The sequence below is a fragment of the Vibrio sp. 1151_11 genome, assembly GCF_029478525.1.
In the GTDB taxonomy this organism is placed as follows: domain Bacteria; phylum Pseudomonadota; class Gammaproteobacteria; order Enterobacterales; family Vibrionaceae; genus Vibrio; species Vibrio anguillarum.
Map to the genome: position 1 here is coordinate 1 of NZ_SHMN01000001.1, position 57,671 is coordinate 57,671.

Genomic DNA, 57,671 nt, shown 5'->3' on the forward strand with positions numbered 1-57,671 from the left:
ACCTCGTCAGTTAAAGGGTTTTCACAACATGGCTGAAAGCTTAATACTTGAAGGGCGAAGGGAAAGAACATTCCCTAGAACAGTTAAGCCTAGACCACAACGGTATGCTAAGAACAAAAATGCCGTTCACTCTTAAGTGAACGGCATTACCTCTAACGAGGGCTTTTTATTAACGGTAGATAGACTTTGTGGACTCTCGCACAATTAAATCGATAGGGGGTAACCTAGCATCGTGCCTCTCACCACTGAGCAAGTTGAGAATGGAATGCGCACACACCGCACCGATCTCTTCAATTGGTTGGCGTAATGTCGTTAGGGCCGGAGTGAAATACTGAGAGACAGGTAAGTCATCAAAACCAATCACTGAAACATCATCTGGCACTCGCACTCCGTGATCAGTTAACGCCTTAATGGCACCATAAGCCGTTTGATCATTAGCAGCAAAAATAGCCGAGAAATGGACTTTCGACTGCAACAGTTCAACCGTCTTTTCATACCCACATTCAGAGCTAAAGTCACCTTGTTTAATGAGTTTAGGCATAGGCTTAATTCCCGCTTCACGAAGCGCTTTTTGGTAGCCAGTGAAACGTGCGGTTGAATCAGGCTGATTAGCGAGCCCTTTTATATGAGCAATGTTCACGTGCCCTAATTGCAATAGGTGCAAGGTGGCAATATAACCGCCGAGTACATTGTCCACATTAATGCAACGTACATTATTACTAACAATTTGGTGGCCGACAGCAATGATGGGAATCGATTGAGCATATTTGAGGATTTGATCGCTTTTTAAACTGCCTGTCACTATGATCATTCCATCGACATTGCTTCTGGCAAGATACTCCAGTGCATGTGCTTCCAAGTTTTTCTGCCACTGACCTGTGGCAATCACCAGTGAATACCCTTGGGTCATTAATACCTTCTCCATGTCATTCAGAATTCGACTGGTGTGAGGGCTCTCTGCGTGCTGCACTAATACACCAATAGTCATCGAACGCTTATTGCCTAGATGACTGGTTGGGTAACTAGGTTTGTAACCAAGGGTTTTAATTGCACGTTCAATATTTTGGCTTTTTTCATCCGATACGTAAGTTGTGCGATTCAAAAAACGAGAGACAGTGCTTGCCGAAACTTCGGCAAGCTTAGCGACATCATAAACAGTGGGTGCTTTCTTTGATTTTCTCATGGCGATGTTTGGCCCTTTAGAAGCACTCCTTCTCCACACGGAGAAGGAGTCTATCGTTTCTTTTTACTGTGTATCCCAACATATATTGGCGATCACAAATTGACACTCACCATTAGTAAATAATGAGAAGGGCGTGTCGAGATGAGTAAAACTTAATCCCTGCTCAGAGAAATGTGAACAAGCAATGTTCACGCGCGTAAAGCTATCATTGACGGTGGAAAAGTAGTGGCTGACGTCCACTTTAACCACGCTATCAATATCCCCCAAACATCCAGGAACAACGGCGCGTTGCAGTGACAAATAAACAGGTTCTGTTGCCGCTCTGAGCACTTTAATCTCAAAACTGACCACACCATGCGCATTATCGTAATGGCTGAAATCTTCCGCTTGCCCTAGCCCCGTTTGCGCATAAACCATTGCTCCTCCCCCCAGAATTTCTACCTCAACGGCGTCTTGCTGCTGCTGGTAGTTATACGGCTTAGTTCGGACAGCACCGAGTTTCATCACGTTGTTGCGTGAGACATCCACGCCCATCCAATGTTCAGCATCCGACACTTTAAGTTGATAATCGCCTATCGTCGCCATAATGCCATACAGATGCTCTGCACGTGTTGCTTGCCATTTTGCTTCTTCTGAGTCGATATCTAAATCAAGGTTATCCAAATCTCGAGTTTGTTTTTTTTCAGCGTAATTAAGCCCATAACCGTATTCAAATAAAGGAGCATGTTCCCCAACAGGAGACTGCTCACATTCAGGCACGACATAATTGGGAATATGAGGAGGAATACGGTTCACACAGGTGCTGCGCTTTTTATTGGGCCAACTGAATGACAAGGTACCAGAGAAGTCGATATTAACTTCACCATTCTCTTTAGCCACTAAAACATCAGTAATGCCACGTCCTTCGCTGCCGGGTAAAAATGCCGCAACAAAAGCATCAGACAAGGATATTTCTTCATTGACAAACAGTGGACGACCGCTAAAGAAAATCGATACCACTTTTACGCCGCGCTTATGAAATGCTTTGATTTTTTCGCTATCTGCTCGGTAGCGACGTTTCAAGGTTGAAAACTCCAAAGATTGCCACGCTTTGATGTCACCCATCATTTCAGAATAAGGATCTTCACCAAACACCACAACCGCAATATCACCCGCTTGCCAATCACCTGCTAATTCTGGATCGTAGCAAACATTATCTATGCCCAATTCGGCTTCTAACGCCATTTTCACTGTGGTGGCTCCGGGGAAATCGGCTAAGTTATTTTCATCCCCTTGCCAAGTGAGGTTCCACCCGCCCGCTTGCTTTTGCAAATCATTGGCGCCGCTGCCCGTTAACACAACCTTGCACCCACGTTTGAGCGGTAAAATACCCTTGTTATTTTTCAACAGTACCATCGATTGCTGCACGGCTTGGCGAGCGATAGCACGATGTTCAGAGCAACCAATCAGTGACTGCTGACCAGCCAAAGCTCGCGCTGAAGGATGCGGTTTTTTCCATAAACCCGCGCGCATTTTCACCCGTAAAATACGCGTCACAGCATCATCAATTCGGCTCTGGCTCAGTACTCCACTTTTTGCATCGCTCACCGCCTGACGATAGGCCGATTGCCAATGCTCACGGATAGGGATCATTAAAATATCGTTACCCGCATTGATAGCGTAAGTCGCATTACCATCGGTACATTTACTGACTTCAGAATGACCATGCCAATCGGTTACAACTAATCCATCAAAGCCCATTTGATCTTTCAAAACATCAGTGAGTAGGTACTTACTGCCATGAATTTTGAGGTTGTAATCACCTGAAATGTGCGGTGCGTGATCGTAGTTCGCTTGGTTATCCCACGAATTAAATGAAGACATCACCACTTGCGCACCGGCATTAAGGCCACTGAAATAGCCCATGGCATGCACGTTACGCAGCAGATCTTCACTGTAAGTATTGCTGCCGCGATCAACACCATTCACTGTGCCGCCATCGCCCACCCAATGTTTGACGTTTGAGATCACATGATGCTCACCTTGTAAGTCAATGGCGTCACCTTGCAAACCTGCGACCATTTCACTGGCATAAACATAAGTCACTTCGGGGTCTTCAGAGTAACCTTCATAGCAGCGCCCCCAACGCAAATCACGAGGGGTGGCTACGGTTGGTGCAAAGGTCCAATCAATACCCGTCGCGGCGATTTCCAGCGCGGTAATACGGCCAATTTTGCGAATTAAGGCAGGATTGCGCGCGCACCCCAACCCAATATTGTGCGGAAATACGGTTGCACCAAAGACGTTATTGTGGCCGTGTACTGCGTCAGTCCCCCACATAAACGGAATATGAAATGGGCGACCTTCATAAGCTTTTTCTGCGGCAAACCAGTATTCATCTGCTTTCGCTACCCATTCACTGGCTGGTGCATGTTTATTGCTGTTTGGCCAAGAGCCACCACCATTGAGTACCGTACCAATCTTATAATCGATGATTTCTTGCGGCGTAATATCGCGGATTTCTGGTTGGATAATCTGGCCAATTTTTTCTTCTAAGGTCATCAACCCTATGATTCTTGCTACTTGCTGTTCAATTTCAGGGTCAGCTTTGATTGCTGATTCTATTTTGGGCCAAACGTCGAAATAAGGGGCTTGCTTTATTATTGTCATCGTCTTGTTCACCATTAAAAACTGGCCAATGAGTTTTCACTCAGCGCATCAAAAATATGAATCGCATCTAGGTCGAGATAGAGTGTAACCTTCGTCACCTCTACCTCTGCCGCTTGGGTTTCCACCATCAAAGGCTGGCCTGCAACATGGGTTTTCAACAAAATACTCGCACCGAGCAACTCTTTATCTTTGAGCGTAACGGCGATTGGCAAGACGCGTTCATGGTTAACTTGTTCTGCGCGTAAGTGAATATCGGTGGGACGAATACCGACATGCAATGCGAGGTTTTTAGACGCATGCGCTTTAAATCGCTCGGGAAGCGGGATAAAGATGTCACCCAGTTGGATAAGCCATTCGCCATCTTGCTGGATAAGTTGTGCATCAAGCATGTTCATCGAAGGGTTACCAATAAACTGCGCCACAAATTTGTTCGCCGGGCGTTGAAACACCTCTGTTGGCGTACCGACTTGCGCAACATAGCCATCTTTGAGGATCACAATGCGATCAGCGAGCGTCATGGCCTCAATTTGATCATGCGTAACATAAATAGTGGTGGTTTTAAGCTGACGATGTAACTGCTTGATCTCTTCGCGCATCACACCACGAAGTTTGGCATCTAAGTTAGAAAGTGGCTCATCAAACAAGAACACTTTTGGCGTACGCACCATGGCACGCCCCATCGCCACGCGTTGGCGTTGACCGCCAGATAACTCTTTAGGCTTACGATCAAGGAGCGGATCAAGCTCTAACATTTTTGCCGCTTTACGCACTTCCTTATCGATTTCAGTTTTTGGCATGCCTTTTAACTTCAATGCGAACGCGATGTTTTCATACACGCTCATATGTGGGTAAAGCGCATAACTTTGGAACACCATCGCTAAGTCTCTATCTTTGGCATCTACGTTATTCATCCACTTGTCACCAACGTAAATATCACCAGCAGTAATAGACTCCAGCCCCGCCAACATGCGTAAGGTGGTTGATTTTCCGCAACCCGATGGGCCAAGAAATACCACAAACTCACCATCATTCACCGTGAAATCAAAATGCCTAACAACATCCACATGACCAAACGACTTCTTAATGTTCTTAAATTCAACTTTTGCCATAATTTTTCTCCTTCACACTGCGCCTTCTTTCAACAAAACCACGCCAGCATGAGTAACTAAAATGAGGGATTAAAGGCCAATTAGCCTTTTACTGCACCGGATGTTAAGCCGCTTATCATCTGTTTGGACGCAAAGAGATAGATAGTCACCAGCGGCAATATAGAAATGGTGGTGCCAAGCATCACCGCACCCCAAGGCGTATTTGGAATGCCTTGCACGCTACGTAACGCCTGAGTAATGACGTAGTTTTCTGGCGATGTGAGCACCACTAACGGGTTCATAAAGCTGTTCCAGAAAAAAACAAACTGTACAATCGCCAATGTCGCCAATGCTGGTTTCATCAACGGCAAAACAACGCTCCAGTAAGTACGAAACTCTCCCGCGCCATCGAGTTTGGCCGCTTCTAATAACTCTTTAGGAATAGAGGCCATCACGTGTTGGCGCATTAGAAAAATCCCAAATGGAGTGGTGGTAAACGGCAGCCAAACCGCCATGTGGTTATCCATCAAACCCAGAAATTTCACGATCATAAAATAGGGGATCAAGCTCAAGACGGGTGGGATCATCATGGAAGCCACCAACATGCCAAATAGCGCGTTCTTACCTTTGAACTGAAACACAGCAAATGCGTAACCGCCCATACTGCAAAACAACAGTGAGATAGTGGTGCCTAAAAAGGCAATGTAGATAGAGTTAAACATCGCCTGCCAAAATGGCATAATCTGCAACAGCTTTGCATAGTTAATGGCTAAGCTATCCCCAATGGCAAAGCTGATGCCTGAACCGAAGATTTCCGTACGATCGCGCGTTGACAGCAGCGCCGACCACAAAAATGGGAAAACTGTGATCAACGCCGAGACAATCAATACAACCGCCAGTAGCGCCATCATTACTTTAGTGATGAGTTCAATGCTGCGATCACTGAGTTTTAAAGCGTGGATTGACATGCTATTACTCCCCCAACCCTTTTTTACCAAAGAAGAAAAACTGAATCGCAGTACAAGTTGCAATCAGCGCAAACAGCAGCCAAGAAATAGCGGATGCCGTGCCCATATCTAGCCACTCCCAACCCACTTTGTAGAGGTACATTGAGATAGTTAAGCCTGCTTGGCCTACGCCTCCGGTGCCGCGCGTTAATACAAACGGTTCTTCAAACAGTTGTAAGTTGCCAATGATGGTCATGGTGACGGCAAAGAAAACGAAAGGGCGAATCATCGGCAGTGAGATATTCCAAAAACGGCGAAAGGCGTTGGCACCATCCATCCGCGCGGCTTCTAAAATTTCTTTGGGAATGGTCATTAAACCCGTGGTGTACAACACGATGTTAAAACCGGTGTATTTCCAAAAAACCATGATGGCAATCGAGGGTTTGATCATGTTGGCATCATCTAACCAACGGATAGGTTGATACTCATTAAGCCAAGAAAATGCCCAGCCAAAGACACTGCTATCAGCTAAAGCCATTAAGCTTTGGTTGATGATGCCCGAATTGGGTGAATACATATTGAAGAAGATGAGCGACGCCGCCACCGTTGAGGTAATGAATGGCAAAAAATAAGCGGATGTCAGCCAATGACGCAGCCGATCGCCCAATGAAACCAAAATATAGGCCACTGGAATAGCCACTAAATGTTGAGCGACGCCCGAGGTTATCGCCAACCACAATGTATTGCTTAATGAACGCCACAACCAAGGGTCGGTCAATGCAACTTGGTAGTTATCAAATCCCACATAATTCATGGCGGCAACCCCTTCGACGGGGTTCCACGCATGAAAAGAGAGATAGACAGAAAACAGGAGAGGAAAAACTCCAAAAACAGAAAAAATAATCAAAAACGGCAATAGAAACCCGTACGGTGTAAGCGCTTTCAAACTCAGGTGAGAAAAAAAACGTCGACCCGATGGCGCTTGCACAGCGTTGCTCGTAACGTGATTCATAATAACGACCTCTTAGGCATAACATCATGCCTTCTATAACTTACGCTTAGTGAACCACCAGCACCGCTGGCGGTTCTTTTTAATGATGACCGTGCTATTGCATATTACGGGTACGACGCTGAATTAAACGTTCTGCATCTTTCAGTGCGGCTTTGATGTCTTTGCCTTCATCCAACACTTCCATCAGTGCATTTTCTAAGATGATAGAACGAGCCACATGGTCGCCTTTCGCAGGCGCGACTGGTTTGATGTTTTTTGCCACATTCGCAAACAACAAACGCGCTTTTTGACCACCTAGAAATTCAATTTCTTCATTGAACATTGGGTCATCGTAAGTCGTGACATTAGAGGGGAACGCGGCAATCGTTTCGAACGCTTTAAGCTGCACATCACGGTTGGTTGTCATGTACTCAATCAGCTTCCACGCTTCATCTTGATGTTTTGACTGAGTAGGGATTGAGAGAAATGAACCGCCCCAACTGCCGTAAATACCATCAGGAAGGTTTGATACGGCCCATTTGCCTGCTGTATCTGGCGCAATCCAGTTTTTCAGATGTCCGAGTAACCACGCACCAGAAAGCTGAGTGGCAAAAGTACCGTTACGGAAACCTTCATACCATTCGTTAGACCACGCTAAAATTCGGCCATCTAGCCCTTTTTCACGAATCGTTTTTGCCACTTCAAATGCATGTACAAAACGTTCGGAAGTGACAACTGAATTTCCCTTACTATCAAAATACAATCCTTCGCCGTCAGGAACCGTGGTAAAAATGATCGCTTGTGCCACATCAGCGGCGGATGCAATCAGCTGTACGTTTTGTTTCTTCAATATTTCACCGGCTTTGATGTAGGAGTCCCAATCTTTTATCGCTTGATTGATGTCAATCCCCGCCTTTTCAAACACATCGGTTCGGTAGTACATCACGCCTGGGCCAAGGTCGACAGGAATGCCATACATATGGCCATCACCACCCTTGCCTTGTGCCCAAGCATAAGGTGCGAAACGGTCTTGGAATTTGTCCGCGCCATATTTTTCCGACAAATTGACTAAGCCACCGGAGGCAACAAAGGGGCCAATTTTCTCTACATCAACCACAATCACATCCCCCGCTCCGGATCCTGTGGCAAGGTTCGTCGTCAGCTTGGTGTGGTGGTCGCCGTGGTTATTCATTAAATAGTCAACCTTGATACCACTCTTTTGTTCAAAGTCCGGCAATAAGACTTTCAAACTGCTATCAAAGTCGGGGAAACCGTCTAAACGGATGGTGTGGTCGGCAGCATATGTAAGCGAAGAAAATCCTAAAGCCACGGCGCTTGATAGCACTAAGGTCTTAAATTTCATAATTCATCCTTAATATCTTTATTGTTAGGTTTATAGGGTGTTGAGTAAATTTTTGACGGAGTCTCGTATCACCAACGAAGGGGATAATTTGAAGTTCACGTCGCGTTTGTTTTTGTGCAGCTTTTGAATAACGAGCTGAACCGCTTCTAAGCTCATCTGTTCAAGAGGGAAATTCACGGTCGTTAACGCTGGGGTGAGGTAACGCGCGAATAAAATATCGTCAAATCCAACCAAGGATATGTGTTGTGGTATTTGCAACCCGACACGGCGCAACTCTTCAAATGCACCAAATGCCATATGATCGTTTGAAGCAAATACGGCGCTAAATTCACAGTGACGCATCAATAATTTGCGCATCGCTTTGACGCCGGATTCTTCGGTAAAACCAGCTTCAGACACGAGCGCTTCTTCATAGTCAAGCCCAGCCTCCTCCAACGCTTTTCGGTAGCCTTGCAAACGGCCTCGCGCATCAGATTTATCCAATGGCCCAGTAATACAAGCAATTCGTTGATGACCCTGACTGAGTAAATACTGTGTCGCCAAAAAGCCACCTATCTCGTTATCAATGTCAATACAGCTGCTGGCCATTTCAGGAATAAAACGGTTCACTAGCACCAAATGAACCCCTTGTTGATCCAATTCAATCAAGTAGTCATCGGTTAGATGTTGAGTATGGAGAATTAACGCATCGACTCGACGACCTAGCAGAAATTGCACCGACTCTTTTTGCCCTTGCTCTGTGTTCGAGCCTGCCGTCACGACGACGTGGTAGCCAAACTTACGCAGTTGCTCTTCAATGTTGTGCAAAATGCTTGAATAAAAAGGGCCCCCTAATTCCGGTACTATGATGCCGATGCTTCCCGTACGGCTTGAAGCCAATGCTTGAGCAATAGAATTGGGGCGGTAACCAAGATCTTTAATCGCCTTTTCGACTCTGAGTTTTTTATCGTGGCTAACACGGCTAGTTCCATTAATCACCCGCGACACCGTCGCTTGCGATACACCTGCATGTTCAGACACATCTTTAATTGTCGCCACTCTCGCCTCACAACATTACTGACAAAACCAACAAGAAACCGCTTTCATGAGCTAGTATTCAAGATATCCCCTCGCTTTAGCGTGAGAGAAATCACATCGAAATAGGCACACAAATGACAATTATCTAAACATTGAAAGCCACAGCAGTTTCCCAAGCAGCCATGAAACTGTTTCATGGCAATCGGAAGAGAGAAAAAGATGGTGGCCGATTACCGTAAATAAAAAAGGGCCACTAATGTGGCCCGAAAGCGTAAGTGTATCGCTGGAGGTTAAAAACCACGGCAGGCATCGAGCGAGCCGTGAAAAAAGAATGGACAGTTAATGATCAAATATGGGGTTACCACCACGCTTCCCACATCGCGCCAATCGTTACCGTATCTGGGTTACTTGCGGCTTTAAATAGGCCGTCTTTGTCGATCACAGTTTCGTTATCGGCATCACCCAAAGTGGCATAGAAACGGAGCATTGGTCGAGCGCCTGCACCTTTACCAAACGAAATGTTCTGCGATAGTGTCACTTTCCAAGAAGAGTTGGTGGCGTCGATGTTGTCAAAATCTACAACATCATAGCCAGCTTCTAACCACGTTGAGCTGGTCTCATCCCAAAAATACATCGGGCGGACCAACACGTTGTAGTTAGTACGGTCATACTGTTTGTATGCGCCATCTTCGTAGGCTTGATAAGCCGCTAGGTATTCGATCGCCGCATTGTCTCCCAGCGCCTTACTCCCATCAAAGCTCACCAACAACGCTGATTGATTCTCCGTTTTCCAAAAAACACTGTCTTTGGCGTTATCAGCATAACGCACCACCAAACGGTCATCCCCAAACTTCAATTCACCCGCCACTTGAAACGCGTTGAGTTTTTTGGCCGTTGGATCCGAATTGTCATCAAAGCCGTAGTTAGCATAAATGCTGAGATTGGTTGTATCAGAAAATTGAATGCCGTGGATTTTGGTGGTCAATGCGTAATTACCATCTGGATGATCGCTAGGAGAAGCTCCCGTTGCACTGACGACACTGGCGTCGAATTTAATGCCTCCTAGATTAAGGTTGTAGAAACCACCACCTTGCCCATCATGCGTCATCCAAAAATAGTCGTTCAAATTCGTTGAAATACGTTGGTGAAAGTCTCGACCAGCCCATACATAAAGTTCAGGTTGGCTTTCAAAAATGTTGGTTCCGCCAGCGTAAGCTTTAGGCACACCCACCTCATCACCCCAATGGTTGAACATCACCACCACATCCCAAATAGCACCGCTGTCACTGACGAATCCTTTACCAAATTGGAACTCACCACCGTTACCTTCGTTTCCTAAACGGCCTGTTGAGTTACCGTTTAAACGGCCATTGGTTTCAACCAGTTTGACATCGCCATTTTGGTAGGCTGCGCCATAGCGAGCATAACCAGAAAATACGATACCCGCAGGAACTTTTATATCCGGCGTCAGCACCAGCGGTTGTTGTTCTTTATCCAACACCTCAGGATTTGGCATTGGATCGTTGGCAAAAGAAGGAGCAGAAGAGAGTACGGCAGCCACAGCTAGGGATAGAGGTAGAAGCTTATAATTTTTCATGTTAAGTCCTATTAATCACTTGGTTTGTTTTTGTTCTGTGGTCAGTTTAAAAAATGAAACAAGTGAAAATTAGGTGTCGCTTCACAGCGCGCTCGACTGCTTTTGGCGATGAAACTGAGGAAGAGCGTTATTGTTATTTTTTATTAACACCATCAATACATTAAACGTAAATTGATTCACAAAACAGAAATGAAATCGGTTTCATTTCATAGAAATAGGACGAGTTCATCACGAGATTAACGCTCAAGCATTCACCAAGCGGTTAGATTTTTATGAAATATTTCATCAATATGATGATTTTCATGTCATTGCACGGAACAACTCGATGGGGATGGACGTCGCTCTCTTCACGTATAGCTGTTAACATACTCAACGCACATAACGTACAAACCATTCTGAGCTTGTTTTTCACCGCAGAGGCCACATATTAAAACCTCTACCCATATAGTTGAGCCGAGCAATGTCAAACACCACCCCGTTATCTCCACCTTCACTCACGCGCCAACTCTTGCAAATGACTTGGCCGATGATGTTTGGTGTGCTGTCCCTCATGAGCTTCCAACTGGTCGATAGTGCGTTTATCGGCCAACTTGGCGTGTTACCCCTTGCCGCGCAAGGGTTTACATTACCCATTCAGATGATCATTATTGGCCTTCAGGTTGGGCTTGGCATTGCGACCACAGCGGTGATTGCTCGCGCATTGGGTGCGGGCCAAATTCGCTACGCGAAGCAGCTTGGTGGGTTAGTCGTCGCTATCGGCAGCATTGGGGTTGCTCTGTTTTCAGTGATTATCTATTTACTGCGTCATCCCATCTTAGCGCTACTCAGCGCTCCTCAATCTGTGTATCAGATCGTCGACAGCTACTGGATTTATTGGTTAATCAGTGCTTGGGTGGGCGCGGTGCTGTATTTTTTATACAGCCTGTGTCGAGCCAATGGTAATACCATGTTGCCGGGTACTATGATGATGGTCACCAGCATTTTAAACCTGATTTTAGACCCTATTTTTATCTTCACTTTTGATTTGGGTATTGAAGGCGCGGCGCTGGCGACCATTTTAGCCTTTGGGATTGGCGTGTTCGTGGTTGCGCCCAAGGTGTCGAAAAGACACTGGATGCTGTTTGATTGGTCAGATTTGGATGTAGGGAAAAGTATTCGCTCTATCAGCCATATCATGGGGCCGGCCATGATAAGCCAGCTTCTTCCACCGCTTTCTTCGATGCTGGCAACCAAACTATTGGCCAGTTTCGGCACCGCAGCTGTCGCGGCCTGGGCGTTAGGATCTCGTTTTGAGTTTTTTGCGATGGTCGCAATATTGGCATTAACTATGTCGATGCCACCGATGGTGGGTCGTTTGCTTGGCGCAGGCCAATTGCAAGACATTCGAAAATTGGTTCGTGTTGCGTGCCAATTTATTCTTGGGTTTCAGCTCATCATCGCCGTGGTGACCTATTTATTATCCGGCCACCTTGCAGTGCTGATGACCAGCGAACAAAGTGTCGAATCCATTTTGCACTGGCACTTAATGATCGTGCCAATCAGTTTAGGGCCGCTTGGTATCTGCATGTTAATGGTCTCGGTTTCTAATGCGTTAGCAAAATCATACACCGCCTTAACCATTTCCGCGCTGCGCCTGTTTGTGTTCTTCTTGCCCTGTTTATGGGTTGGCGCTCAAATAGCGGCACTGCATGGCCTGTTTATCGGGGCGTTGGTCGGTAACATCCTCGCAGGCCTTGCCGCGTGGGCGATGTACCAACGTGCACTTCGGCAAGTTGAGCAGCAGAAAAACCATTGAGTTTAGGTAACACAGAGCCAAAACGAGCAATCTAGTCTCAAAAATATGAATCTGGTCTATAGTTAACACACGTTAAGTTGATGAATATTTTCGATAACTATGGACAACAAACCGGTTTTCGTAATTGCGGCGGAAGTGGCAGCAGAGCTAAACCAAAGCGTACTCATTGCAAAAAAATTACTGCTTGTCGCCAGCAATGCCAGAGCTCTGGCTCTGCGTGCGGGCGAAAGTGCCGCAGGTTTTCGGCCAATTACTGATTCGATTGACGATTTAGTCCGCGTCACGCTAGAGGCGTCGCACACCATCAACTTGAAGGCGCAGCGTATCAGCCAACTCGCAACCGCAAGGACTCGTGCACGCGCTGCGCTTGAACGTTTTGAAAATGTGTATATACAAGCGCATAACGCTCGGCATTTACACAGTTTGGATGTCGTACATCATCAGAACCAAGAGGAATATAGCAAACTCAGTCACAGTTTCTACTCTGAAGCTCAAAACCTGCACGAGTTATTGCAAACCTTGTACGACAACCTGCGCATTGCACAAATCATCTCGATCATGCTGAGCGTGGAAGCCTCTCAAGCAGATGAGCGATATCAAGCCCAACTGCAAAGCATTGCGAATAACGTCGCTGAACTGGCAAAAGAAATTCAAGCTCACGTCATGCTATCGCTCAAAACATTCTCTCTCTTTTCTCAGGTGAACTATGCAATCAAAAATACTATTTGAACGCGGCCATCATCGCTGGGTGATGTTTGCTCGCGATCCAAACAAACCAGAAAAAATCATTGATACCAACCAATATATGATAGTCAATCGTGATCAAGCGATATTGCTAGACCCCGGTGGCATTGAACTGTTTTCGGCGATGCTCGGTTGCGTCGTGAAAGAAGTGCCGATTGAACATATCAAGCATCTTTTTGCCTCTCACCAAGATCCAGACATCATCTCTTCCCTCGGTTTATGGGATAAAGCACTGCCCAGTGCAACATTACATTCACCTTGGTTGTGGGAAGGGTTTATCCGCCATTTTGGTATGGAGTCAATTCAATTCTCCCCCATCAAAGATGAAGGTGGAAAAGTGTCCTTATCAGGTCACGACCTGCACTTTATCCCAGCACATTACATGCACTCTTCTGGTAACTTTTCGGTTTACGACCCTGATGCAAAAATATTGATGTCTGGCGATATTGGTGCCGCGCTCGACAGCCCTAACGCCTCTTTTTTTGTAGAAGATTTTCAAAGCCATATTCCAAAAATGACTTATTTTCATCAACGTTGGATGCCATCTAACCGCGCCAAAAGTGATTGGATTGAGCGAGTCAGCCAGCTAGATATTGAGATGATGTGTCCGCAACATGGCGCTATTTTTCGGGGCGATGATGTTCAACGATTTTTGGAATGGCTAGATAAGTTGGAAGTTGGCGTAGCGATAAAAAAATAGCGATGTTAAGGCTCTCGATGAGAGCCTTACAAAAAGAGCAAATTAAGCTTGAGTAATGGGTTCACGCTCGACCGTATCGGGCTGATGCTCTGCGACCCAGTAAAGCCAAATCATCACTAAGCACAGCACAAAGCAAAGGCCAAACAGCCAGTTTGAATTGAGGTATCCAATCACCGCCCCCCCAACCAGTGGCGCAATCGCAAAACCTAATGAGTAAAGCGCGGCGGCACCAAAGTAAGAACCACGCAAATGGGCGGGAGCCATACGGTCTATTTGTACGTTTAAGGTTGGAAAAGCAATGACTTCGCCCATACTCAAAACAAAGCAAGCAAGCGCCCAACCAATCGGTAAATCTGCAGGGGTAAACAGAAAGCCGAGTTGCGCAAGCCCCATCAATAACATGCCGATCCGAGTTCGTACAAACAGCGGGACGTTTTCCAACCACTTCAGCATTGGGAACTGGAAGATGATAATGGTCATGGTATTTACCAGCACTAACCCTGCGACAATTTGCGCTGCATCGGCGGCACTGGTGCGTACAATCACTTGTGGAATAGACGATTCTACCTGCCCATAGATGAACATCATGATGAAGTTCGCCACCATCAACTTCACAAAAATATTATCTTTACTGATCACTCTTAGCGTCGAAGAAAAATTAGGCAAACCAGAGCGATCGGGTTTGGTGTAGCGCCCTTTACGTTCAATACCGAGCAGCAGCCAAAAGCCAAACAATAAATACGTGCCGCCGGTAAAGAAAAAGAGAGTTTGTGGGTGAGAAAGCCCAAACGTAATCCCAAGCAGTGGCCCAATGGCACCACCTAGATTGAGTAGGAAATAGCGGATGTTGAGCGCCAGCTCGCGATCTTTCAAATTCGGCAAGTTATCACCAATCACTGCTTTGCCCGGCGCTTCAATCATTGGTCGCATTAAACCAGTAAGGACGATAAGCACGTAAAACTGCCAGATTTGATCAGCCACACCAATGCCACTGTAGGCAAATGCAGCCATCACACTGCCAAGAACCATCACCCACTTGCGACCAAATTTGTCGGAAAGATACCCTGAATACAACCCAGTAATTGCTCCTACAACAGCAGAGGTCGCCAGCATTCCACCCACTTCAATCGGCGATGCACCATAATCTTGGTAAAGAAACACGATCAAAAATGGCCATGCCATGAAAAAACTGGTACGAGCAATCAATGTTCCGGTTAATACCGTCCACACTGAAAAATTAAACCTTTTTACCCTTTCTAAACGAAATAAGCTTTCCTCTTTCGCCATAAAAACACTCCTTACTTTCAGCCACTTGACCATGCGTTCACACGATGAACATCACATTTCTAGTTCTTATTGGGTCAATATATGAAGATAATGTTAATAAAGATAGTGTTTTTTATACGAGGGAGATCGAATCATAAAAACAAACAGATAACCCCAAAAAACCTAGTTATTTCGGATGGTTAGATATTCTTTGATTCATAAAAAAACCGCATAACCTTTCGAGTTATGCGGTTGAGACTAGGAAATAGTAGTCGATTTATAGTTTGAAGAAGGCGAGCTGCGCTTTTTGCTTCTCGGCCAATTGTGACAGTTCGGCACTGGCACTGGCGCTCTGGCTGATACCCGTTACGTTTTGATTTACAAGCTCAGACATATTAACCACGTTACGGTTAATATCTTGCGTGACTTGCGACTGCTCTTCTGCCGCAGTCGCCACTTGGGTATTTGAATCATTGATGTCTGAAACCGATTCCGTGATCCCAACAAGTGCATCATTTGCTCGTTGCGTTAACTCACCGTTACGCGCAAGCATCTCAATGCTGGTTTGCATACTATCGTTTGCAAGAATCGATTGGCTTTGCAGCTCTTCAATGATAACTCGAATCTCTTTAGTTGAACTCTCAGTACGTGCAGCAAGCATGCGAACTTCATCAGCCACGACCGCAAAACCACGACCAGTCTCACCTGCACGTGCCGCTTCAATAGCCGCATTCAGTGCCAATAAGTTGGTTTGCTCAGAGACACCTCGGATCACTTCAACGACATCGTTGATCTGCTCTGATTGCTCTTTTAGACGCAGAACTACGCTCGCAGCATGATTCAGCGCTTCTGACATTTGTAAGCTCGCTTGGGCGCTCTCTTTAAAAATAGCTAAGCCTGATTTAGCAAGTTCATCCGCTTCGCGAGCGGTTGAATCAGCGACCGTTGCGTTATCACTCACGTTGTTTGCTGTGCTCGCAAGTTCATTCACCGCCGAAGCAACTTGTTCAATTTCACTCAACTCTTGTTGTGCATTTGACTCTGCTTGCGTCATCACCGCAGCCAGCTCGGTTGAAGCTGACGCCACTTCTTCACTAATACGGTTTAAATGATCTACCGTAGCATGTAACTGAGAGGTAGTCGTATTGACATCTTTACCCAACTTTGAGATTTCATTCTCGCCATCCGCATCAGCGCGAATGGTTAAGTTCCCCTGCGCTAATTCACGCATTACAGCTTGTAACTTTTGAATCGGGGCCACAATCATATTTGAAAGGATCCAAGCCATCGCAAGAGAGAGCGAAAGTACAGACAGAACAGTGACCATAGCCGTGTTCATAACACGAATGTTGTCTTTGTCGCTTTGAGCCAATGACTGCGTCGCTTGTTGGTTCACTTGCTGCGAAAGATCATTTATCGCATTGACCATTTGCTCACCACTTTGACGAAATTGCGTAATAAATGCTGTGTATTCTGCTTCAGAGGTCATCCCTTGATCGCGACGGTTAAAAAATTCCACCATTTTCGTCGACATATCAACGTAATGTCCGATGCTTTTATGAACTACCTCAACATCGCTCCGATAAAGCTCATCTTGTCGCATTTTGCTCAAATTGCGCTCTACTTCTTCCAGGCCATTTTTTAACTCAGCTAAGAATGTGGCGCGACGAGCGGGATCATAAATAGCGTATACCGCACTAATACGCAGCGGATAAACGGTATCGTCCACACTGGCAAGAGCATCTTTATATTCAACGAGCCGATCAGTACTGTTCGACACTTTGATTTGTTCATTTTGGAGATTACTTTTGGTTATCCACAGTGCAATAAGTAAAGCGAAAGTGGTTAACAAAACGGGTAATAAAACTTGTACGCGAATTGACAAATTTTTCAGTGAAAAATGCATTTAAAAGCCTCGATTAAAATAACATTCGCATCCATGCCTTGGGACTAATCCCACGGACTAAACAAGAGCAAACAATAGACAAAATTCACATTTTTGTCCATGAAATAATATAATGCAATTCATATAGTTATGAGCATATAGTCGTCAACACAATGACTAGATACCAATAAGACAATATAAGTTAAATTATGATGATTTATGAAGAAAAATGACCACTTGCTAGGTGGTCATTGAGGTGGTTAGTACTGAAGAATTTATTCTTCGATAAGGCTATTTTCTAAGCGCATTCAGTTTGGCTTGTGCTAAACCGAAGATGGTATCAACCGGGTAGCTGCCATCTTCTGTTGCTTCGCCTGCGGGTTTGCCAGTAAAGAGCTCAACCGCTTCAGTGACATGTTCAATAGCCCAGATATTGAACTCCCCTTTCTCGACCGCTTTAACAACGTCAGCGCGTAGCATCAGATTGTGCATGTTTGAACGAGGAATGATGACACCTTGCTGGCTGGTTCGCCCTTTGATTGCACACACATCAAAGAAACCTTCAATTTTCTCATTCACACCGCCAATCGGCTGCGACTCACCAAATTGGTTCATCGAACCTGTGATCGCAATATCTTGGCGATTAGGCCGTTTAGAAAACGCAGACACAATCGCACAGAATTCGGCCATGCTGGCACTATCACCATCCACACCACCGTATGATTGCTCAAATGTGATGGTCGTGGTGAGTGGTACGCGCGCCGTACGGCCAAATACCGAAGAGAGATACGCGGATAAAATCATCACACCTTTAGAGTGGATGCTGCCACCCAGATCGACACTGCGCTCGATATCGATAATGTCACCATCGCCATAGGAAGTGGTGGCGGTAATACGGTTTGGCGCACCAAACATATGATCGCTGGTGCTCAATACCGACAGCGCATTCACCTGCCCGACCGCCATGCCTTGCGTTTGGATTAGCGTTGTACCGTTAACATACGACTCCATCACACTGTCTTGCAGGCGGCTCACACGCATCTCTTGGTTGCTGAGCGCCTCTTCGACATGATTCTGGCGGATCATGTTTGAATTCGCCTGCTTCGCCACATAGTTAGATTCGCGTAACAAATTGGCAATATGCGCCGAATGAAGTGACAGTTTGCCTTGATCGCCCGTTGTACGTGAACTGTGTTCAATGATGCGTGCAATCGCTTTACGGTCGCAATGCAGCATATTGTTGTCGTGCACTATGCTCGAAATAAAACGCGCGTAATGTAGCTCGGTATCGGGCGTACGTTTCATCTCATCTTCAAAATCGGCCGTTACTCGGAACAATTCGCTAAATTCAGGATCGTAATGAGTCAGCAGCTGATAGGTGTGGTAATCACCAAATAGGATGATTTTCACATTTAGCGGGATAGGCTCTGGGTCAAGTGAAACCGTCCCTGTTAGCGTGACCTCTTTTTCCAAAGAGGTAAAACTCATTTGGCGTGAACGCAGCGCGCGCTTTAAACCGTCCCAAACATAGGGCTGCTCAAGCACTTTCACCGCATCCATCAACAGCACACCACCATTGGCTTTATGTAAACTACCCGCTCGAATCAACGAAAAATCGGTAAATACTGTGCCTTTAAAAGTCGCCGTTTCGATATAACCAAATAGAGAGTGGTAGTTCGGGTTCTCTTCTACCACGATCGGTAGCTTGTCAGAAGGCTGGCTGACCAGTACATTGACTTTGTAGCGACGCGGCAGACGCTTATCTAAAGAAGCTGTCGCGACTTCGCCTTGCTCACTGTCTTCATCTAAGAAAATGTCCGCATTATCGACGATGTCTTTTTGTAACTCCGTGAGATACGTTTTGATGTCTGGGTAGCCAGAATAATCTTGCTTAAGCTGCTTAATAAAGTGGGTAATGACACCAAGCGTTACTTCATCATTGAGCTTTTTGATCTTCTCACTGTAGGAGTCTTCCCATTCGGTCAGTTGACGTACCATATTGCGTAGGCTGATTTCTAGCTCATCAATGGTATGACTAAAGTGCTCTTGCTCTTTTTTAGACAAGGCGTCAAAGGACTCTTCGGTGTGCATCTCTTCACCGTTCATCGCAACAAATTGATAGTCGCCTTGAGTGGTGATGGTTAAGCTAATGCCTTTATCTTTGGCTTCTTTACTGATGCTATCCAATTCACTTTGCTGTTTTTGTGCCATCTGATTTTTCAGTTTATCGGCACGAGCAAAGTAAATCTCGTTATCAAAAGCTAACGGGATCGCATTGACCAACTTATTCATTAACTTTTCAATGTCTTGCTTGAGTTTAACCCCAATACCCGAAGGTAACTTCAGCACTTTTGGGGTTCGAATATCGCTGAAATTGGCCACATAACACCAATCAAACAACGCATCGACATCATGCTGATGGCGGTTTAAATAGCGCAAAATCATCGTACGTTTGCCCAACCCATTACGGCCAATAGCGTAGATGTTGTAACCCTTCTCTTTGATCGACATTGCAAATTCGACCGCTTTTTGCGCCCGTTCTTGCCCCACAATCTCATCAACTGGGTCTAACTCCTTAGTTGATTTACAAGGGAGTTTTTCTAACTGGGCAACGTGGTAGAGCTGCTCTGCATTCAATCGTTGAATCGCCATCACTCCGCTCCTTAGCTTTTGGATTCTTGTTGTAGTTTGACCTAAGTGTAGAAGCAATTCATTTATATTTTAGCGAGTTACACCTTATTCGCGTTTAACCGAACAAATAATAAACAATCACCACACTTAAAATCGCAAATAACAATTATTTGCATTTGATAATGAATTGCATTTAAATAAGTGAACGCCGTCATTCTGGAGAATTGAGTATGGACTTACAACAGTGCTGGACAAGCTATCTCAAGGCTGAACAACTATTAGCGCAGGGGCATTGGCCACAAGCACACTGTTTGTTTGAAGATGTACTGCATCATATGCCAAGCCATATTCAATCAGCGCTAAACTGCGAACATACAAAACCTTGCCAGTTGGTGTGCTTGATCTCTGGGCTATGTGATGCTGCTGTTTCTCAATCTGAAATTTTCAACCACTTGGGCCAGCATAAACAAGCCTTTGATGTCTTAAATCAATCTTATGCTCTGCTGCAGTTTACTGCGATTGAGCCCAATGCCTTGGTTAACCGCCTTGCCAACGTACTCACCAAACAAAGCGATGACTTGCTAAAACATATGGCTGCTTTTTGTTCAGCGCAGCGCAGTGCGACTTGGATGTTGGAGTTCGAACACGTACAAAAAGCGCACCACTATTTCAACCAACTCAAACGTTATAACCAAGTACAGGCTCAAGTTCCGTCGTCAAACTGTCATTGTTCAACTGAATAATCACCATAGAGTTACCATTCCGGATAAGACTGACCACCTAGCATCATTCACAGCCGCTATAAGTAACGTGCTGTGGTCAGGGGATGAGACTTAGGCAGAACGTAACCTCTCACCCTGAAAATGTGTCGAGATGGCATGAGAATTTAATCGATTGCGTTATCAATAGTTGATGTATGTCAAATTGTCGTAGACAATACGCACCCGAGTCTAGGGGCGATCCCTGGACTGCGTTCTGCACTTTTGGAGGAGCGCATTGGTTTTAACTATCGACATTATAGTTAGAGCCTATTTTCTATTTTTGCATGACGCTGCTACCGTTGGCGCATGCTAAATACCTCGTTTTTAAGGGAAAGATGATGGTAATACCTGAAAACAGCAGTATTGTGATTTTTGGTGCTTCAGGCGACTTAACCTATCGCAAGCTTATACCTGCTCTGTATCACTTGTTCGCCAGTGATCAACTGCCGAAATCCTTTGCTATTCTGGGTGTCAGCCGAACCCAATACAGCGATGAGTCATACCGTGAAAAATTAAAGCGCTCTCTTCAGGAAATGGAAAAGACCGTCCCAGATATTCTCGACGCCTTTTGCGAGCACTTGCATTATCAAGCGATCAATACTTCAGATGTTGCAGAATACGCGCAGCTCGCCACGCGTCTTGACTCTTTGGCTGAGCAATACCAATTCACGCAACGCAACACTCTGTTCTATCTCGCGACGCCGCCGAGCCTTTATGGCGTCATCCCGGCCAATCTCGCAGCGCATGGATTAAATAGCGAAGCGCAAGGTTGGAAGCGTTTGATCATCGAAAAACCGTTTGGTTATGACCTCGCATCGGCTCAAAGCCTTGATATCGAAATTCATCGCCATTTCCAAGAACACCAGATCTACCGTATCGACCATTATTTAGGCAAAGAGACGGTACAAAACCTGTTGGTTTTCCGTTTTGCTAACGGGATGTTCGAACCTTTGTGGAACCGCAATTTCATTGACTATGTCGAAATTACAGGCGCAGAATTTTTGGGCGTCGAAGAACGCGGTGGCTATTACGACGGTTCTGGTGCGGTGCGTGATATGTTCCAAAACCATTTACTGCAAGTGTTAGCTATGGTTAGCATGGAACCACCAGCCGCCATTAATGCCGATTCAATTCGTAACGAAGTCAATAAAGTGCTGCAAAGCCTGCAACCGCTTTCTGATGATGACCTACGCCACAACCTCGTACTGGGGCAATATACGGAATCGGAAGTTCGTGGCCAGTTTTTACCCAGTTACCGTGATGAACATGGTGTGGCAGCAGATTCGCGCACTGAAACCTATGTCGGTTTGAAAATGTTTATCAATAACTGGCGCTGGAATGGCGTGCCATTTTATGTGCGTTCAGGTAAACGTTTACCAACGCGCGTCACCGAAGTGGTCATTCACTTTAAGCGTACGCCACACCCTGTTTTTGGGCAAAATGCCCCTGAAAACAAGCTCATCATCCGCATTCAGCCCGATGAAGGCATTCAAATGAGCTTTGGTTTGAAGGAGCCAGGTGCGGGCTTTAAAGCCAAAGAAGTCTCCATGAACTTCCATTACACATCACTGGAAGAAACCAAGATGTTGACCGCTTATGAACGGCTTCTTTTGGATGCGCTCAACGGTGATGCAACTTTATTTGCGCGTACCGATGCCGTAGAAGCGTGTTGGAAGTTCGTGCAACCTATTTTGGATTTTAAACAAGACCCTCAATCGCTGTTTGGCTATGCCTGTGGCACGTGGGGACCAAAAGAGTCCGATTTGCTGCTACACAATGATGGCCGCGCGTGGCGCTTCCCGTGTAAAAACTTGACCGATACGGATTACTGCGAATTATGATCAATCATAAAATTTTTCAAACCCCAGAACAGGTGGTTGAAACGCTCGCCAATGAAATGCAACGCTATAGCGAGCAAGGTCAGCCGATTCATATCTCCCTTTCCGGTGGCAGCACACCCAAAATGCTGTTCAAATTATTAGCCAGTGAACCTTATGCACAGGCGATTACATGGCAAAACCTGCATTTCTGGTGGGGTGATGAACGCTGTGTCGCTCCTGACGATGCCGAAAGCAACTTTGGTGAAGCCAATACACTGCTGTTTAGCCAAGTGAACATTCCACCTCAAAATATTCACCGTATTCGCGGCGAAGATGATCCACAAACCGAAGCTAAGCGCTTTGCCGATGAGATGGCAAAAGTCATTCCATCCGTCAACGGTACTCCTGTTTTTGATTGGATTTTGCTCGGTGTTGGCGCAGATGGTCATACGGCATCCCTGTTCCCTAATGTGACCGACTACGAGGATGAGAATTTATCTTTAGTGGCAACGCATCCGGAATCAGGCCAACTTCGTGTCTCTAAAACAGCGAAAGTGTTGGAAGCTGCAAAACGCATTAGTTACCTCGTTCTTGGCGCAGGTAAAGCCGAGATCGTACACGAAATTCACACCACGAAAGCCGAGGATCTTCCTTATCCGGCTGCCAAAGTTAAATCAACAACTGGCGAAACAGAGTGGTTTTTAGATTCAGATGCCGCAACAAAGATTGCGTGAAGGAGAGAAATAAATGAAAGGTGATATCGGTGTAATCGGCCTAGCAGTGATGGGCCAAAACCTTATCCTAAATATGAACGACCACGGTTTTAAAGTGGTAGCTCACAACCGTACCGCGGCAAAAGTCGATGAGTTCCTAGCAGGTCCAGCGAAAGACACCAATATTGTTGGTGCTTATTCACTGCAAGAGTTAGTCGACAAACTGGCGACACCTCGCAAAGTGATGCTGATGGTGCGTGCGGGCCAAGTCGTGGATGATTTCATCGACCAACTGGTTCCGCTACTCGATAAAGGCGACATCATTATCGATGGTGGTAACACGAACTTCCCAGACACCAACCGCCGTGTTGCAGCACTGCGTGAAAAAGGTATTCACTTTATCGGTACAGGCGTTTCTGGCGGCGAAGAAGGGGCACGTTTTGGCCCATCTATCATGCCAGGTGGCGCACCTGAAGCTTGGGAAGCCGTGAAGCCAATTTTCCAAGGTATCTCAGCAAAAACCGAAGCTGGTGAGCCTTGCTGTGATTGGGTGGGTAACGACGGCGCGGGCCACTTCGTTAAAATGGTACACAACGGTATCGAATATGGCGATATGCAGCTAATTACCGAAGCTTATCAGTTTATGAAAGACGGCTTGGGTTTAAACCATGATGAAATGCAAAAAGTGTTTGCTGATTGGAACAAGACCGAGCTCGATAGCTACCTAGTGGAAATCACCGCTGATATCTTAGGCTACAAAGACGAAGATGGTGAAGCTCTGGTTGAGAAAATCCTCGATACTGCAGGCCAAAAAGGCACAGGTAAATGGACGGGCATTAACGCACTCGATATGGGTATTCCGCTGACGCTGATCACTGAGTCAGTTTTCTCTCGTTGCCTTTCAGCATTGAAAGATCAGCGCGTTGCTGCCGAAGCGCTGTTTGGTAAGAGCAATATGCAGATCGAAGGTGATAAACAAGAGTGGGTTGATGCACTTCGTCAAGCGCTACTTGCGTCTAAGATCATCTCTTACGCACAAGGCTTTATGCTAATGCGCCAAGCGTCTAACGAAAATGGTTGGAATCTTAACTACGGTAACGTGGCATTGATGTGGCGTGGTGGTTGTATCATCCGCTCCGCATTCCTGAGCAACATTCGTGATGCGTTCGAAGCTAACCCAGAAATCGCCTTCTTAGGTTCAGATGCCTACTTCAAGGGCATTTTGGATAACTGCCTAGCGGCTTGGCGTAAAGTAGCGGCCAAATCAATGGAAGTCGGCATTCCAATGCCATGTATGACCTCCGCGCTCACTTTCTTAGATGGCTACACCACCGCTCGCTTACCAGCTAATTTACTGCAAGCACAACGTGATTACTTTGGTGCTCACACTTATGAGCGTACTGACCGTCCACGTGGTGAATTCTTCCACACAAACTGGACTGGTACAGGCGGCGATACGGCGTCTACCACTTACGACGTATAAAAAATTCGGCTTACGATGAAAAAAGGACTAGCTAAGCCCCTTCATCTACGCCTATAATTTGACCGTCATGGAGGATGTTAACTAGGTTAACATCCTCTATTTTTTTGTTTCCAAAACTACATGAGATCCAAAGATGACCATCAATAAGTTCTATGTACTTGTCCCACAGGCTGTGGAAGAAGACACTCATAGGGAAAATGAAGTTCAATCTGCTATGGAAGCTCAACGTCAGGCATTAGTGCAACAAGCGCAGAAACAAGGCGCAGTAGCATAATCCATAAGCAGAGTGTGGCAACACGCTCTGCTTATCACTCCTCTCTACCTCATCTATAGGCATATCGTTTGCCAATCATGATGCATAAAATACTCCTTTAAGTGATCAATCAAAGCTCTGACAGCGGGTGATAAATGACGCCGAGAAGGATATAAAGCGTAAATGTCCATTTTCTTCGGTTGCCAATGCGCTAACACCTGCTGTAAATCCCCCCTTTCTAACGCACCCTTGGCTAGATAAGTCGGCTGCAAAGCAACGCCCATCCCGTGGATAGCCGCATGTAACAAAGTGGTGGCTTCATTCGCAGTTAGCTGGCATGGCACCTCCACCGATTGGTGCTTATCATCTTGTTTTAAATGCCAAATATGTCGCTCAAAGTTTTTGTATCCAAGACAACGATGCTGTGAGAGATCGCTTGGTGTGAGTATTGGCTCACAGCGCATGAGATAGTCAGGAGAGGCAACCAATACAGAATCACATTGGGCGATAGGGCGCCCGATTAAAGAAGGATCAGGATCGGCCGCAATACGGATCGCTAAATCAATTCGCTCTGCAATCAAATCTGCGGTTTTATCCTGTACATCAATATCAATTTCGATATTTGGATGCGTATTCAAAAAAGGTTTAACGGCCGGGATCAGTTGAGAAAAGCCAAACGACATGCTGGTCGCAATCCGGATTTTTCCAGATAACGACTGTTGATCCATCAACTGATGTTCTAATTGCTGCGCTTGCTCGACCCATAATTTTATCGCGTCTAGGCATTGAACTCCTGCTGATGTGAGCGATACTTTTCGTGTGGTTCGGTTTAATAACCGAGCTTGTAACCAAGTTTCCATGGTTTCAACATGCCGAGTCACCATAGGACGAGAAATATCCAGCCGTTCCGCTGTCGCCGTAAAACTTTGGGTAATCGCTATATCTAAAAAGACCTGAGCTGCTGTGAGTTTGTCCATGATTAGTTCTAATTAAGAAACAATGATGTCAATTATTAGCTATATATCCGAACAAGTCTAATTCGTATGATAGCTCCCGAACCGATAACATACTCTTTGGATAAATAATCATGAAAACACTGACTCTACTTACAGCAACCACACTCATCAGCAGCACCGCGTTTGCAGCACAACAACCTTTGACACTTGACGTCTACAATGCAGATGGCAATAGCTTCCATGTCAACTCCACTTTGGTTTATGGCGAAACAGAAGCGATGGTGGTTGACACTGGCTTTACTAAAGCCGACGCACTCCGTATTGCAGCAAAAGTTCTCGACTCTGGCAAAAACTTAACCACGATTTTTATTAGCCAAGCTGACCCTGATTACTACTTTGGCGCTGAAGTACTGCATGACATGTTTCCACAAGCGAAAGTGCTGACGACTCCTGGCGTACGTGCAACGATTGCAGAAAAACTCGAAGGTAAACTGGCATTTTGGGCTCCAAAAATGGGGGCAAATGCCCCTGTAAAACCAGTATTACCAACAGCTTATAATGGCAAAACCTTAACCATTGATGGGCAAACTATTGAAATTCGCGATGCGGATGGAGCATTAGCGCATCGTCCTTATTTATGGATACCAGCCAATAAAGCGATTTTAGGTAACGTCGCGGTATACGGAAATGTTCATTTATGGATGGCCGATGCACAAAGTGATGCGAGCCGCCAAGCTTGGGCGCAACAACTTGATCAAATGAAAGCACTCAAACCAAACGTAGTGATCCCGGGGCATATGACTTCTGGCACAGCGCTTGATGCTTCTTCAATTGAATTTGCACAGCAATATCTTATGGATTTTGCTAAAGCCAAAGCAAACAGCAAAGACAGCGCTCAGTTAATTCAAACCATGCAAAACCTTTACCCTAATGCTGGCCTACCAATGGCTTTAGAAATTGGTGCCAAAGTTCATATGGGTGAGATGAAATGGTAAACGTCCACTATATTTTCGACCCAATGTGTGGCTGGTGTTACGGAGCAACCTCTCTGATTCAGCAGTTGAATGAAATGAGCGGAGTCAAACTGCACCTTCATCCGGGTGGAATGATCGAGCGATCGCCTCTTTCAGATGGTTTTCGCCAACATGTACTGCAAGCTGATCAGCGCATTGCTCAGCAAACAGGAGCCGTATTTGGGGAAGGTTACATCGCCAAAATCAAAAGTGGCGAAACCGTGATATTGGACTCATACGTTACTGCTCAAGCCATTATTGCAGCACAATTACTCGGTGTATCGCCAAGTGTTATGCTCAAAAGCATTCAACAAGCGCACTACCAGCAAGGTTTGCCTGTGGCCGATACTGAAACATTGACACTGTTAGCCCAATCGCTTGACCTAGAGCCAAATCAATGGGAACAAGCGATGGAGCAAGCCAAAGCTCAGTTACCAGAGCAGTTAGAGCAGACGCAAAGCTTAATGGCGCAATATCAGCTTTCTGGTTTTCCCTCGATTGTGTATGAAGCAGAGGGGCAATGGCGAACCGTATCTGTTAGCCATTTCTATAATCGACCGCAGCAATGGGCTGATTTCTGGAAAAAGATGGCTCAGTAATTAGTGCCTCATCCCTCTCTTTAGTAAAGAGAGGGATTTTTCCATCTACTTGTTCATCATTTTGATGCTTTTACGCACCACTAAAGTCGGCTCTAATTGGACAATTTGCGGTTCGAGCGCTTCGTTTTCTAAACGGGCAAGTAAGGTGTCAACTGCCGCTTTACCTAAACGATATTTGGGTTGATGAATAGTGGTTAGAGCTGGCGACATAAAACGGGCGATGTGAATATCGTCATACCCCATCAGCGAAAGATCTTCAGGAATGCGGATCCCTTTTTCATTAGCTGCATTAATCACACCCATTGCCATCATGTCATTAGAGACAAAAATCGCACTCGGCAATGGCCCTTTAGCTAACATTTTATTGAACGCTTCGTAGCCACCTTCACATTCAAAATCGGATTCCACAATCCAATTGGGATAAATGTCCAAACCTGCTTCCAAGACAGCGCGCTTATAGCCTTCATAACGCATTTGAGCTTGATGTCGAATCAATGGCCCGGTAATGCAACCGATTTCTTTATGACCGCACTCAATCAAATAGTTCGCCGCAATATAACCACCACGTAAAGAGTTATCTTGTATTTTATCGCTAGGAAAGAGCATTGGGCCCCAATCCATCACCACGACAGGGATATCTGGGTAGCGTTCAAAAACGTCAATCCGCTCACCTTCTAAGGTGGAGCACATCAAAAGTAAGCCATCAACGCGCTTTTGCAGCAGTGTGTTGATAGAGGCTTGCATCCGCTGGCTATCCCCTTCGGTATTACACAAAATAAGGTTATAACCTTTGTGGTAGCAACTGCGCTCTACCCCTTTGACCACTTCGCCAAAAAAAGGGTTAGTCGAAGTGGTCACTAACATACCAATGGTGCGCGTTCGGTTCATTTTGAGACTGCGAGCCAATGCTGACGGGGCATAGTTCAGATCTTGCGCGGCTTTATTGACACGCTCAGCGATTTCATCGCTCACATAGCGAGATTTATTAATGACATGGCTGACGGTAGACGTGGATACGCCGGCTAATCTTGCAATATCTTTCATTGTCGCCATGTCTGTTTTTCCTATTCTATTGATGCTGAGCGAGAAACGCGTCCACTTCTACTCGGGTGGGTATTGAGGTTTGCGCGCCAAAACGGGTAACAGAAATGGCTGCCGCAGCATGCGCAAATTTAATGGCTGATTCTAAAGGCATATCTTCCAACAAACCTGTTACCAAAGCACCGTTAAACGTATCACCTGCCGCGGTGGTGTCTGTCACATCGACTTTAAAACCAGCAATCAGTTGACCACGCCCATTTTGGCTTAGCCAAACGCCTTTTGCACCTAAGGTGATCAAGACGATTTCAATCCCTTTTTTGTGCAGTTGATTGGCCGCTAATTGCGCCGTGTGATCATCATCAACCGTGATCCCCGTTAAGCGCTGCGCTTCCGTTTCGTTTGGTGTGATCACATCGACACATTCTAGCAGAGTATCAGGCAGATCTCGGGCAGGCGCTGGGTTTAAAATCACATTGGTACGATTTTGTTTGGCGATTTGCGCAGCTTTAATAATGCCATCGATTGGCGTTTCCAGTTGCATCAATAAATATTTGGCCGCACCAATGGCAGCTAAATCCGCTTCAATGGCATCAGCCGTCAGCTTGTCATTCGCCTCTGCCGAAATACAGATGCTGTTTTCTCCGCTGTCCGAGACTTGGATCATCGCAATGCCCGTCGGACAATTGGGCTGCATTTTAACTCCCGTAATGTTGATACCATCGAGCTTAAAATTCTCACGAATATTGATACCGAATGCATCGTCACCCACGCAGGCAATAAAACCGATGTCCGCTTTTAATCGCGCGGCCGCTACAGCTTGGTTGGCCCCTTTACCACCGGGAATAACTTGATAATGACGACCATGCAGCGTCTCGCCCGGGCGAGGAAATGAAGGCACTTGCAAAACATGGTCAGCGTTAACACTACCTAATACCACTAACTGATTCATAATTTGTCCTTTGTTCATGAGTGAACATGTTTGAAATAGAGCTGGAGAGGTTTGGCTTCTGTGGCTTCACCTGAAAAAACAAACCTATCGAGCCTGATTACTGGTTATTAATGGCTGAGGGGTTATAGAGAAGAGGTAGCTCTCTACGAGCCAGTAAAGAGCTACCTACAGCAAAGATTATTTGCTGATGATTTTTAGAGGAACCGGAATGTACTCATCCACTTGTTCGCCTTTTAACATTTTATCGGCCGTTTCAATGCCAAGTGCACCGATCATGTCTGGTTGTTGAGCAACAGTCGCAGCAAGTTGGCCGCGTTCTACCGCCGCGATACCATCGTCGGTACCATCAAAACCAATGATCATCACCTCTTTGCCTGATGCTTGAACGGCGCGAAGTGCACCCAATGCCATTTCATCATTTTGGGCAAATACGGCTTGAACATCTGGGTTTGCCGCTAGCAGGTTTTCCATTACATTCAAACCTTTAGTGCGGTCAAAATCAGCAGGCTGGCTAGCAAGCAGTTCCATTTCACTGCCTTTCACCGCGTTCATGAAACCTTCTCCACGCTCACGAGCGGCCGATGTGCCAGCAATCCCTTCCAGTTGAATAACTTTGGCTTTTGCACCGATTTTTTCGACGATAAAGTGACCGGCCATTTCACCACCGACTACGTTATCAGAAGCGATGTGGCTCACAACATCACCACGGCTTGCACCGCGATCCAGTGTCAACACTGGCACTTTAGCGCGGTTGGCCATACGGATGGCGTTAGAGACGGCATCAGAATCGGTTGGGTTGATCAAAATCGCTTTAACGCCACGAACGGTTAAGTCTTCTACGTTTGATAGCTCTTTGCTTGGATCATTTTGTGAATCCAAGACGATCAGGTTGTAGCCTAACTCTTTCGCTTTCGCTTCTGCGCCATCTTTCATGGTGACAAAAAATGGGTTGTTCAGAGTGGATAGTACAATCGCCATGGTGTCTTGCGCATGCGCAGCCACAGAGGCAGTGGTGGAAAGTAGAGCAGCAGAGATTAAAGTTGCAAGTTTTTTCATCTTTATAGTCCTTTTTGTAGGGGCCGTTTTAAAGCTAATATGGCTCGCTTTAAAACGGAGGTTTTCTATCGTGTTACTTATTTTTGTTATCCACGAGTACCGCGAGCAAAATAACCACGGCTTTCGCAATCATTTGGTAGTAAGAAGAGACATCAAGCAGGTTCAGCGCGTTATTAAGAAAGCCGATGATCAGCGCCCCAATTAACGTGCCCATAATGCGTCCTTTACCACCCATCAAGCTGGTACCACCAAGTACGACGGCAGCGATGGCATCCAGCTCATAACCCATACCAGCAGTCGGTTGCGCAGAAGAGAGGCGAGACGTGACGATGATGCCAGCCAGCGCAGCCAATAGACCACAGATGGCGTACACACCAATTTTCACGCGATCCACATTAATACCTGACAATCGAGTCGCAGACTCATTGCCACCTAGCGCGTAAACATAGCGGCCAAAACGTGTATGGTTGAGTAAGTACCAAACCGCAGCAAAGACCACCACCATCATCCACACCGGAACGGGAATACCCAACGCGTAACCTGTACCAAACCAAGCAAAAGTGTCTGCAGTATCGGTAAAACCTGTCGAAATTGGACGCCCATCGGTATAAACCATGGTCACACCACGCAGTAAGGTCATGGTGACTAAGGTGGCAATAAACGCTTGCACTTTACCTTTGGCGATAATGATACCGCTAATCGCACCCAGTGCCGCGCCAGCAAGTAACGCTGTAGGGACTGCGATAATGACAGGAATTTCAAGACCAATCATGGTTGCAGCAAAAGCGCCGCACAACGCCAGTACCGAGCCAACACTCAGATCGATACCTGCCGTTAGAATAACCAAGGTCATCCCCACAGCGATAATGGCGTTGACTGAGGTTTGGCGCAAAATGTTCAGTATGTTGTCAACCGTGAAGAAATTGGGGTTTAAAAAAGAGACAACGACCACTAAAAAAAGCAAAGCAATCAGTGATTTTTGCTCAATGAGCCACTCTTTACTGATCCATTTTCTGCGGTTAGTTTGGGTTGAATTACTCATGCTGTTACTGCTCATGCTGCTTCCTCATTGATCTTTTTGCCTACCGCGCAGGCGAGTAGAATCTCTTGGTTGGCTTGTTTGGCACAAAATTCGCCGCTGATTCGACCTTCATGCATCACCAAAATTCGGTCACTCATCCCTAGCACTTCTGGCATCTCTGACGAAACCAAAATAATGCTCATCCCTTCGGCTTTAAATTGGTTAATCAATTGGTAAATCTCTTTTTTGGCTCCCACGTCAACCCCGCGTGTGGGTTCATCCAAAATCAAAACTTTGGGACGTGTCATCAACCCTTTCGCAATCGCTACTTTTTGCTGATTGCCACCGGACAAATTACCAATGATTTGATCACGAGATGGCGTTTTGATGTTGAATAGGCGAATAAAATCTTCCACTGCGATGACTTCATCACTGTGTTGAATCTGTACACCTTTGCTAAATTTATTCAACGCACACAGTGACATGTTCTCTTTCACCGACAGGCCAAGAACCAAACCGTCCCCTTTGCGATCTTCTGAAATATACGCGATACCGTTTGCAAGGCCATCTTGTGGGCTGACTGGGTTGATGGTTTTGTTCTCAAGGTTAATCACGCCTCGCTCACTGGGCAGCGCGCCGTAAATCACTTTCATTAATTCAGTGCGCCCTGCGCCCATCAAACCCGAGACACCGAGGATTTCACCTCGTTTGAGCGTAAAATTAATGTCATGCACACCTGAGCCCGTAAGGCCTATCACTTCAAGACAAGTGTCGCCGTGCTTTACCTCAATACGCGGATACTGTTCTTCTAATTTCCGGCCGACCATCATCTCAATCAGGCCATCTTCATTGGTGTCAGACACTTTGCACTGGCCAATGAATTTGCCATCACGTAACACGGTAATATCGTCACAAATTTCAAAAATTTCTTTCAACCGATGTGAGATATAAACAATGCCGCAACCTTGTTCACGCAGCTCGTTAATCACATTAAATAACGATTCAGTTTCGGTATCCGTCAGCGCATCCGTCGGTTCATCCATGATGATCACTTTCGACTCAAATGAGAGCGCTTTTGCAATCTCAACCATCTGTTGCTCACCAAGGCTTAAGTCACCCAACAAGGTCTTGGAGCTGTGTTTAACGTTTAAACGAGCTAGTAGTTTGTCGGCTGCTTGGTACATTTCATTCCATAAAATTCGCCCCATCGCACCGGTTATCTCTCTGCCTAGAAAAATGTTTTCAGCAATAGTTAATTCCGGAATCAAATTCAACTCTTGGTGAATAATGCTGATGCCCGCTTGTTGTGAATCTCGTGGGCCTTTAAAGGCGGCTGGTTTTCCTTGGTAAGTGATAGAACCCGCATCCAATGAATAGATACCCGTCAACACTTTCATTAAGGTTGATTTACCCGCGCCGTTTTCGCCCATCAACGCCATCACACGGCCGGGGTAAACATTGAGGCTAGCTTTATCGAGTGCTTTCACGCCGGGGAACGCTTTTTCAATCTCACTGAGCGCTAAAATTGCTTGAGTCATAGTGGATCCTCAATCGCGGCTTAAAACACGACGCCTGCTTGAAAGATAACATTCGCATACGGCGTGCATTCGCCAGTTCTTACCACGGCGCGGCTACGCATAGTGCGCTCTTTAAAATCGTGATGAGAGAGGTAAGTGACAGCAATCGCTTTCTCGCATAACTCCTCTTCCGCTTTCAGCTCAGCAAGCAGCGCTTTGTGATGCTCAGGGCTTACTTGTGCAAACTCTTCAGCAATGATCACACCTTCAATTTGAGATTCAGAAAGAATCACGCGGACCGTGTCAATAAAACCGGGAATACCGTGAGTTAATGCTAAATCAATACGCTGCACTTCATCGGGAATAGGCAAACCTGCATCACAAATTGTGATTTCGTCGGTATGCCCTAAAGTAGCCACCAAGTAAGAGAGTTCCGAGTTTAATAGGGTACTTTTTTTCATTGTTATACCTTCACGTTAGGCTTTATGTTTCGCTTTCTGACACCTTTCTATCACTCTTGAATCGTTCAAGAAAATCTCATCGAAACGTTTCGATGAATCCTAGCGTAGCAAAAATAATTTGCACGATGCGAAAATAGGTAATGTGATTTTGATCGTTGATTAGTGAGCTGAGGAGTAAAAAAGAGTGAGGATCATCACTGAGTGATTTGTCATTAGATGCCCATTTTTAGCATAGGATTAACACTGAGACCGTGATTTTCGGTATAGTCACTCCGAACAAAAATCGCATCCATTTGGAACTCAAACATGAAAAAAATAGCCTTGGTATTGTTTACTGCATTCTCACTCGCCGCCTGCTCAGAAGTGGGCAGCGAAGCATGGTGTCAATATATGAAAGAGAAACCAAAAGGCGAATGGAACGCCGGGCAGGCGGTGGATTATGCAAAGCACTGTGTCTTCCAATCACAAATTGGCAGCGACGCGTGGTGTGAAGATATGAAAGACAAGCCAAAAGGTGATTGGACAGCGAATGAGGCTGGCGACTTCGCTAAGCATTGTATTTTTTAGGATTGGTTTAAATAAAGAGCCTAGCTATGTTGGCTCTTTATTCTATTTAAAACAACAGTCAATATCTAACCGTAGGGCTCATCACATTCTATTTTTTGATCTTCGGTAAAAATACGACAGCTCATTGAATACCAGAGTGTATCGTATGAAAAACTAATATCGCTCTTTGATACACTTTTTAAAGTAATATAAAAACCTTGCTTATCACTATTCGACAAGTTTTCATTCTCGTTAATAACACAATACTCATAATGCTTTCCATTAGTAACGACATTCAGACAAGGCTTTTCTATTGGTATATAGGCAACATTATCTCCAGTTTTACCTGTCTGATTATCGTAAGACTTAATTAACGTTCTTAACTCATTACTTGGTGGAATCGGAAATGCCCCAGCATAGGATGAATAAGATAATAAAAAAGTGCAGTAAAATATTAGGTTATAAGTGGTCATATCTTATTGTCTTCCTGTTTAGTGGTACACTATTCCATACTGCATTTTCATAATGCATAATTCTTTTAAAGTTGAAATAGTTCATCGATACTTTGTCTTCAACTAATGCCGGAACATAGGCTCTACGAGTTTCAGTATAGCTATCACCACGATATGTAATATCTATAGTTACATCCTTCACACTACGAGGCATTCCTTCCCAATCAACAACTCCATATGTTTTTTGTACATCTGCTTTTGTAACTAAGATTTTTGTCTTATTTTCAAGATATTCATAAATAGTGTTAAACATAATGTACTGTTGCTTTCTAGTAATAACCAACTCTTCATCAGTTAAATCACTCGACTTCAAGGCACTCAATGCATCGCTTTTTGTTTTACCCTCAACACTTAAGAGCCACACTGATAACTTCGGGTTAAGACCCGCTAGCTCAAATAAATTTTTCAAATCCAATTTAGAGGGATTTTGGCCATTAGCACCGCTTGGAGGACTGCCGAGATCCAGACCTCGCCCGATAGTAACACCTGAATTTCCTATCACTTTTCCGCGATGATTAGGTATGTGCACTTTCCGAGAAAAGAATGGGCTTCCTTCGATGTCATTCCCCTCTGCATCAAAGGTCAATTGACCTTTTGGTACAGTCAACCATTTCAGATCCATCTCATCATTTTCATAAACCCACTCATCGACCAGCGCTTCATCTAAACCTAACAATGTCCCTTGGCCAACAATACCATCAACGGGGCCAATGCTGTATGACGGATGCGTTTGATGACTGGGTTGATAACTTTTTTGGAACTGCTCAATGGCCGTTTTGGTTTTACTACCGAAATCACCATCGACTTGCAAATCAAATTTCATTTTGATTAACGCTTGCTGAATCAAGCTCACTTCTTCGCCATTGTTGCCTTTTCTGAAAGCGCTGGCTTGTTTCTTCGCTAACTTCTCCAGCTCTTCTGAAGGTTTCAACACATCCGATTGTAGCAGTGATGCTTTATCTTCGTTTTGTGCATCCTCTTTTGGGCTCTCTTCCTGAGCGCTCTTTTCTGCCGCCTTAGATTCTGACTGCTTTTCTGATGATGCAGATGATTTCTGCGCAGCGGATTGTACTGCGGCAGCCTCAAAATGAGTGATCACATTCGCTTGGCCGCTTTGCATGGTCGCGTTAATTGCACTCGCTTGCAATTCGGCTGGAGCTTTCATATCAAGTAGTGGGGTTGCCAACATGGCGGATTGCCCACCATAAGCGCTACCGCTGCCAGCACTTCCGCCAGCATTAAGGTTAATCGCAGGACCAACGATGTGCACGCCACCGGCATCCACTTTGACAAAGCTGCCACCCGCTTTTAAAGTCACTTCAGCCCCAGCTTCTACAACGATTTTAGCTCCCACTTTAAGGCTGATTTCGCGCCCTGTTTGTATCGCGGTCAGTTTGGCCACTTTATGCCGTAATGACCCACTAATCTCTACACTGCTATCTTTGGTTATGTTATCGCGGCTTTCGCCCTCCACCGTGAGGTGGTGGTTATGTTTAACGTGCGTGAACTGGTCGTTATCCACCGTGAGGTGCTGGTCGTGCTTGATGTGCGCCGTGGCGTCATTGAGCACCAAGGCGTCTAAGTCTTTTTGCGCGTGTAGGTAGATTTTCTCTTGCGCTGCTTGGTCTTCAAAACTCAGCTCGTTAAACCCTTGCCCTTGGTGCGTTTCACTGCGCAGCACGGTTTTGGTTTTGTTATCCGGCAATGTGTACGGCGCTTTGTTGGTCGCATGGTAGGTACGGCCTGTCACTATCGGTTGGTCTGGGTCGCCGTTAAGAAACGAGACGATGACTTCATGACCAATGCGCGGAATGGCTATCATGCCGTATTGGCTGCCGGCCCAACCTTGTGAGACGCGCACCCAGCACGAGCTGTGCTCATCGCCGTTGGAATATCTGTCCCACGGGAAATGCAGTTTGACGCGGCCATGTTCGTCACAGAAGATTTCTTCGCCATCAGGGCCCACCACCAACGCCATGCAAGGGCCATCCACTTGAGGTTTGGCTTGCGGTGTCGCACGCCACGTGACATCGGCAGGAATGAGCGTGAATTGGTTGCTGTACGTGGTCGCGCCACTGCCGCCCTCTTCTTCCAATGCTTGTGGCTGACGTCCTTGGTGATGCACTTGCACTACAACCCAGTCGCGGTTCGCGCTGTCGTCAAGATGCTCTTGTAAGTCAAATTTTGTGCCCGCTTGCAGGCCTGGATGGTTACTTTTTCCGCTCGCGGTACGCGCTTCTCGTCGTAGGTACTCTAAGCGAATTTGATTAAAGGCTTTGCCGCTGATGTCGTCTTTAAAGCGACCCGGTGCATCAAAGTGTTCGTAGGTCGCTTGCTGGTAATCCATCTCGCGCCCTTGCGCTTGCTGGGCAAACGAGTAGCTCGGCTTTTTAAAGCTGTAATCTTGCAGCGCGCTGTGGCTCACTTCGGTTTGGCTGTGTTGCGTTAATTGCGACACATAAGGGCTCTCCATCACGCCACCCGCAAGGGCGTTGTAAGGGATAGGCGTTTCTCGCTTTATCAGGCTTTGGCTGTCGTCACTGAAAAAGAGGGTGTGTTTCCCCTCTTCATGAATGAAGTGATACACCAAGCCCTCTTCGGCGGCTAAGCGATGCAAGAAGTCGATATCCGTCTCACGGTACTGCACGCAGAATTCACGCTGAGTACACTCGCGCTTCAGCGAGAAGGCGTAGTCGTTAATGCCCATTTCTTGCAGTACGATGGAGAGGATTTCGGGAACGGTTTTGAGCTGGAAGATGCGGCTGTTTTGGCGCAGTGATAGCCGCTCTAATGCCGGGACTAAGGTCAGTGAGTAAAAGGTGTGATGATGGCCAATATCGCCTTTACTGAACTGGCGCACAATACCGTGCACGCGCTGCACGACAAGGCCATCACGCAACATCTCAAGCTGAGCGGTTTTGTCCACCAGCTCCAGCGCCGTTAAGCCAGATTGGCGACTGGCCAGTTTTATCTCATAGCGAAAACCGTAGCAATGCAGGCCCGCTTGCGCGCTATCAGACAGCGATTCCACACCTTGGTATTCACGCACCACTAACGTGTCGTCTGCCAAACCCTCCACGGTGAGCCTAAAACTTAACCTTGCCATCTTTTTCCCTTCCACTCTTTTATCGCAAAATGACACTAGTACAGCAAGTGCAGTGCCAGATATTTTTCTTTGATATTCATGAGCTTATAAACAGCTCGATTGACAAAGGCAACAAACTGCCTGATATGAGCAAAAAGTTGCCCTTCAATAACCAATTGTTGCTCAGCTTATTGAGTCTGAGCTTCCTGATTATGTGTCACAGTCAAATGCTCAAACTGCTTGTCGAGCTCGGCCATTTTCCAGCTCAAATTATTAAGCCGCTGCTTCAGAATCATAAACTCCTGTTCAGCCTGTACAACATCACCTTTTTTGAGCAACTCTTCGACATATGCAGCTCTCCCGTAAATAGGAGACAAACTAATAGCGAACTCCTCCAACGATTTGGTTTGTCTTTGCAGTTCGGTTAATTTTCCTTTTTGCGCGAGCAGCGCGATGTTAGCCATCTTGGTTCGCGTTTCACTAAAACGCTCCATAAAGCGCTCAGTTTGTTGCAGAGCTTCACGCTTAGCATCGGCAAACGCTTGATCAACCTCCAGCACCGATTCGGTTTGGGGATAAAGTTGCAATAACGCATCCAACACTTGCTGGGCTTCAACACGAGCCGATTCAAAAGAGCGCGCCATTTTTTGCTCAATCGCCTCTCGGTACAATGGCACAATCTCATTTGACAACTGTTCAAGCTTGGCTGGCGAGTTAGCCTGTTGAAACGCATTGACCTGCTCTGGCGTATGTAAAGCAGGTAACCTTAGGTTGGTTGCATAAGATATTGAGTTGAAAAACGGCAAATAAGTGACGGCCCCATACACCATCACAACACCAAGAACACCGGATATAAAAGCGGCCACATGCGTAACACGTGAGCGCTTTTGATTACGAACCTGCTCAACCTGTTCCGTTTGAGTATGGCGCTTTAGCAGCGAATGATATTGCGTTTCTAAACGATCAATATGTTCAAAAATAGCAAAACCTACTCCTTCGAAATCAACCAAATAGTCCGGCTGTTGCAGCTCTAAAATGGCATGCATACGCTCACAAAAGCGCTCACAACGGTATAAATCACGCAGTGCTTCATGATTCGGACGCAGATCTTTTAACTCCCGCACTACACGAGCATTAACCCAATCGAGCACTTCCTTGCGCATTTTCGCCGATTTTACGTCCGGTTTTGGCAAATTACTTAAGCAGCAGCACAACAGTTCAACACCATTGGCGTATCCCGCTAAGCCCTGCATTTTTAAACAGGCTACGGTGTAATAACCGCACAGCAAAAGGTCAATCCCCGGGCCTTTTGCTAATGTTTCACAAGCAACTTTCACCACAGCCCAGTCTGGACCACCTGATAATGGGTTGTTACGACGGTTGATCTCATCTCTCACCTTTTGGTAGGCATCAATGTGACGAACAGCAGCAGCATCATCTATCAAATGAAAACGAGCGTGGTCGATAAATACAATATTGGACATGACTACAGCGTCCTAAGTGAGTTGAGGAGCGATGACCAATCGCTCCTCACTATTATTTTAGTAAAGGGTTTTCGAGAGTTTGAATGACTTAAATAACCGCTCGGTGAATGGGTTAATATCTGCCTCTGAATTGAGTCGATAAATCATCTCACCACCGTCAACTGCAAACTTAAAGTCAACCGACGTGGAACTAGCACCCACCACATCACCTTGTTCAAGTAAGCGGAAAAATGCCCACGGGCCTTGGATATTAATACTTCGTGGCGACATATTATTTTTAGTCGGCACTAACGTTACTTTAGAGATCGCAGAATCACGCAGCGTATTTGGCCAAATCAACTCGACACTGTCTCTTGGGCCGTGACTATAAGCGAGATATTGGCCATCAACATTCAGCACACTGCGGCGTTTGTTGTTGCTCAAGCGTAGTGGTTCAACCGAGAAACTAACGTCTAAGACCCCTTTGCGGTTAAAGAAAGCTTGCTGAATTTTCTTCGCCTGCTTGAGCTGTTCTAGAACGTCTTTGCGAATAATCGACTGCGCGTTATCGTCATCATTGACCGCAATATTTTCTTCCACAAACATTCTTAGCTGGTTGTTGTAAAAGTTGTCTAATGTGCCGTTGGGCGCAAAAAACGCTTCAAAGTCAGAAAGAGAACTGTCTTTGTTAGATGACTCATTAAATGGATAGCGACCAGCTAATTTCTCTTCAAAGGTTTTGTAAACATCGTCATGCCAGCGAACTTCAAGGTGCTTAATCGCTTCTTGTTTGACAACATACCAACTCTCATCCGCCAGTTTAGACACCATAGTATCGAGCGGTTTAGGCAAACCTGATGCAATACGTTTCACAGTGTAAATTGGATCAGCGTTCACTAATTTTACGCGTGCTTTGGTGGCATCAAGCGCAGCCATACCAACATCTGGCGCTTCTTGAATCGATTTGAGGTAATTTTGCAACTCTTCCACCGCCACTAACACTTCATTGATGTACGCAGGCTTGTCTCCTACTGGCTTGAGCATAGCGTTCAATTCAGCAAAGGGCGCATCAATCTGCGAAGCAACTTTGTATTTTGGATTTTTTAACAGCTCTTTTTGCGCGGCTTCATCTTTAGGCACACTGGCATACATTTGAGTATTGCTTTCTAAAGTGCGAAGCAAACGCTGCATCGGTTCAATGTTGCCGGTAAAGTTTTCTAATACTGACACCGCGTCATTGATGTCGCTAAAATACTTAACGCTGATTTCATTAAGAGCCGCACGCCAGGTATTGGTGTAGTCCGCCACATACAAGCTGCGGATTTTGTTACGAAGGTCATGCTTATCCGCTTCGCTAAATTGAGCCGATTTGGATTGCCCTAGTACCCAACTGTCGATCAAGGCCAGCTCAGAAACGGATTCTGATTGCGGCATAAAGTAATCTTCAAACCCTTTTTTGGTAAGCATTTGCGGAATATACAGCGAGCTGCTGTTGACCACTCGCTCTTCAAAAACCACATCAAAGACGGGGCCAATCAAGTTGCGTAAATTGATCGAGGGGCCAAGAACCGTTTGTGCATTCAACTTCAAATTACGGTAAACACGTTGATCGTTAGGCATAGAACCAAGATCAGACTGCACTTTCGCTACCACCTGATCATAAGGCTTCATCACCGATTCTGCATTGCGATCACCGCGCGCGCGATCACCCGCTAAATCCGTGTGTAACATGGCGTAGTCTAAATGCCCCAGTAGTTCTTCTTGGATCACACGTTGCCCAGCAAACTCTTGCTGCCAGTATTTGGAGAAATAATCGAGTACATAATCCTTATAACGGCCGCTTTTATCTACCATCATGCGATAAACACGCAGTACGGCCAGCTTCTCTTCATCCGTTTTGGCTTGGTTAAGCTGCACAACGACATCAGCCATTAGCAGAGGTAAAAAGCGGTTTTCCAATAAATTCAAATAGGTCGCTTCAACCATTGGACCAATCGTGTGGCCTTGGTACAAACCAAAATCGGAAATGTACTGTGGTTTATCACGGAAGAAGCCAAACTCTAACGTCGCTTCACGAATTTTATTGAGCGGCACGAGAACATCTTGCTGAGAGGCTAAATAAAGATTAGAGGGGAACTCGTTTTTGTACTCGTTCACTTTCGCTAACACAGCATCAGAGTGCTTCACGTTGCTAAGGTAATAGCGATGCCAAGTGCCGACTAATAACACAGTTGCAATAGAACAAGCCACTACCGATAAACCAATCAAACGGCGTTTTTGCTTCGCAACACGAAAATTATCCGAGGCAAGCCCAGCTTCAGGATAGATAATGTTATTAAACAGTTTTTGTGTGAAATAAACCGTTGAGTTTTTGGCTTGCTGCGCTTTGTTGATCGCATGATCTAGCCCGTAACGACGTGAAGCGGCATCATCAAATGCGTTTGTGGGTACGCCCTGTTGATACACAGAAGTGAAATACGCACCACGCACCAAAGCCGACGTAGAGAACTGATCACTGGCCAATGCATCGTTGAAAAATTGTAATAAGATCTCTTTTAAACCAGAAATTTGACGCGTGAAACTATAAATAGCATTGCGCTCTTCGAGATCCATAGGTACAGAAACCGCATGCGGCAACACATCATTAATACGCTCAACAAACTGACTGTAGTCTTTTGAAAACTCGTTGAGCCAGTTATCCAAGTCATCAATAGAGTCAAGCGAAAAGGTAAAGCCCAGCACATCTTCACGCTGACTGCGCGAGTAATGTTTAAAGAAAGGTTCAAAACCGTGTAATAAATCCAATTTCGTCAATGCAATATAGACAGGCAGACGCGTGGATAACGTCTCCATCAGTTCACGTAAGCGAGCACGTAATAAATTGGCGTAAGCTTTACGCTCGGTTGCAGTTGCGGTTGCTAAATGAGAAACGTCTAACGCTAAAACGATACCGTTGAGTGGACGACGGCTACGCGTTCTCTCCAACCAATTAACAAAATGAAGCCATAAACGGCGCTCCATCGCACCATCGTTATCATTGCTGTGGTTACCTTGTGTCAGTAGCTCTCCATCTGGATCGATCAGTACCGATTCATCGCCAATCCACCAATCAAACGAATACGGGTTTTCACTTTTTTGACCCGAGGCTCGCATTACCGAAGAAAAAACAAAGTTTTGCCCAGAGCGGTTGATGAGGCTGGTTTTACCGGCATTTTCCAAACCGAGTACTAAATACCATGGCAACGCATAAAGATAATTACGTTTATTGAGGTTCTCTTTCATGCTGACCATCACTTGGTTCAGCTCAACCTCTTGGCGCTCTTCATAGGCTTTAATTGGATCTTGGCGAAGCTGATCTTCACGCTTTTGCTCGGCTTTAAAACCTTGCAATTTTCGCCACTGCCACACACCCCAAACGGCCAATGCACCTAAAGTGAATAAGCTGCTGGCCACCGCGCGAGCGGTTATCGATTCAAGTGGCTTATTACCCGCGATCTCTAGCCAAGGGCCTGCCCACCAAATCGCAACATTCAATAGAATGAATGTGCTAAATAGCAAAATAGGCATCGCCGCGGCAATGCCCGGTGTTAACTTTCTTGCGATCCCAACAATAAATTTCCACATGGGTTTGTGTCCTTCGTTTACTCTGACGTTGTGTATTGTTCTAATTGCTCAACTAATGAGGGTTCCCAATCGGTAACGCTCATGGTGCTAACCTGAGCATGTAACGTTTGGTACTGTTCTTTCGCCATCGCATCTAAATTATTGCTATTTAACAAATCAGCCGATAATAACCGCCAATAGAATTTATCCCTTGGCTCACTGGCGCTGACCAGACCATCGTTGAGCATAGAGAGCGCCACCGCAATGCCTCCCTCTTTCGCTAAGCTAAACGCCTCTTTGCGTTTGTCTTGCCAATCACCTGCTACTTGGCCTTGGGCGCTACTTTGCTGCTGGCTGAGTAGCCACTCTTTTACGCTCGCATTGACAAAAGGCTCGCCTCCTTTGAATTTCAACTCGAGCAGCGCAGGTAGACGTGCCACAAACTGCTGGCTTTCACTCAAAATGGCTTCACTCCACGCCTTTTGGCCTAAGCTTTGCGCGATTTGATAGCTCATCATCTGCCCTTCAAACCAGTAAGGTGCCATGGTCAAACTCTGCTCTACCTTGCGCCATAAGGCTAAATCTGGGCTACGCATTTGGTCGTGATACTCTTTGATTCGTTCTTGCGCCATCGCCCGTAACAGTGTTTCACCGCTTACGTCGTGCTCAGGTAATGAGGTAATACTTGACCACACGGCAAAACGCCTGACTCGTATTGCCAAGGCAATGCCGAACTCTTGTTCAGACAAAAACTCAGCTACCTTTAGTAAGGTCTGCTTAGTGGCTTTGTCACTTGAACTGTCGACTGAGATGGCGCTCTGGGTGGTGGTTTTACGTTCAACCGCCGGAGTCTCTTGCACATGTTGAGTCGCTTGCTCACGTTCTGTTGCACGGCGCAGTTGGACTTGAACTTTAGCCACTAGACTTTCAACGCTTTCAGACATCAGTCCGGCTTGAGTAGTCGCTTGCTGTAGCGCGTCGATCGCGGTGTTTAACTCATCACGATCTGGCCCATCAAATTGTGCGAAATCTAACTTGTCGATGACTAAGGCTAACCGCTGCACAATCTGGCTGAAGAATTTGCGACGTGGCAAACTGCCTCTTTTACCTGGCGCAGGGAAGCAATCTTCCCAGTAAAGGGACATGAAATCGCTCAGCAGCTGCAGCGACGTAGTGAAACGTAGCGGTGTGACTTGGTTATGCAGACACTGCAACAGGTAGATCAATAATTTGAGATCTTTACTTTTTTCGCTGAGCAGTTTGAGCGTACTGTGTTCGACTTCATCCCATTGCACGCTAGCGTGGGAGAGTGACCCCACTTTCATCATTTGATCTTCAACAAAATCAAACAGTGGATCATCAATCAGCCGCTCACCCACAGGGTTATCGGCTTGAATAGGCTGAGTAATACAGCGGCGATAATCGGTTAACTCCATTGGAACTCCTTACCAACCACAGCGTGTTTTTAGTGCCGTTAATGATTGCGAAAGCTCGCTCGCATCAAACTGCAATCCATCAACAAAAGGAGAGTTTGAACGCAGCACAAGGCGATTTTCTCGCGCCATCGCTTTCATCATCTCAATCGCTGGCATGCCTCTGCCTGAGGAAAAGAGCAAACCTAAATCGTCACTACGCCAAGATTGTGCCTGCATATTAGCAATCGACACTTGGATGCGAGGATCATCAATCGCGCTAGGAAACGCCAATTCCACTCGACTCAAATTGTCGATACAGCTCATCAGCAGCACAGGTTTAGCGTTATCGTCAAACTTTGTATTTTGATTTAACGCAACCAAAGTAATCCACGCATTCCCTTTATCATCGTCGCCCTCAACGGTTAAGTGACTTGCTTCCCCGTCTTGATACTGGCTGATGCTATCAAAAGCGCGTTGCCAAGATAGCGGCGCATTGGGCGTTGCCGCTTGAGGCATCACCACGTCAGAAGGCGTTTTAAACAGGTGGTCAAAACAGCTCAATCGCTCTAACCGAGATGTTATCGTCGTGCATTGCTCTGCTTGTGCTATAGCGTCATTTTCCGCATTCGCCATGGGGAAATACAGCGTCATAGAGAGGCAAACTGTGAGCCTAAACAACCGTTTATTCATGGTGTTTTAATCTCCAATTTTTGGCATTTATAGGCCAAGGTCCGCTTGGGAATACCGAGGCTTTGGGCCGCTTTGGCCCTGTCACCAGCAAAATATTGGAGGCGCTCACGGATAATACGAGACTCAAATTCATTCACCGCTTGTTTTAAATCATCCACCACTCGACTGACACCGGGCTCAGCTTTAGCGACCTTATGCCCATGTCGTTCAGTCTCTGGCTGCTGATCGGCTTTAGTGTATGCTAAACGTTGTGTAAAGCAGGACTCCTCCACCTGTGTGCCATCCAGTGTTTGCGCACAACCAAATTCAATAAGGTGCTTGAGTTCACGCACGTTACCGGGAAAGTCATAACGTTTTAGGCAATCGATCGCTTTATAGTGCACACCCCGAATGTTGGTTGCATGCTGCTGATTAAAGCTGCGCACAAAATGTTGGCTAAGCCGTTCAATGTCATCCATCCTTGCCGCAAGGCGTGGCAAAGTGATCGGGTACTGAAATAAGCGGTAATAAAGATCCTGACGAAACGATTTATTACGCACTTGTTCGAGGAGATTGACATGCGTTGCTGAAACCAAACGAAAATCAGAAGATTGTTCGTTTTTACCGCCAATCGGCCGAAAAGATCGAGATTCCAACACCCGCAGTAATTTGGCTTGCAGGCTCAAGGGCATATCACCGATTTCATCCAAAAACAGGGTTCCGCCATCGGCTTGCGCAATCAACCCTTGTTTATCGCTATCCGCGCCGGAAAACGCCCCTTTGCAGTAGCCGAACAGTTCACTTTCCAATAAGTTTTCAGGGATAGCCGCGCAGTTAATAGCAACAAATGGCGCTTGTTTACGGGGCGAGAGTTGGTGCACCGCTTGCGCGACCAACTCTTTACCTGTCCCTGTTTCACCTTGCACCATCACTGAAAGCTGTGATGGCGCGGCGTTGATGATCTGCTCTCTTAATTTTTTCATCGCCAAACTGTTACCGATTAAGGTTTCAGAGAGGCTCGCAATTAATGAGCGACGAGCGTTGTCTCGCTGGACGTCAGACAAGGATTCCGATAAGTTTTGTCGATTTTTTTCTTCCCGTTGCATCTCATTAAGCAACGACCACTGATGGCAAAACACATCCACATACTTGATAAAATCTGGCTGCTCAAATAGGCCTTCCAAGGTATGGGTTTCACCAATCAACAGCAAAATAGACTGAACTTGTGTATCCCCATTCGGTAACGGGTGTACAACCACGCTATCTAACATGCCGACCCGGCTAGTGAGTTGACTAAACAGGCGATTAGATTGCCAAAAAACCAATTCATCAGCGGTTAAGTGCATCGATTTGGCCGATTGCAATACATGGGCAAACGGACAATCAAAATCGGTGACCGACCAGCTTAAATTCAGCGGGTTATCCTGTGGCACTAAGGTACGGCCGTCTGAACTGGGAACCAGTAACAAGCAAGTATCGAGCCTTAGCTCTCGGCGCAGCGTTTCTACAAACAATGCGGCCAATTGGCTAGGCTTTCTCGCGACAACAAGCTCGGTTGCGTAAGCTAACCAGTGACTCATGATCACTCAACCTCTCCAATAAACTCACCCTCTTCCGCCGCTAAATAGATGCGTTGCACTGGTTGTTTATCAGCCAATTTATTTAACAAAGCTAATGAAATCGGTGGTAGTAATTGACCTTCGATGATCGCTTCCAGCATACGAGCCCCATTTTCAGAGCGCGTTGCACGGCTTAAGATCTCTTCGATCAAGCTATCTTCAATCACCACGTCAGCGGCATAACGCTGTTTAAAGAGCTGCTCAAGGCGGGTTAACTTGCCACGCACAATCTGCTCTAGCACTTCTTTGCTGAGCGGTAGATACGGAATAATCTCCATACGAGCCAGTAAGGCGGGTTTGAAGAAAGCCGCAAGTTCTGGGTAAAGCTGCTCATCAAGCAACTGAGGCTGCTGCGCGTAATCGACTATGGTTTGGTAACCTAAATTCGAGGTGAGGAAGAAGACGATGTTTTGGCAGTCAATCACTCGACCTTCACCATCGGCCAGCTCACCTTTATCAAAGGCTTGGTAGAAAATATTGAGCACTTCTGGGTGCGCTTTTTCAACTTCGTCTAACAGCACCACAGAGTACGGCATTTTACGAATCGCTTCGGTAAGAATGCCACCCTCACCATAACCAACATAACCCGGAGGCGAACCAATCAGGCGTGAAACGGTATGCTTTTCTTGATATTCCGACATGTTGATAGTGGTTAAAAATTGTTTACCACCATAAAGTTGTTGCGCCAGTTGGACTACCGTTTCGGTTTTACCAACGCCACTTGGACCCACGAGTAGGAAGGAACCTTTTGGACGCCCCGGACGGCGCAAATCCGCGCGCGCCGTTAATAAGTTACGGTGAACACGCTCAATCGCAGTATCTTGCCCTTTGATTGCCTCACCTAAAATAGCCGTTAGGTGGGTGATTTTATGCAGCTCATCGCTGTTCATTTGGTCAACGGGCACGCCCGTCCAGTCCGCAATCACTTCCGCTATTTGCTGAGCATCGACTTGTGGATGCATGAGGCGATCATTATGAGGGATCACTTCTAAAGCTCGATATTGCTCCTGCAATTGAACAAGTAACTCATCGCGCTCAACTTGGGTCTGCTCACCATGCTCCTCAGCGCCATCTAAGAGCTGATCGCGTAGGGTAATAATGCGCTCAATGATCGCTTTTTGCTCTTGCCAGCTTTGAGTCAAGGTCGCTTTTTCAGCTTCATCGGCCACTTCTTGGCTACATAGCTCATCCAAGCGATGCGAATCAACCACTTGACCTAAATATTGAGCACGCTCAAGCATATCAATTTCAAGTTGACGTTGATGGCAAGCGGTCTCTAGTTGCGCTAAGCGCTTCGGCGGTGTGGTGATATTAATTGCAATACGCGCGCAAGCAGTATCCAACACATCAATCGCTTTATCCGGCAGTTGTCTACCTGAAATGTAACGCGCTGAAAGCTCGGCGGCGGCTTTCAATGCATCATCAGTAATCAATACGTTATGGGCTTTTTCGTAAACACGATTCAAGCCACGCAGAATATCTACTGCTTGGCTGATGCTCGGCTCTTCTAATTTCACCAATTGGAAACGACGAGTCAGCGCAGGATCTTTTTCAAAATACTTTTTGTACTCTTTCCATGTGGTGGCTGCGACAGTACTGAGCTCGCCTCGCGCAAGAGCCGGCTTGAGCAAGTTGGCCGCATCACTACCACCCTCTTGGTTGCCAGAACCAATTAAGGTATGCGCTTCATCGATAAACAAAATGATCGGTTTAGGCGAGGTTTTGATCGCGTCAATCACGCCTTTAAGACGTTTTTCAAATTCACCTTTGACTGAAGCACCCGCTTGCAACAAGCCGAGATCGAGTGAGCACAACTCTACATTTTGCAGCTGTGTCGGCACATTGCCCGCAACGACGCGCAATGCAAGTCCTTCAATCATGGCGCTTTTACCGACACCAGCATCTCCCACAACGATAGGGTTGTTTTTACGACGACGACACAAAATGTCGATCATCAAGTTGAGTTCGTTTTCACGACACAGAACAGGGTCTAGTTCGCCGTTACGCGCTTGCGCCGTGACATTGGTGCAGTATTTATGCAGTGGCGAAGATGACACTGCATCCAGCGCAGCAGGAGCTTGAGAACCCGCTTTGCTTTTTTCAACCGCCGACTCGGAAGAGTCTTGCAACAGCGTATCAAACCCTTTGTTTAGGCTCTCTTTGTTGATGTGTTCAAAAAGACGGATTAGTTTAAGTGGTAGGTAACGATCAGCGCGCATCAACGCGGCTAAAAACACCACACCTGAACGAAGCTGATTCTGATTCAGCTCAGTGGTAGAAAGCAACCAAGCTTCCTGCAATAGCTCAACCAACAGTGGCGAGAATGCTGGATAGGTATCTAACACTTGCTCACGAGCGTAACTGGCACTGATGGCTTGTTTTACGGTTTCCACATCTAAGTTAGCGTGCTTAGCTATCACACGCACATCCGAAAGTGGGTTCTCTAACAGCACATGCAGGAAATGCTCATAGGTCACTTCTGGGTGCTGACGTTCAATACATAATGAAGCGGCTTGCTCTAGGGCTAGCTTACTCTGTTCATTGAGTTTTGAAATTAATGTGGGTAATTCAATACGGATCACTACAATCACCTAGCCTTTTATAATTAGAGTATTTGGTTCAATTGGTTTAATACGTCTGCCGATTGGCTGTGCAGTAAATAGGAATAGCCTAAAAACACACCGACCCAAATAATGACAAAACCAAGCAGCACTGACCAAACCGGTAACTGCCTGCTTAACTTATATTTTGATTTCACCACATGGTCCGTGGCGGAGGTCAGTTCTTTCGGCTCGTTTTCATCCAACGAACTGACGGTGTCATGTAAACGACTGATCACCTTTTCACGCTCGTTGTGGCCGCTTTCCATCACACGGTATTTACCTTCAAAACCTAACACTAGGCATTGATAGATAAACTCTAGCAACGCGCGATAACGTTTAGGTTCACCTTCCAAGCGACTTAAGATGGTAAACACTTTTTCGCCGCCCCAAGTCTCACTGTGGAAACGAGACAGCATAGAATGTTCAGCCCACACACTGGATGCACCCCACTCGGTTCCCATGACGGCTTCATCCAAAAACGCGCACAGAATGTAGCGATAAGCCATCAAAATCGCATGCTCAAACCCTTGCTCGGCAAGCTCGATTTCAATCGCTTTAATCTCTTCCACCGTCTGTTTGTAGATCTGCTCAATGTTGTCGCACTCTGACAAGCTGCGTACCCGCAGCGACAAACCAAACAGAGGGGTAGCAGCATCAATCAAAACATTAGGGTTATCACCACGCAGTTGAAACCAGTAATCTTGGTCGTGGTTGATCTGCTCGACGCTGTCAAAAAGCAGACCGCTGTATTGGGTGTTTTTTTTATCAATGGCCATCATCAGCTCCTAATCGCCCAGAATTGCAGGTCAAGATCTTCAAACGCACCCGCGACATGGAAAGCAAAACCACTTGAGCGACCTAACATCGACCATGCTGAGCTGGTTTTATCCAATTGGTAATAGGTATAACCGGCGTGGTAAGGCAACTGCCTTGGTGCCACTGGTAACGGTGTAATTGGAATACCCGGTAATTGCAGTGAAATGAGCTCGCGGATTTTCTCCACTGACGATACTTTGGTCTGCTGAGTAAAGAGACGACGCAGTTCATCTAATGGCATGCGTGCTTTCACTGCGATGATGAATTCTGCGCTTTCAACCAGTTGAGGGTCGTGGATTGGGGCAACCATCAGGCCGTACTTACGTTTATCCAACTGAATCGAGACCGCTCTAGGCTCAAGCACGATACTTAGGCTCTGTCTTAAGTTGCGGATCAGCGGCCCAAAAGAGTGGGTCGGCATTTCATGGTTGTAGCTCGGGATGCTCGGTGGTAAACGACTTTCATCGGTAAATGTAGCCAATTCTCCACATACGCATGACAGGCACTCAAATAAACGTTCCGGGTGCAAACTGCGTAGCTCTGCCAAGTGTTGCATCTGGGGTTGTAGACGATTCAGAGCTTGCAACAGCATAAAATCAGACACATCCGCGACCCCGCCTTGAGAGGGAGAGCTGATACGTTGAGCAATGTTTTTGGCACGTTCGCGCATTAACCCAGAGATTTCGTTAATAAAACGGTGCAAAGCCGCATTGCTCGCAACATTAAGATGGCACGGAATAAAGTCCGGATCGAGTACGACACTGCCATCAGGACGTTTTTCTAAAATACGAGCGATCGCAATTGAGGCATAAGAGCTTCTGTCTTCTTTTTCAAGCATCAACTGCACACGAACAGGTGAGACATCTAGCGTCGTGGTGTCACCGCGCACGGTATGCACATCACGCACTTCTAGACGATTGCTTAAATAACGCCCGGTTCCACGCTCTTCAGGCCAGTTAATCTCCATTAACGATTCACTGCGAAGTGGTACCGCTAAATAGACCAACTGGTTTGCAAGCGAAGCATCGGCAATCTCGAGCGCATCTGGCAGCACATCTTCCTGAGGAATACGGAAAACGGTTCCATCAGGCATAATGCCGACCGCACGTTCGATCGCGATACGACCAAAAGAGAGATATTCAGGGTTAAGTGATAACTCTGATACTCCGTAAAGATAGCCACTGACTGATGAGATGCGTTCATCAATATGATATTCAAAATAGCGTTGCTGCTGCTGGAAATGCTGCGGTTTAATGAATAGACCTTCATTCCAAATGACACGATTACGCGCAAACATCTTGTTATTCCACCCTTTCCAGTTTTACATCGTAGTCTTTGAAATACATCAAAAGATGGTATTCCCTACCTTTGTTAAGCACTTTGACGGCCTTTTTCCATTCACTCAGCTCAGGTTCAGCAAAATGCGCCATGACCCCAATGTAGTTCGTGCCTTCATCAATCTCGAACGCGTTCACAAACTTAAACTGGCCTGGTGTCATTACATAATCGTAATTGGCGATAAAATTGCTGCGTAACGCTTTTTTGTAGTCTGCCTTTACTTGGTCATAATCGGCAGACATAAACATCGAATCATCTTTGAGCTCAAACACTTGAACCTCTATCGGCGACGCTTCACCCCAAATATTAGGGTTAGTACCTTCATCACTAACGAGACTGAACGTTACCTTGGTCGGCTGTGTGGCTGGCTCATACTTTTCTGATGAGCTACAGGCGGTTAATACCGTCAGTAGCATCAGCAGGACAAAAGACCGCTTGTTCACCGTTATAGCTCCAGCTGTTTTTCACGAATTTTCTTGTCGTAAGACTGCTCGAAAATTTCCCAAAACAGTTTCTCAAATCCTTTTTGGCGATTAGAAGTGAGCTCTTGGTAGTAGTGGCAATACATCTCCCACGCCCAAGCATCTGAAGAGTGGTTCTGTGCATCACTATTGCGCTTGTAATGTTGGAAACGGCGCAGTAGCACTTGAGGAGAAAAGGCATTAAGAATCTGATTTAGGGCTTCGCTAGTGGCGTGCTGCATTGCTTCGTTATGATCGCGCACATTTTTTAGGCTTTCGGCAATCGCCGCTGGGGCAGACAAGTGCACCACACTTTTATCAGCATCATACAGAGTACGAATGGTTTCTTCGTATGATAGCCCCAAGCGAAGTGGGTTATCTTCAATCGGTTGCAAGTTACGATTCATCATACCAAAACGCCCTTCACTCACTTGCTGGTGAAGCTCAAGCAAACCTTGCACACACGCTTGCAACGATTGCCCAAGCTCTTCTGAAAGCATGTGCATTTTCGCCATATCGTGGCTATTACCAACGTCAACACCTAGCCCAGTGAGCATGGGGCCGGTCAATAAGTGTGATGCATTGTTTGACGAGCTGTTGTGTTGCTCGGAGTGAGGGTGGTAACTTCTCGCCACTTCTTCCTCAAGTAGATCTAATACTTTATCGTCCATCGCTAAGCCCTCAGGTACGTTGTAAATGCTGTTATTAATGTTCAAATAAGTCGGTGGTTGCGCAGTCTCATGGTGCTCAACAGCCGGAATAGGTGGTAAATCGGTGGAGGTTTTGCCAAAACCGAGAATTTTCTTTAATCGAATCGATGACGTCATCTCATACTCGCTGTCAGCTTGAGGCGTAAACTGCAGTTGCGACTGCTGGCTATCGTATTCTGGCACTAATGAATGTTGTGCTTGTGCGAGTGGTTTTTCCGTCTCTTCAAGCAACGACTCTTCTTGTTTAATGCCTTGCAATAAATCATCTAAAGCGGCAATAGGGTCCATTGAGCTCGGCTCTGGTTCATCCTCGTCGCGGCTGATATCATCCAATGGACCATCTTTGAGTAGATCGAGCCCCTCTTTAGCAAACAGCTGATCCAAAGAGCCATTAATCAGAGAATCGTCTTCACCCACTTGACCAAAAATGACACGAATTTGGTAAGGTCCAATGGCCACTTCATCTTTATGCTCCAACTTAGCCGAGGCACCTTGCCCTAACGGCTTATGGGAACCATTAACATAGGTATTACCAACCAGATCTTGAATGCAAAACGCACCATCAATCACACGGATGGCGCAGTGATGATTTTGAATTTTCCCTTTACCGTCACGAAGCTGCCAATGCGCATCACTTGCAGAGCCAATCACACCGCCTTGCACATTAAACATCGCTTGTGCGGATAATCCTGATTCCAGTAGTTGCACATTCGTCACTACCATTGAAAGCGTTTGCTTATTCTGCATATCGCTATTGCCTTACTTGTATAAGCACGCTTTTGTCCGCCAAATCGCGCCCTAAAAATGATGACCAACCCAAAGCCACACCACTGTCATGGCATAAACTCATCACCGGAGCCTCGCTCTCGTGCATGGTCAGCTCAAGGTCGTAAGCCATCTGCTCTCGTAAAATAAACTCCACCAACTTACACAGCGGTTGATGTTCTTTGCCTGATGGCAAAAAATCGGCAAATCGTTCTCGAGTTAAGTTTTTGATACAGATAACAAACTTACCGTTACAGTCCATCACTGACTCACCCAACATGCTGTTGATCCCAAGCTCACCATTCTGCTTACCTAAGCAAAACTGCTGATAAGGCTCTATCCGGACTTTGCGTCGAACCCACTGGCGAATACTGACTTCTTGCAGATCAAAGCAGTGCGCGATGATGCCAGACACCACTTGCGGTGAACGACTTCGGCCAGCCAAAGTGCCCGCATAAGCCAGCATCTTGCACCAATTTATCGGTGTTTCGCCGCGCAAGTCCGCATCACCCAAACCGACTAAAGCAAACAGCTGTGATGAAAATTGATCCTGCGCACCCGCTTGAAAACGGACGTAATAGCGATACTTTCGCCATACGCGATACACAAGGTTAATCAACCGGTTATTGAAAAAATCTAAAAAGGGCCGCTTGAAACCACCGGGATCTTCTTCGACCAATTGCTGCAAAATAAAACCAGGCAACGGTGACTGTGCCCCAGTTAATCCAAAAAAATTGGTTTGTAAGATCAGGCGCTCATCTGCGAACTCACGTAAATCCGTTACGTCTGCTGGTGCAAAGCCTAAACTTGGGTTGGCACTGAATACCAACTGGCATGTCCGCTCCCAATCTTCTGATTCAGGATTAAACGCATTAAGTTTTTGCAGCAGTTCCACCAACTGGTAGAAGTTGTACGTTCGTACATCGCTTGGTAAACCCAGTAGAGGCTCCGGCACAGCCGCCGCAGCCATCTCTAGATCAATGGCTGCATTCCTGTCTGTGTTCCCCATGTGTACTTCTCTTGATTGGACGCGTTAATAACGATCAGCTCATGAAACGAATTGATGCTGGCATAGAGGGCAAAAAAGTGGCTAAGCACTGTGCCAAAGAGGTAAAGCTCCCCTTCTGAACCAAAACAGTTTTGATCAATATGAATCGTCGATTGCAGCCCTCGCACTGGCAAACCGCGCAATATTTTATCCACGGGTTGCGACTCAATTTTTTGGATCCCTTCAAGACGCAAACGCGCAACACGCTCCGCTTGGCGATCCACCAAGGCTCTGAAATCGTAAGCTCGCAACACACTGCTTAAGGCATCTTTGGACAGCAGCGATAAATAATTCAGCGATAAGTTAGAAATCAATACCCACAATAGACTGCCATCCAGTACTGGGCGCAGAGATTGTGAAGGCACGGTAATATTGCTGAAAGTGGCAAAGGGGGGCGAGCTGTCTGTCGGCTCACAAATGTCACCGACACCGAGTTCGAGCGGTAATAAGCGATTGGTGCAGGTGAGTTTGAGCGAGATGGCTTCATCGACATGCATCGATTGCGTTTCATCTCCGCGAATGAAAGAGATGAAATTATCAAATCCATCGCCACGGATACTGTCTCTCACTCGTGTGCGGTAGTAGAGCGCTTCACGATTTCGAACCCGCTCCACTTCATGCTGAAAACTTTCAAATGCTGAATAGACACGTTTTTCACCCCGAATTCGTTGACTGGCTTGAGTTTTGTCTTGCCAACCGAACACGCCGTCAACGCTGAACACTTCATAGTGAGAAGGATAACGACTAGAGGGGATAATGCGATACTCTGAACGCTTGCCCGTTAAATCGATCGGATCGGCATCATGTTCAAACAAATTAATGACAGGGGTGCAGTACAACTGGAAATTATCCTGACGCACTCGAACGTCCGCTGGCAGGGTTTTCGAAAAACTGATTTTCAGTTTGAACGCACCATGCACTGATTTCGGCACTACGCTAGCCAGACGGGTAATGTCAACAAAATGAAATGCTTCAGGAAACGACAAGTATTCCTGCAAAACGCGATAACCTTCATACACATTGGAAGGATAGGGCAAAAGCGACTGCTCGCTATCAAACCCGACCGTTTGGAAGCTATTGCGCGGCAGCGTAAATTCTACCCCCGCGACTTCAACAGAAATCTTATCGAGGTAGTGGTTGAGCCATAAATAGAGCATTTGTGAGCTGTATTTATCACCACCTAAGTAAAAGCGCAGATCATCAAGATGCGCATCACCGACGCTTATCTCACCCAACATATTAAGCGACACTTCGATGATGGTCGCTTCTCTAGTATGTTGCGCAGTGACGTCAGTACATTTCAGTGGGTAAATCTGCACGTCACGACAGGTTCTAAAGTGACATTTGGTGCCGAAAACAGGCTTGCTATCGAGCTGAGTGCCACGAGCAATTTGCTGCTTATCACTGACACTTTTATCCGGTGTGAACGAGACAATACTCATGCTTGGCACAGGACGTAAGTAGTTTGGCCATAGCATGTTGATGATGGAGTGCGTTAGCTCAGGAAATTCATCTTCAACTTTTTCGCGCAAGCGAGCGGTGAGAAAGGCGAAGCCTTCCAATAAACGTTCGACATCAGGATCCGTCGTTTTACCGTGTAAAAAGCGAGAGAGTTGAGGATGAATTTCAGTGAAATGCTTTCCTTGTTCTTTAAGGAAAGCAAGCTCTTCTCTGAAGTACTTATCTTGAGCCATAATTTTCTAATACACTCGGTACTTTCGGTTTTGATCCAGTAGCAGGTTGAACTGCACTTTCTCATGTAACGCATCACTGTTTATTTCGGCCACAATATGGAAGCGCAGCATCAAAGGGCTAAACACGTCCGACTCGGATCGAATCACAATATTTCGTAAACGGGGCTCATACACATCTAAGCAGCTTTGTATCGCAAGCTTAATCCGCAGCGATAAGTCTAAGGTTTCTAACGTTGCATCGTTAAAATCCACTAAACCTAACGTTGGAGCACTTTGTGCCTCACCCATGCGAGTATTCAAAATATTGGAAACATTGCGTTTGATTGATTGGAGCACATCCCATGCATTTGGCCCTTGAGTCAAAGACATAGGCTTGGTGCCAGCTTCTAAACGTTCAAAGAAGCCGACACCAAATGCACTCTCTTCAGGTGCAATATAAGTCATGGTTATGCTTGATCTAATCGACCAACCAATGACAATTCAAAGTTCGCGCCCATGTACTTAAAGTGAGGACGAACAGAGAGAGAGACCTGATACCAACCTGGTTCACCTTCAACATCCATGACTTCGATTTTTGCAGCACGAAGAGGACGACGACTACGTACGTCTGCTGGTGGATTTTCTTGGTCAGCCACGTACTGTTTGATCCAGCCATTAAGCTCACGTTCAAGATCTTGACGCTCTTTCCAAGCACCAATTTGCTCACGCTGTAGCACTTTGACGTAGTGTGCAAGGCGATTGATGATCATCATATATGGCAGTTGCGTACCCAACTTGTAATTGGTTTCCGCTTCTTTGCCTTCTTTGGTATTCGGGAATATTTTTGGCTTTTGGATCGAGTTTGCAGAGAAGAATGCGGCGTTATCACTGCCTTTACGCATGGTTAAAGCAATGAAACCTTCTTCTGCTAATTCAAACTCTTTACGGTCAGTGACCAACACTTCAGTTGGGATCTTACTTTGCAGTGCACCCATCGATTCAAACACATGCACTGGCAGATCTTCAACCGCACCGCCACTTTGTGGGCCAATGATGTTTGGACACCAACGGTACTTGGCAAAGCTATCGGTTAAACGAGTAGCGAAAGCAAACGCGGTGTTACCCCATAGATAGTGTTCGTGTGAAGCGCTGACACTTTCCACATAATTAAATGATTTAATTGGGTTTTCTGTTGGATCATAAGGTACGCGCAATAAGAAACGAGGCGCAGTCAAGCCAAGGTAACGCGCATCTTCTGATTCACGTAGAGAACGCCATTTAGTGTATTTAGGGCTTTCAAATGTTGACTTAAGATCCTTGATATTTGGTAGCTCTTCAAAAGAATCGATACCAAAAAACTCAGGGCCTACACTAGAAATGAATGGAGCATGAGCCATCGCACCAAGTGCACCCATGTATTGCAGTAGCTTCATGTCAGGGGTTGATGGCGTGAAAGCAAAGTTACCGATGATAGCGCCAGTCGGCTCACCACCAAATTGGCCATAACCAGAAGAATAAACGTGCTTATAAAGACCAGATTGCGTCGTTTCTGGTGCAAATTCAAAGTCTTCAAGCAACTCGCCTTTCGTTACATGCAACAAATCAACCTTGTTGTTTTCACGAAAATCGGTACGGTCAATAAACAGTTTCAAACCACGCCATGACGATTCCATCTGCTGGAAACGCTCTTCGTGCAAAATCTCATCCATTTGAGCACTGATTTTCTTATCAAGCTCAACCAGCATTTGATCAACGAGTGATTTGTTAACCGGCTCTTCCGTTTGATTCGAACCGATGAGATTCTCAATAAACGCAGCAACCCCTTTCTTCGCAACATCATACCCTT

Annotated in this window: 45 protein-coding genes and 1 pseudogene (1 of these 46 running past the window's edge); 12 read left to right on the plus strand and 34 right to left on the minus strand. The window is 46.1% G+C overall.

All coding sequences use genetic code 11. The annotated features are described in order from the left end of the window. Positions 1–136, plus strand: a pseudogene (locus tag EXZ60_RS00005) (IS4 family transposase); the annotation flags it as partial. A 33-nt stretch (positions 137–169) separates the two neighbouring features. Here the strand turns inward: EXZ60_RS00005 and EXZ60_RS00010 are convergent. From EXZ60_RS00010 to EXZ60_RS00045, 8 genes are all read right to left on the minus strand, one after another. After that, positions 170–1,183: a substrate-binding domain-containing protein gene (locus EXZ60_RS00010; RefSeq protein ID WP_026027775.1), complete on the minus strand. Its 1,014-nt coding sequence runs from the start codon at positions 1,181–1,183 to the stop codon at positions 170–172. A gap of 63 nt (positions 1,184–1,246) precedes the next feature. Further along, the gene (locus EXZ60_RS00015) at positions 1,247–3,847 is read right to left on the minus strand and encodes a glycoside hydrolase family 3 protein (RefSeq protein WP_194567159.1); all 2,601 of its coding nucleotides are present in this window, start codon (positions 3,845–3,847) and stop codon (positions 1,247–1,249) included. Continuing rightward, positions 3,847–4,941, minus strand: coding sequence for a sn-glycerol-3-phosphate ABC transporter ATP-binding protein UgpC (gene ugpC / locus EXZ60_RS00020; protein WP_013868152.1), 1,095 nt, complete (start codon positions 4,939–4,941; stop codon positions 3,847–3,849). Before ugpC ends, EXZ60_RS00015 begins: the two co-directional genes overlap by 1 nt. 80 nt (positions 4,942–5,021) lie before the next feature. Continuing rightward, the gene (locus EXZ60_RS00025; protein ID WP_017044900.1) at positions 5,022–5,888 is read right to left on the minus strand and encodes a carbohydrate ABC transporter permease; all 867 of its coding nucleotides are present in this window, start codon (positions 5,886–5,888) and stop codon (positions 5,022–5,024) included. A 4-nt stretch (positions 5,889–5,892) separates the two neighbouring features. Next, a complete protein-coding gene (locus EXZ60_RS00030) occupies positions 5,893–6,879 on the minus strand; it encodes a sugar ABC transporter permease (RefSeq protein WP_277435072.1) in 987 nt (328 codons plus the stop codon). Between the two features lie 94 nt (positions 6,880–6,973). Beyond that, the gene (locus tag EXZ60_RS00035; protein WP_017050243.1) at positions 6,974–8,221 is read right to left on the minus strand and encodes an extracellular solute-binding protein; all 1,248 of its coding nucleotides are present in this window, start codon (positions 8,219–8,221) and stop codon (positions 6,974–6,976) included. Between the two features lie 30 nt (positions 8,222–8,251). Then, a complete protein-coding gene (locus EXZ60_RS00040; protein ID WP_017044901.1) occupies positions 8,252–9,259 on the minus strand; it encodes a LacI family DNA-binding transcriptional regulator in 1,008 nt (335 codons plus the stop codon). Positions 9,260–9,596: 337 nt separating this feature from the next. Next, complete coding sequence (locus EXZ60_RS00045; RefSeq protein ID WP_277435073.1) at positions 9,597–10,835, minus strand: carbohydrate porin; 1,239 nt, start codon at positions 10,833–10,835, stop codon at positions 9,597–9,599. 460 nt (positions 10,836–11,295) lie between these two features. On the opposite strand from EXZ60_RS00045, the gene EXZ60_RS00050 reads away from it, so the two are divergent. The 3 genes from EXZ60_RS00050 to EXZ60_RS00060 all read left to right on the plus strand — a co-directional run bounded on the left by EXZ60_RS00050 (position 11,296) and on the right by EXZ60_RS00060 (position 14,074). Beyond that, complete coding sequence (locus EXZ60_RS00050; RefSeq protein WP_277435074.1) at positions 11,296–12,630, plus strand: MATE family efflux transporter; 1,335 nt, start codon at positions 11,296–11,298, stop codon at positions 12,628–12,630. A 99-nt stretch (positions 12,631–12,729) separates the two neighbouring features. Then, on the plus strand, positions 12,730–13,359 hold the full coding sequence (locus EXZ60_RS00055; protein WP_017043842.1) for a hypothetical protein: 630 nt from the start codon (positions 12,730–12,732) through the stop codon (positions 13,357–13,359). Next, positions 13,337–14,074 carry an MBL fold metallo-hydrolase gene (locus tag EXZ60_RS00060; protein WP_013868161.1) on the plus strand — a complete coding sequence of 246 codons (738 nt, stop codon included), beginning with the start codon at positions 13,337–13,339 and terminating at the stop codon, positions 14,072–14,074. The genes EXZ60_RS00055 and EXZ60_RS00060 overlap by 23 nt, the downstream gene beginning before the upstream one ends. 42 nt (positions 14,075–14,116) lie before the next feature. Here the strand turns inward: EXZ60_RS00060 and EXZ60_RS00065 are convergent, their stop codons facing one another. The 3 genes from EXZ60_RS00065 to EXZ60_RS00075 all read right to left on the minus strand — a co-directional run bounded on the left by EXZ60_RS00065 (position 14,117) and on the right by EXZ60_RS00075 (position 19,877). Beyond that, on the minus strand, positions 14,117–15,361 hold the full coding sequence (locus EXZ60_RS00065; RefSeq protein WP_026027773.1) for an MFS transporter: 1,245 nt from the start codon (positions 15,359–15,361) through the stop codon (positions 14,117–14,119). Positions 15,362–15,617: 256 nt separating this feature from the next. Further along, the gene (locus EXZ60_RS00070; protein ID WP_277435075.1) at positions 15,618–17,246 is read right to left on the minus strand and encodes a methyl-accepting chemotaxis protein; all 1,629 of its coding nucleotides are present in this window, start codon (positions 17,244–17,246) and stop codon (positions 15,618–15,620) included. A gap of 270 nt (positions 17,247–17,516) precedes the next feature. Next, complete coding sequence (locus tag EXZ60_RS00075; protein ID WP_026027772.1) at positions 17,517–19,877, minus strand: ATP-binding protein; 2,361 nt, start codon at positions 19,875–19,877, stop codon at positions 17,517–17,519. Between the two features lie 209 nt (positions 19,878–20,086). Between EXZ60_RS00075 and EXZ60_RS00080 the strand changes: the two genes are divergently transcribed. From EXZ60_RS00080 to EXZ60_RS00100, 5 genes are all read left to right on the plus strand, one after another. Further along, positions 20,087–20,599: a hypothetical protein gene (locus EXZ60_RS00080; protein ID WP_277435076.1), complete on the plus strand. Its 513-nt coding sequence runs from the start codon at positions 20,087–20,089 to the stop codon at positions 20,597–20,599. Between the two features lie 356 nt (positions 20,600–20,955). After that, complete coding sequence (zwf, locus tag EXZ60_RS00085) at positions 20,956–22,458, plus strand: glucose-6-phosphate dehydrogenase (RefSeq protein WP_026027771.1); 1,503 nt, start codon at positions 20,956–20,958, stop codon at positions 22,456–22,458. Then, positions 22,455–23,171, plus strand: a complete 717-nt coding sequence (gene pgl, locus EXZ60_RS00090; RefSeq protein ID WP_277435077.1) for a 6-phosphogluconolactonase — start codon at positions 22,455–22,457, stop codon at positions 23,169–23,171. The genes zwf and pgl overlap by 4 nt, the downstream gene beginning before the upstream one ends. 13 nt (positions 23,172–23,184) lie before the next feature. Further along, complete coding sequence (gnd, locus tag EXZ60_RS00095) at positions 23,185–24,633, plus strand: decarboxylating NADP(+)-dependent phosphogluconate dehydrogenase (protein WP_017046894.1); 1,449 nt, start codon at positions 23,185–23,187, stop codon at positions 24,631–24,633. A 133-nt stretch (positions 24,634–24,766) separates the two neighbouring features. After that, positions 24,767–24,907: a hypothetical protein gene (locus EXZ60_RS00100; RefSeq protein WP_017050239.1), complete on the plus strand. Its 141-nt coding sequence runs from the start codon at positions 24,767–24,769 to the stop codon at positions 24,905–24,907. A 53-nt stretch (positions 24,908–24,960) separates the two neighbouring features. Here EXZ60_RS00100 and EXZ60_RS00105 read toward each other — a convergent pair whose 3' ends face one another. Further along, the gene (locus EXZ60_RS00105) at positions 24,961–25,863 is read right to left on the minus strand and encodes a LysR family transcriptional regulator (RefSeq protein ID WP_222715476.1); all 903 of its coding nucleotides are present in this window, start codon (positions 25,861–25,863) and stop codon (positions 24,961–24,963) included. Positions 25,864–25,973: 110 nt separating this feature from the next. Here EXZ60_RS00105 and EXZ60_RS00110 point away from each other — a divergent pair, with 110 nt between their 5' ends. Beyond that, entirely contained in the window at positions 25,974–26,837 is an 864-nt protein-coding gene (locus EXZ60_RS00110) for an MBL fold metallo-hydrolase (protein ID WP_010320539.1), read from the plus strand. Further along, entirely contained in the window at positions 26,831–27,454 is a 624-nt protein-coding gene (locus tag EXZ60_RS00115; protein ID WP_069212038.1) for a DsbA family protein, read from the plus strand. Before EXZ60_RS00110 ends, EXZ60_RS00115 begins: the two co-directional genes overlap by 7 nt. Before the next feature lie 45 nt (positions 27,455–27,499). Here the strand turns inward: EXZ60_RS00115 and EXZ60_RS00120 are convergent, their stop codons facing one another. From EXZ60_RS00120 to rbsD, 6 genes are all read right to left on the minus strand, one after another. Then, a complete protein-coding gene (locus EXZ60_RS00120) occupies positions 27,500–28,507 on the minus strand; it encodes a substrate-binding domain-containing protein (protein ID WP_013868172.1) in 1,008 nt (335 codons plus the stop codon). A 16-nt stretch (positions 28,508–28,523) separates the two neighbouring features. After that, positions 28,524–29,444 (minus strand): ribokinase, encoded by a 921-nt coding sequence (gene rbsK, locus EXZ60_RS00125; protein ID WP_277435078.1) that lies wholly within the window; start codon positions 29,442–29,444, stop codon positions 28,524–28,526. Between the two features lie 177 nt (positions 29,445–29,621). Then, positions 29,622–30,500 carry a ribose ABC transporter substrate-binding protein RbsB gene (rbsB, locus tag EXZ60_RS00130; RefSeq protein WP_115339998.1) on the minus strand — a complete coding sequence of 293 codons (879 nt, stop codon included), beginning with the start codon at positions 30,498–30,500 and terminating at the stop codon, positions 29,622–29,624. 73 nt (positions 30,501–30,573) lie between these two features. Beyond that, entirely contained in the window at positions 30,574–31,557 is a 984-nt protein-coding gene (rbsC, locus tag EXZ60_RS00135; protein ID WP_064626506.1) for a ribose ABC transporter permease, read from the minus strand. After that, positions 31,554–33,059 carry a ribose ABC transporter ATP-binding protein RbsA gene (rbsA, locus tag EXZ60_RS00140; RefSeq protein WP_094145644.1) on the minus strand — a complete coding sequence of 502 codons (1,506 nt, stop codon included), beginning with the start codon at positions 33,057–33,059 and terminating at the stop codon, positions 31,554–31,556. Before rbsA ends, rbsC begins: the two co-directional genes overlap by 4 nt. A 20-nt stretch (positions 33,060–33,079) precedes the next feature. Further along, on the minus strand, positions 33,080–33,499 hold the full coding sequence (gene rbsD, locus EXZ60_RS00145) for a D-ribose pyranase (RefSeq protein WP_094145645.1): 420 nt from the start codon (positions 33,497–33,499) through the stop codon (positions 33,080–33,082). 306 nt (positions 33,500–33,805) lie between these two features. Here rbsD and EXZ60_RS00150 point away from each other — a divergent pair, with 306 nt between their 5' ends. Further along, on the plus strand, positions 33,806–34,066 hold the full coding sequence (locus tag EXZ60_RS00150) for a DUF3012 domain-containing protein (RefSeq protein WP_277435079.1): 261 nt from the start codon (positions 33,806–33,808) through the stop codon (positions 34,064–34,066). A gap of 65 nt (positions 34,067–34,131) precedes the next feature. Here EXZ60_RS00150 and EXZ60_RS00155 read toward each other — a convergent pair whose 3' ends face one another. From EXZ60_RS00155 to tssC, 16 genes are all read right to left on the minus strand, one after another. Then, a complete protein-coding gene (locus EXZ60_RS00155; protein ID WP_277435080.1) occupies positions 34,132–34,518 on the minus strand; it encodes a hypothetical protein in 387 nt (128 codons plus the stop codon). Beyond that, positions 34,505–37,663, minus strand: coding sequence for a type VI secretion system tip protein TssI/VgrG (gene tssI / locus EXZ60_RS00160; protein ID WP_277435081.1), 3,159 nt, complete (start codon positions 37,661–37,663; stop codon positions 34,505–34,507). Before tssI ends, EXZ60_RS00155 begins: the two co-directional genes overlap by 14 nt. 167 nt (positions 37,664–37,830) lie before the next feature. Continuing rightward, the gene (locus EXZ60_RS00165) at positions 37,831–39,126 is read right to left on the minus strand and encodes a type VI secretion system ImpA family N-terminal domain-containing protein (protein ID WP_017046811.1); all 1,296 of its coding nucleotides are present in this window, start codon (positions 39,124–39,126) and stop codon (positions 37,831–37,833) included. A 57-nt stretch (positions 39,127–39,183) separates the two neighbouring features. Continuing rightward, a complete protein-coding gene (tssM, locus tag EXZ60_RS00170; RefSeq protein WP_017045001.1) occupies positions 39,184–42,729 on the minus strand; it encodes a type VI secretion system membrane subunit TssM in 3,546 nt (1,181 codons plus the stop codon). 17 nt (positions 42,730–42,746) lie between these two features. Next, positions 42,747–44,144 (minus strand): type VI secretion system protein TssA, encoded by a 1,398-nt coding sequence (gene tssA / locus EXZ60_RS00175; RefSeq protein ID WP_019281678.1) that lies wholly within the window; start codon positions 44,142–44,144, stop codon positions 42,747–42,749. 9 nt (positions 44,145–44,153) lie between these two features. Further along, positions 44,154–44,813 (minus strand): type VI secretion system-associated protein VasI, encoded by a 660-nt coding sequence (gene vasI / locus EXZ60_RS00180; protein ID WP_013868303.1) that lies wholly within the window; start codon positions 44,811–44,813, stop codon positions 44,154–44,156. Then, a complete protein-coding gene (locus EXZ60_RS00185) occupies positions 44,810–46,372 on the minus strand; it encodes a sigma 54-interacting transcriptional regulator (RefSeq protein ID WP_277435082.1) in 1,563 nt (520 codons plus the stop codon). The genes vasI and EXZ60_RS00185 overlap by 4 nt, the downstream gene beginning before the upstream one ends. A 2-nt stretch (positions 46,373–46,374) precedes the next feature. Continuing rightward, entirely contained in the window at positions 46,375–48,993 is a 2,619-nt protein-coding gene (gene tssH, locus EXZ60_RS00190; protein ID WP_170899006.1) for a type VI secretion system ATPase TssH, read from the minus strand. Between the two features lie 23 nt (positions 48,994–49,016). Continuing rightward, positions 49,017–49,790 carry a type IVB secretion system protein IcmH/DotU gene (gene icmH, locus EXZ60_RS00195; RefSeq protein WP_026027751.1) on the minus strand — a complete coding sequence of 258 codons (774 nt, stop codon included), beginning with the start codon at positions 49,788–49,790 and terminating at the stop codon, positions 49,017–49,019. A gap of 2 nt (positions 49,791–49,792) precedes the next feature. Then, positions 49,793–51,127, minus strand: coding sequence for a type VI secretion system baseplate subunit TssK (gene tssK / locus EXZ60_RS00200; RefSeq protein ID WP_017044997.1), 1,335 nt, complete (start codon positions 51,125–51,127; stop codon positions 49,793–49,795). Between the two features lie 4 nt (positions 51,128–51,131). Then, a complete protein-coding gene (tssJ, locus tag EXZ60_RS00205; RefSeq protein WP_013868298.1) occupies positions 51,132–51,611 on the minus strand; it encodes a type VI secretion system lipoprotein TssJ in 480 nt (159 codons plus the stop codon). Between the two features lie 2 nt (positions 51,612–51,613). Continuing rightward, positions 51,614–53,086: a type VI secretion system-associated FHA domain protein TagH gene (gene tagH, locus EXZ60_RS00210; protein ID WP_277435083.1), complete on the minus strand. Its 1,473-nt coding sequence runs from the start codon at positions 53,084–53,086 to the stop codon at positions 51,614–51,616. Positions 53,087–53,090: 4 nt separating this feature from the next. Further along, positions 53,091–54,113 (minus strand): type VI secretion system baseplate subunit TssG, encoded by a 1,023-nt coding sequence (gene tssG, locus EXZ60_RS00215; protein WP_026028436.1) that lies wholly within the window; start codon positions 54,111–54,113, stop codon positions 53,091–53,093. Continuing rightward, the gene (gene tssF / locus EXZ60_RS00220; RefSeq protein WP_013868296.1) at positions 54,077–55,846 is read right to left on the minus strand and encodes a type VI secretion system baseplate subunit TssF; all 1,770 of its coding nucleotides are present in this window, start codon (positions 55,844–55,846) and stop codon (positions 54,077–54,079) included. The genes tssG and tssF overlap by 37 nt, the downstream gene beginning before the upstream one ends. A 6-nt stretch (positions 55,847–55,852) precedes the next feature. Then, entirely contained in the window at positions 55,853–56,290 is a 438-nt protein-coding gene (gene tssE / locus EXZ60_RS00225) for a type VI secretion system baseplate subunit TssE (protein ID WP_013868295.1), read from the minus strand. 2 nt (positions 56,291–56,292) lie between these two features. Continuing rightward, positions 56,293–57,671: the 3' portion of a type VI secretion system contractile sheath large subunit gene (gene tssC, locus EXZ60_RS00230; RefSeq protein WP_026027753.1), read on the minus strand. It continues 97 nt past the right edge of the window; 1,379 of the gene's 1,476 nt are visible here — the last part of the coding sequence; the start codon falls outside the window, past its right edge; its stop codon occupies positions 56,293–56,295.

Coding starts and splice junctions, on each gene's coding strand:
- EXZ60_RS00035 (WP_017050243.1), bottom strand. CDS start 8,221: ATGAAATTTAAGACCTTAGTGCTATCAAGCGCCGTGGCTTTAGGATTT.
- EXZ60_RS00100 (WP_017050239.1), top strand. CDS start 24,767: ATGACCATCAATAAGTTCTATGTACTTGTCCCACAGGCTGTGGAAGAA.
- EXZ60_RS00150 (WP_277435079.1), top strand. CDS start 33,806: ATGAAAAAAATAGCCTTGGTATTGTTTACTGCATTCTCACTCGCCGCC.
- vasI (WP_013868303.1), bottom strand. CDS start 44,813: ATGAATAAACGGTTGTTTAGGCTCACAGTTTGCCTCTCTATGACGCTG.
- EXZ60_RS00185 (WP_277435082.1), bottom strand. CDS start 46,372: ATGAGTCACTGGTTAGCTTACGCAACCGAGCTTGTTGTCGCGAGAAAG.
- EXZ60_RS00065 (WP_026027773.1), bottom strand. CDS start 15,361: ATGGCGAAAGAGGAAAGCTTATTTCGTTTAGAAAGGGTAAAAAGGTTT.
- EXZ60_RS00110 (WP_010320539.1), top strand. CDS start 25,974: ATGAAAACACTGACTCTACTTACAGCAACCACACTCATCAGCAGCACC.
- EXZ60_RS00010 (WP_026027775.1), bottom strand. CDS start 1,183: ATGAGAAAATCAAAGAAAGCACCCACTGTTTATGATGTCGCTAAGCTT.
- EXZ60_RS00115 (WP_069212038.1), top strand. CDS start 26,831: ATGGTAAACGTCCACTATATTTTCGACCCAATGTGTGGCTGGTGTTAC.
- EXZ60_RS00165 (WP_017046811.1), bottom strand. CDS start 39,126: ATGTCCAATATTGTATTTATCGACCACGCTCGTTTTCATTTGATAGAT.
- EXZ60_RS00045 (WP_277435073.1), bottom strand. CDS start 10,835: ATGAAAAATTATAAGCTTCTACCTCTATCCCTAGCTGTGGCTGCCGTA.
- pgl (WP_277435077.1), top strand. CDS start 22,455: ATGATCAATCATAAAATTTTTCAAACCCCAGAACAGGTGGTTGAAACG.
- tssI (WP_277435081.1), bottom strand. CDS start 37,663: ATGGCAAGGTTAAGTTTTAGGCTCACCGTGGAGGGTTTGGCAGACGAC.
- rbsD (WP_094145645.1), bottom strand. CDS start 33,499: ATGAAAAAAAGTACCCTATTAAACTCGGAACTCTCTTACTTGGTGGCT.
- tagH (WP_277435083.1), bottom strand. CDS start 53,086: ATGCAGAATAAGCAAACGCTTTCAATGGTAGTGACGAATGTGCAACTA.
- rbsK (WP_277435078.1), bottom strand. CDS start 29,444: ATGAATCAGTTAGTGGTATTAGGTAGTGTTAACGCTGACCATGTTTTG.
- EXZ60_RS00060 (WP_013868161.1), top strand. CDS start 13,337: ATGCAATCAAAAATACTATTTGAACGCGGCCATCATCGCTGGGTGATG.
- tssA (WP_019281678.1), bottom strand. CDS start 44,144: ATGGAGTTAACCGATTATCGCCGCTGTATTACTCAGCCTATTCAAGCC.
- tssM (WP_017045001.1), bottom strand. CDS start 42,729: ATGTGGAAATTTATTGTTGGGATCGCAAGAAAGTTAACACCGGGCATT.
- rbsA (WP_094145644.1), bottom strand. CDS start 33,059: ATGACTCAAGCAATTTTAGCGCTCAGTGAGATTGAAAAAGCGTTCCCC.
- EXZ60_RS00070 (WP_277435075.1), bottom strand. CDS start 17,246: ATGCATTTTTCACTGAAAAATTTGTCAATTCGCGTACAAGTTTTATTA.
- tssG (WP_026028436.1), bottom strand. CDS start 54,113: ATGGGGAACACAGACAGGAATGCAGCCATTGATCTAGAGATGGCTGCG.
- zwf (WP_026027771.1), top strand. CDS start 20,956: ATGGTAATACCTGAAAACAGCAGTATTGTGATTTTTGGTGCTTCAGGC.
- tssE (WP_013868295.1), bottom strand. CDS start 56,290: ATGACTTATATTGCACCTGAAGAGAGTGCATTTGGTGTCGGCTTCTTT.
- rbsC (WP_064626506.1), bottom strand. CDS start 31,557: ATGAGCAGTAACAGCATGAGTAATTCAACCCAAACTAACCGCAGAAAA.
- tssK (WP_017044997.1), bottom strand. CDS start 51,127: ATGTTTGCGCGTAATCGTGTCATTTGGAATGAAGGTCTATTCATTAAA.
- EXZ60_RS00105 (WP_222715476.1), bottom strand. CDS start 25,863: ATGGACAAACTCACAGCAGCTCAGGTCTTTTTAGATATAGCGATTACC.
- gnd (WP_017046894.1), top strand. CDS start 23,185: ATGAAAGGTGATATCGGTGTAATCGGCCTAGCAGTGATGGGCCAAAAC.
- rbsB (WP_115339998.1), bottom strand. CDS start 30,500: ATGAAAAAACTTGCAACTTTAATCTCTGCTGCTCTACTTTCCACCACT.
- EXZ60_RS00120 (WP_013868172.1), bottom strand. CDS start 28,507: ATGGCGACAATGAAAGATATTGCAAGATTAGCCGGCGTATCCACGTCT.
- EXZ60_RS00075 (WP_026027772.1), bottom strand. CDS start 19,877: ATGGCGATTCAACGATTGAATGCAGAGCAGCTCTACCACGTTGCCCAG.
- EXZ60_RS00080 (WP_277435076.1), top strand. CDS start 20,087: ATGGACTTACAACAGTGCTGGACAAGCTATCTCAAGGCTGAACAACTA.
- EXZ60_RS00050 (WP_277435074.1), top strand. CDS start 11,296: ATGTCAAACACCACCCCGTTATCTCCACCTTCACTCACGCGCCAACTC.
- EXZ60_RS00155 (WP_277435080.1), bottom strand. CDS start 34,518: ATGACCACTTATAACCTAATATTTTACTGCACTTTTTTATTATCTTAT.
- EXZ60_RS00015 (WP_194567159.1), bottom strand. CDS start 3,847: ATGGTGAACAAGACGATGACAATAATAAAGCAAGCCCCTTATTTCGAC.
- EXZ60_RS00055 (WP_017043842.1), top strand. CDS start 12,730: ATGGACAACAAACCGGTTTTCGTAATTGCGGCGGAAGTGGCAGCAGAG.
- icmH (WP_026027751.1), bottom strand. CDS start 49,790: ATGGCCATTGATAAAAAAAACACCCAATACAGCGGTCTGCTTTTTGAC.
- EXZ60_RS00030 (WP_277435072.1), bottom strand. CDS start 6,879: ATGAATCACGTTACGAGCAACGCTGTGCAAGCGCCATCGGGTCGACGT.
- tssF (WP_013868296.1), bottom strand. CDS start 55,846: ATGGCTCAAGATAAGTACTTCAGAGAAGAGCTTGCTTTCCTTAAAGAA.
- ugpC (WP_013868152.1), bottom strand. CDS start 4,941: ATGGCAAAAGTTGAATTTAAGAACATTAAGAAGTCGTTTGGTCATGTG.
- EXZ60_RS00025 (WP_017044900.1), bottom strand. CDS start 5,888: ATGTCAATCCACGCTTTAAAACTCAGTGATCGCAGCATTGAACTCATC.